Annotated in this window: 41 protein-coding genes, 2 tRNA genes and 1 pseudogene (1 of these 44 running past the window's edge); 22 read left to right on the top strand and 22 right to left on the bottom strand. The window is 68.4% G+C overall.

What is annotated here, in order from left to right:
• The 3 genes in view from HNV26_RS13615 to HNV26_RS13605 are tightly spaced (at most 3 nt apart) and all read left to right on the top strand, a layout consistent with a single transcriptional unit that may run on beyond the window.
• On the top strand, positions 1-1,098 hold the 3' end of the coding sequence (locus tag HNV26_RS13615) for a phage tail protein (RefSeq protein ID WP_171442139.1). 1,689 nt of this gene lie to the left of the window's left edge; only the last 1,098 of its 2,787 coding nucleotides appear in the window; the start codon falls outside the window, past its left edge; the stop codon is at positions 1,096-1,098.
• Positions 1,099-1,101: 3 nt separating this feature from the next.
• On the top strand, positions 1,102-2,421 hold the full coding sequence (locus HNV26_RS13610; RefSeq protein ID WP_171442140.1) for a hypothetical protein: 1,320 nt from the start codon (positions 1,102-1,104) through the stop codon (positions 2,419-2,421).
• Entirely contained in the window at positions 2,418-4,844 is a 2,427-nt protein-coding gene (locus HNV26_RS13605) for a hypothetical protein (protein WP_171442141.1), read from the top strand. Before HNV26_RS13610 ends, HNV26_RS13605 begins: the two co-directional genes overlap by 4 nt.
• A 173-nt stretch (positions 4,845-5,017) precedes the next feature.
• On the opposite strand, the gene HNV26_RS13600 is transcribed toward HNV26_RS13605, so the two are convergent.
• On the bottom strand, positions 5,018-5,764 hold the full coding sequence (locus HNV26_RS13600; RefSeq protein ID WP_171442142.1) for a hypothetical protein: 747 nt from the start codon (positions 5,762-5,764) through the stop codon (positions 5,018-5,020).
• 179 nt (positions 5,765-5,943) lie between these two features.
• Here HNV26_RS13600 and HNV26_RS13595 point away from each other — a divergent pair, with 179 nt between their 5' ends.
• The 4 genes and pseudogenes from HNV26_RS13595 to HNV26_RS13580 all read left to right on the top strand — a co-directional run bounded on the left by HNV26_RS13595 (position 5,944) and on the right by HNV26_RS13580 (position 8,900).
• A complete protein-coding gene (locus HNV26_RS13595; RefSeq protein ID WP_171442143.1) occupies positions 5,944-6,822 on the top strand; it encodes a hypothetical protein in 879 nt (292 codons plus the stop codon).
• 519 nt (positions 6,823-7,341) lie between these two features.
• Positions 7,342-7,545, top strand: coding sequence for a helix-turn-helix domain-containing protein (locus HNV26_RS13590; protein ID WP_161606771.1), 204 nt, complete (start codon positions 7,342-7,344; stop codon positions 7,543-7,545).
• 2 nt (positions 7,546-7,547) lie between these two features.
• A pseudogene (locus tag HNV26_RS39265) lies at positions 7,548-8,645 on the top strand (tyrosine-type recombinase/integrase); the annotation flags it as partial.
• A 179-nt stretch (positions 8,646-8,824) separates the two neighbouring features.
• A tRNA-Ser gene (locus tag HNV26_RS13580) sits at positions 8,825-8,900 on the top strand.
• Between the two features lie 218 nt (positions 8,901-9,118).
• Here HNV26_RS13580 and HNV26_RS13575 read toward each other — a convergent pair.
• Positions 9,119-9,871: a DUF6308 family protein gene (locus tag HNV26_RS13575; protein ID WP_171442144.1), complete on the bottom strand. Its 753-nt coding sequence runs from the start codon at positions 9,869-9,871 to the stop codon at positions 9,119-9,121.
• 910 nt (positions 9,872-10,781) lie between these two features.
• On the opposite strand from HNV26_RS13575, the gene HNV26_RS13570 reads away from it, so the two are divergent.
• Positions 10,782-11,057 (top strand): hypothetical protein, encoded by a 276-nt coding sequence (locus tag HNV26_RS13570; protein WP_171442145.1) that lies wholly within the window; start codon positions 10,782-10,784, stop codon positions 11,055-11,057.
• 568 nt (positions 11,058-11,625) lie between these two features.
• Positions 11,626-13,215: an MBL fold metallo-hydrolase gene (locus HNV26_RS13565; RefSeq protein WP_171442146.1), complete on the top strand. Its 1,590-nt coding sequence runs from the start codon at positions 11,626-11,628 to the stop codon at positions 13,213-13,215.
• Between the two features lie 58 nt (positions 13,216-13,273).
• On the opposite strand, the gene cysC is transcribed toward HNV26_RS13565, so the two are convergent.
• Positions 13,274-13,831 carry an adenylyl-sulfate kinase gene (gene cysC / locus HNV26_RS13560; RefSeq protein ID WP_171442147.1) on the bottom strand — a complete coding sequence of 186 codons (558 nt, stop codon included), beginning with the start codon at positions 13,829-13,831 and terminating at the stop codon, positions 13,274-13,276.
• Positions 13,832-13,937: 106 nt separating this feature from the next.
• On the opposite strand from cysC, the gene HNV26_RS13555 reads away from it, so the two are divergent.
• The gene (locus HNV26_RS13555; protein WP_216612226.1) at positions 13,938-14,723 is read left to right on the top strand and encodes a thioesterase II family protein; all 786 of its coding nucleotides are present in this window, start codon (positions 13,938-13,940) and stop codon (positions 14,721-14,723) included.
• Positions 14,724-14,732: 9 nt separating this feature from the next.
• Here the strand turns inward: HNV26_RS13555 and HNV26_RS13550 are convergent, their stop codons facing one another.
• Positions 14,733-15,509, bottom strand: a complete 777-nt coding sequence (locus HNV26_RS13550) for a 4'-phosphopantetheinyl transferase family protein (RefSeq protein ID WP_171442149.1) — start codon at positions 15,507-15,509, stop codon at positions 14,733-14,735.
• A gap of 201 nt (positions 15,510-15,710) precedes the next feature.
• Between HNV26_RS13550 and HNV26_RS13545 the strand changes: the two genes are divergently transcribed.
• The 4 genes from HNV26_RS13545 to HNV26_RS13530 all read left to right on the top strand — a co-directional run bounded on the left by HNV26_RS13545 (position 15,711) and on the right by HNV26_RS13530 (position 19,986).
• Entirely contained in the window at positions 15,711-16,964 is a 1,254-nt protein-coding gene (locus tag HNV26_RS13545) for a glycosyltransferase family 2 protein (protein WP_171442150.1), read from the top strand.
• Complete coding sequence (locus tag HNV26_RS13540) at positions 16,961-18,061, top strand: coiled-coil domain-containing protein (RefSeq protein WP_171442151.1); 1,101 nt, start codon at positions 16,961-16,963, stop codon at positions 18,059-18,061. Before HNV26_RS13545 ends, HNV26_RS13540 begins: the two co-directional genes overlap by 4 nt.
• A gap of 51 nt (positions 18,062-18,112) precedes the next feature.
• On the top strand, positions 18,113-19,252 hold the full coding sequence (locus tag HNV26_RS13535; protein ID WP_171442152.1) for a hypothetical protein: 1,140 nt from the start codon (positions 18,113-18,115) through the stop codon (positions 19,250-19,252).
• Positions 19,253-19,509: 257 nt separating this feature from the next.
• Positions 19,510-19,986: a hypothetical protein gene (locus HNV26_RS13530; RefSeq protein ID WP_253816540.1), complete on the top strand. Its 477-nt coding sequence runs from the start codon at positions 19,510-19,512 to the stop codon at positions 19,984-19,986.
• 144 nt (positions 19,987-20,130) lie between these two features.
• Here the strand turns inward: HNV26_RS13530 and HNV26_RS13525 are convergent, their stop codons facing one another.
• Positions 20,131-21,738 (bottom strand): Rieske 2Fe-2S domain-containing protein, encoded by a 1,608-nt coding sequence (locus HNV26_RS13525; protein ID WP_171442154.1) that lies wholly within the window; start codon positions 21,736-21,738, stop codon positions 20,131-20,133.
• A gap of 265 nt (positions 21,739-22,003) precedes the next feature.
• A complete protein-coding gene (locus HNV26_RS13520) occupies positions 22,004-23,092 on the bottom strand; it encodes a carbohydrate-binding protein (RefSeq protein ID WP_171442155.1) in 1,089 nt (362 codons plus the stop codon).
• Between the two features lie 349 nt (positions 23,093-23,441).
• Here HNV26_RS13520 and HNV26_RS13515 point away from each other — a divergent pair, with 349 nt between their 5' ends.
• The gene (locus HNV26_RS13515; RefSeq protein ID WP_171442156.1) at positions 23,442-24,401 is read left to right on the top strand and encodes a TerC family protein; all 960 of its coding nucleotides are present in this window, start codon (positions 23,442-23,444) and stop codon (positions 24,399-24,401) included.
• A 147-nt stretch (positions 24,402-24,548) separates the two neighbouring features.
• On the opposite strand, the gene HNV26_RS13510 is transcribed toward HNV26_RS13515, so the two are convergent.
• From HNV26_RS13510 to HNV26_RS13485, 6 genes are all read right to left on the bottom strand, one after another.
• A tRNA-Val gene (locus tag HNV26_RS13510) sits at positions 24,549-24,620 on the bottom strand.
• Between the two features lie 90 nt (positions 24,621-24,710).
• Positions 24,711-24,980, bottom strand: coding sequence for a hypothetical protein (locus HNV26_RS13505; protein WP_011553508.1), 270 nt, complete (start codon positions 24,978-24,980; stop codon positions 24,711-24,713).
• A 12-nt stretch (positions 24,981-24,992) separates the two neighbouring features.
• Positions 24,993-25,418, bottom strand: coding sequence for an SCP2 sterol-binding domain-containing protein (locus tag HNV26_RS13500; RefSeq protein ID WP_171442157.1), 426 nt, complete (start codon positions 25,416-25,418; stop codon positions 24,993-24,995).
• A gap of 8 nt (positions 25,419-25,426) precedes the next feature.
• On the bottom strand, positions 25,427-27,049 hold the full coding sequence (locus tag HNV26_RS13495; RefSeq protein ID WP_171442158.1) for an Hsp70 family protein: 1,623 nt from the start codon (positions 27,047-27,049) through the stop codon (positions 25,427-25,429).
• Positions 27,050-27,139: 90 nt separating this feature from the next.
• A complete protein-coding gene (locus HNV26_RS13490) occupies positions 27,140-29,215 on the bottom strand; it encodes an ATP-dependent helicase (RefSeq protein WP_171442159.1) in 2,076 nt (691 codons plus the stop codon).
• 44 nt (positions 29,216-29,259) lie between these two features.
• The gene (locus tag HNV26_RS13485; protein WP_216612224.1) at positions 29,260-30,951 is read right to left on the bottom strand and encodes a HEAT repeat domain-containing protein; all 1,692 of its coding nucleotides are present in this window, start codon (positions 30,949-30,951) and stop codon (positions 29,260-29,262) included.
• Between the two features lie 135 nt (positions 30,952-31,086).
• Between HNV26_RS13485 and HNV26_RS13480 the strand changes: the two genes are divergently transcribed.
• Positions 31,087-31,935: a CHAP domain-containing protein gene (locus tag HNV26_RS13480; protein WP_171442161.1), complete on the top strand. Its 849-nt coding sequence runs from the start codon at positions 31,087-31,089 to the stop codon at positions 31,933-31,935.
• Between the two features lie 18 nt (positions 31,936-31,953).
• Here HNV26_RS13480 and HNV26_RS13475 read toward each other — a convergent pair whose 3' ends face one another.
• Together HNV26_RS13475 and HNV26_RS13470 are read right to left on the bottom strand one after the other, a co-directional pair.
• Positions 31,954-33,135, bottom strand: a complete 1,182-nt coding sequence (locus HNV26_RS13475) for a glycosyltransferase family 2 protein (protein ID WP_171442162.1) — start codon at positions 33,133-33,135, stop codon at positions 31,954-31,956.
• A 166-nt stretch (positions 33,136-33,301) separates the two neighbouring features.
• The gene (locus HNV26_RS13470; protein WP_366816861.1) at positions 33,302-34,558 is read right to left on the bottom strand and encodes a tetratricopeptide repeat protein; all 1,257 of its coding nucleotides are present in this window, start codon (positions 34,556-34,558) and stop codon (positions 33,302-33,304) included.
• Positions 34,559-35,054: 496 nt separating this feature from the next.
• On the opposite strand from HNV26_RS13470, the gene HNV26_RS13465 reads away from it, so the two are divergent.
• Positions 35,055-35,258, top strand: coding sequence for a hypothetical protein (locus tag HNV26_RS13465; protein WP_171442175.1), 204 nt, complete (start codon positions 35,055-35,057; stop codon positions 35,256-35,258).
• Positions 35,259-35,362: 104 nt separating this feature from the next.
• Here HNV26_RS13465 and HNV26_RS13455 read toward each other — a convergent pair whose 3' ends face one another.
• The gene (locus HNV26_RS13455; RefSeq protein ID WP_171442163.1) at positions 35,363-35,779 is read right to left on the bottom strand and encodes a ComEA family DNA-binding protein; all 417 of its coding nucleotides are present in this window, start codon (positions 35,777-35,779) and stop codon (positions 35,363-35,365) included.
• Positions 35,780-35,783: 4 nt separating this feature from the next.
• Positions 35,784-37,061, bottom strand: coding sequence for an aspartate kinase (locus HNV26_RS13450; protein WP_171442164.1), 1,278 nt, complete (start codon positions 37,059-37,061; stop codon positions 35,784-35,786).
• Between the two features lie 135 nt (positions 37,062-37,196).
• Here HNV26_RS13450 and hutH point away from each other — a divergent pair, with 135 nt between their 5' ends.
• Positions 37,197-38,723 carry a histidine ammonia-lyase gene (hutH, locus tag HNV26_RS13445; RefSeq protein ID WP_090491396.1) on the top strand — a complete coding sequence of 509 codons (1,527 nt, stop codon included), beginning with the start codon at positions 37,197-37,199 and terminating at the stop codon, positions 38,721-38,723.
• Positions 38,724-38,858: 135 nt separating this feature from the next.
• On the opposite strand, the gene HNV26_RS13440 is transcribed toward hutH, so the two are convergent.
• The 5 genes from HNV26_RS13440 to HNV26_RS13420 form a co-directional block, all read right to left on the bottom strand.
• Positions 38,859-40,013, bottom strand: a complete 1,155-nt coding sequence (locus HNV26_RS13440) for an alkaline phosphatase PhoX (RefSeq protein WP_171442165.1) — start codon at positions 40,011-40,013, stop codon at positions 38,859-38,861.
• A gap of 334 nt (positions 40,014-40,347) precedes the next feature.
• On the bottom strand, positions 40,348-41,454 hold the full coding sequence (locus HNV26_RS13435) for a fatty acid desaturase family protein (protein ID WP_171442166.1): 1,107 nt from the start codon (positions 41,452-41,454) through the stop codon (positions 40,348-40,350).
• A gap of 24 nt (positions 41,455-41,478) precedes the next feature.
• Entirely contained in the window at positions 41,479-48,129 is a 6,651-nt protein-coding gene (locus HNV26_RS13430) for a type I polyketide synthase (protein ID WP_171442167.1), read from the bottom strand.
• A gap of 23 nt (positions 48,130-48,152) precedes the next feature.
• Positions 48,153-49,661 carry an SDR family oxidoreductase gene (locus tag HNV26_RS13425; protein ID WP_171442168.1) on the bottom strand — a complete coding sequence of 503 codons (1,509 nt, stop codon included), beginning with the start codon at positions 49,659-49,661 and terminating at the stop codon, positions 48,153-48,155.
• 134 nt (positions 49,662-49,795) lie between these two features.
• The gene (locus HNV26_RS13420; RefSeq protein ID WP_171442169.1) at positions 49,796-50,911 is read right to left on the bottom strand and encodes a Gfo/Idh/MocA family protein; all 1,116 of its coding nucleotides are present in this window, start codon (positions 50,909-50,911) and stop codon (positions 49,796-49,798) included.
• A gap of 318 nt (positions 50,912-51,229) precedes the next feature.
• Between HNV26_RS13420 and HNV26_RS13415 the strand changes: the two genes are divergently transcribed.
• Genes HNV26_RS13415 through HNV26_RS13405 form a run of 3 tightly spaced genes read left to right on the top strand, consistent with a single transcriptional unit; the run spans position 51,230 to position 54,167 of the window.
• Positions 51,230-51,829, top strand: coding sequence for a hypothetical protein (locus HNV26_RS13415; RefSeq protein ID WP_216612222.1), 600 nt, complete (start codon positions 51,230-51,232; stop codon positions 51,827-51,829).
• Entirely contained in the window at positions 51,826-53,127 is a 1,302-nt protein-coding gene (locus tag HNV26_RS13410) for a radical SAM protein (RefSeq protein WP_171442170.1), read from the top strand. Before HNV26_RS13415 ends, HNV26_RS13410 begins: the two co-directional genes overlap by 4 nt.
• Positions 53,118-54,167, top strand: coding sequence for a formylglycine-generating enzyme family protein (locus HNV26_RS13405; protein ID WP_171442171.1), 1,050 nt, complete (start codon positions 53,118-53,120; stop codon positions 54,165-54,167). Before HNV26_RS13410 ends, HNV26_RS13405 begins: the two co-directional genes overlap by 10 nt.
• Before the next feature lie 22 nt (positions 54,168-54,189).
• Here HNV26_RS13405 and HNV26_RS13400 read toward each other — a convergent pair whose 3' ends face one another.
• Positions 54,190-55,056, bottom strand: a complete 867-nt coding sequence (locus HNV26_RS13400; RefSeq protein ID WP_171442172.1) for a 2-oxo acid dehydrogenase subunit E2 — start codon at positions 55,054-55,056, stop codon at positions 54,190-54,192.
• Positions 55,057-55,404: 348 nt separating this feature from the next.
• Here HNV26_RS13400 and HNV26_RS13395 point away from each other — a divergent pair, with 348 nt between their 5' ends.
• A complete protein-coding gene (locus HNV26_RS13395) occupies positions 55,405-57,504 on the top strand; it encodes a methyl-accepting chemotaxis protein (protein WP_436410041.1) in 2,100 nt (699 codons plus the stop codon).
• The last annotated feature ends 167 nt before the right edge of the window (positions 57,505-57,671 follow it).

Raw genomic sequence — 57,671 nt, 5'->3', positions numbered from 1 at the left:
CGCGTCAATGACCTGGTCAACAGCTTCGCGGAGGGCTTCCTCGCAGGCGGGATGAATCCCCTCGCTGGCATCGGCGCCGTCATCATGGACCTGCTCGCCCAGTCCGAGGGCTTCCAGGTGCTGATGGAGATGGTCTCCACCGTCATCCAGCACGTGGCGGATGCGCTCGGCGCCGTGCTCGTGCCCCTCCAACCGCTGGTGGGCGCAATCTTTCTCGTAATCGACGCCGTGGTGGGCGCGCTCACGCCCGTGTTCGAGACGCTGGGCCACGTCCTCGACCCGCTGGTACCGCCGCTGGTGCTGGTGGGCGCCATCTTCGAGACGCTCGCGCCCATCCTCACCGCGGTGGCGCAGGCCGTCCTCATGGTGATGACGCCGCTCCAACTCATCGCAGGGCCTGTCCTCGAAGCACTCTTCAAGGTGCTCAAGGGCATCGCCGTCGTCATCCTCACCGTGGCCCAGGGACTCGCCCACGTCTGGAACGGCATCATCAGTGCCGTGCAGGCCGTCATCAGGGGCATCAGTAAGGCGGTGGAGTGGCTCGGAATCGACTCGTTGAAGAAGTTCGCGAACAGCCTGGACCGCGTCAAGGTGGACACGAACGCCATGGGCGAGTCCCTCCAGGCGTTGAACGACCTCACCTGGGAGACGGCGGAGGCGAAGGCGCGCGAGACGGCGGAGGTGCTGCGCAACACGGAGGCGTTGCAGAAGGCCACTGACGCCCTCTCCAACGTGCCGACCGCGTGGAAGGTCATGCTGCGTCGGTATCAGTCCCAGGACGCGCAGGACGGCCCCAGCCAGGAGCCCACGCGACAGCCGCCGCCCACACCGTCCGGTGGTGGTGCACGCCCACCACAGCCCGCCGGCGACGGCATCCTGCGCAACCGCGGAGGGGAGGAGCTGCCGGACTGGAAGCAACCCAACGACCCGCGCAACCGCTACTCAAAGACGGGGGCCTCAATGGCAGACACGCCCGTCATCATCGTGAACAACAACATCGTCGGCTACGACATCGACGAGGCGCTGGAGGAGGGCGCGCGGAGCGTGCAGCGCGCCCTCTCGCGCCTCTCCCAGCGCTTCTCCTACCGCAGCACATGAGCCATGCCCCACCCCTTCCTCGCCCTCTCCGGCATCCCCGTGCCCGTCTCGAAGTCCAGCGGCTTGCGCTACTCACCGGTGCTGCTGGGCGAGAAGGTGCGCACCTTCAACGGCTTCCCGCGCAGCAGCGTGCGCCGGAAGCTCATGGCCTACGAGGGCGGCACCGGGCCGCTGTCCCTCGCTGATGCCGCTGCGCTGCGCGCGCTCATCGACGGCCAGGGCGACTCCTGGTCCTTCGCCGGCAACATGCTGTCGAGCCGTGGCCTGTGGCCATCCACTGTCGGCTCACCGTTGGTACTGCCGAACCTCGGGCGGTACGAGGGATACGCGCTCGCGGTGGGCGCTGGGGACGCCGTCAGTTGGGCCACGCAACTGGGCGAGGACTGGACGGTCGCGTACTGGGGTCGCGTCTGGGACGGGTCTGGCGCGCAGTGGCACCACTACGTCCAGCGCTCGGATGGGACAGTTGGCGTGGATGCGGCGGCGACGGGGCCACACCTGGGGCACACCTGGAGTTTCGACGACGGCTTCACATCCAACTGGGGCCTTGAGCCGAGCGACGTGGACGCGAATGTCAGCGAGCCCGGACGGTACGGCAATTGCGCGACGTTCGGCGAGTGGACCTCCGCGACATGGCCGACGCAGCTCGGCCCCCAGTGGACGGTGGCGTATTGGGCGCGGCTCTCCACAGACAGCACCTGGCACCTCTACCTCCACCGGGCAGGATTGCCGCTGAGTCGCGACGGTGTGGTGGGCAGTCATGCGCCGTCCGCTGGGGCCCTCATCGCGACCAATGGCAACTACACGCAGTTGCCCGATGGCGCCGTGTATCTGCTCAACCGCCGGGGGAGCACGGGCCCCGGCATCCCCAACGTGAGCGGAGTCCCGCTCCTCATCGACGACCTGGTCGTCCTGCCGTACACGGTGCCCGACTCATGGGTGGCGTCGTGGTACGCGAGCACGGCCCCGTTTCGGCTGCCCGGCACCACAGGCCTGGCCGAGGTGGACGACAACGGCGCGCTCACCGTGCGCCACCGTGCCGGCGTGGCTGGTGGCTTCGCCAACCCCACCAACGACTCCCTGTTGGTGGGCGACCTGGTGGCGCTGCCCTACCGCGTCCCCGACGCGTGGCTTGCGCCGTGGCGTGACTCGGGCGCCCCTTTTGGCCCTCTGCCGTACCACCGCGCCAGCGGCACCGGCCTGCACCGGCCCGCCCTCGTCCTGGGCGATGCCGGCCAGGGTGACGCCATGGAGTGGTGGGAGGGCGCCCAGCGCGTGCAGGGCGAGGACTTCGCCTTCACGCTTCAGGAGGCACCACCATGAGGACATTGACGAACCAGGAGCGGGCCACGCTGCTCGCTGGGAACTACGGCACACACCTGCGCGTGGTGGTGGTGCGCCCCGACAACTCCGAGGTGGACTTGAGCACCCTGCTCGGCCGCGACTGGGTGATGGGCGCGCAGTGGTCCGAGACGCAGGACGCGACGGTGTGCGTGGCCACGGTAAGCGTGCGCCGCAGCGGGCCCGGCGGCGTCACTTCCCTCTCCCCCATGGTGGACTCGAGCGTGGCCAACCGCGGCCCCACGGGCCTCCTGGTGCCGCTCCTGAAGGAGGGCCGACGCTTCCGGATTGAGGTGCAGACGACGTCCAGCGGACGCGCCCAGCCGGACGCCTGGCGTCAGGTATTCCTCGGCCGCATCGACGAGGTGGACCCTGGCCCCGAGGAGCTCTCCTTCAACGGCCGGGACTTCGCCGGCGTGTTTCAGGACTGGTTCATTGAAGTCGAGCGCGACTACGGCAACGACACCGTGGGCGTCGCCGTGCAGACGGTGATGGCCCAAATCATCGGTGACAACATCCCCACTGGCACGGGCCCCGGGCTGTACGTGCCCGTGGACCCAATGTGGCAGCTCGGCAAGTACACGCAGCAGCGCGAGCCCGTCTGGGACGCAGTGCGCGCCCTGGCCGAGCAGCTCGGCTGGGAGGTGCGCCTGCGCTGGCGCGAGGGCCACGGTTGGGCCTTCACCCTCCAGTGTCCGGAGCGCCTGGCCGGCGAGCCCGTCTGGACGTTCGGCCCGGCGCACTACGGCGAGTTGAAGCAGGCCAAGCGGGCCCTGCGCGACATCCGCAACGTCGTGGAGGTCCTCTACACCGACAAGGACGACCGGGATGCCCTGGGCAACGAGAAGCGTAAGACGGTGACGGCCACCAACCCCACCAGCATCGCCGAGTACGGGCGTCGGTACATGCAGGTGGCGGAGGCCTCGGCCTCCAACATCAACACGCAGGCCGAGGCCCAGAGGCTGGCCGACGCGGCCATTGCCGACCTGTCCGACTCGTCGCTCACGCTCGAATTCGAGGTGCCCTACTTCTGGCCGTTGGAGGTGAATGACATGGTGCGCGTCCTCCCGGACGGAGTCACCCTGGGCGCCCCCGTGGAGTTGGCTGTCGTCAACCTCGACCACACCTTCGCGGGCGGCATTGCCAAGACGAAGCTGCAGCTGCGCGGCCGGCCCGCTACCTCCGTGCTGGAATGGCGCGCGCGTGACGCCGCGCCCCTAACTGCCCACAACGCCGCGTTGAAGAGCATTCAAGTCACCACGAAGCTCAAGGGCCCCGACGCGCCCAGCGACTTGCAGCCTACGCCCACCGTCAACGGCTTCGCGCTGTCCTTCAGGCCCAGCACCTCCGGACCGGCCTGGGACACCTACGAGCTCCACGTCAGCACCTCGGCCGGTTTCACACCCAGCTCCGCGACGCTCAAGGCCGCGGCCTCCGCCACGCGCTTCGAGGTGGCAGACCTGCCCCCAGGCGTCACCCACTACGCCGTGGTGCGCGGACGCGACATCCACGGCAACGTCGGGCCCACGTCCGCGCAGGTGGCGCTGTCGCCGCGGTACGTGGCGCCGAACGACTTGGCTCCGCTCGTCATCTTCTCCAGCCTGACCCCGAACCCCTCCTTCGAGGCGTGGACGCGAGGCGGGAGCGAGCCACCGGACGGCTGGCAGATGGCGTCTGGTACGTTTGGCGTCGATGCAGTCCGAACGACGGAAGCGGATACAGCCACCTATGCAGTGTCGTTTCCGGCGACGACGGCGGGCTCAAAGCTGCTCGTGTCCCAATATTTCGCCGTTATGCCTGGGCAGACGTATGTGGCGCGGCTTCGCTACCTGAAGACGACAGGGACACCAGGGACTGGAGGAGCGCGACTGGAATTGAGGTGGTACGACGCAACGTTCACCGAAATCACCACGGGAGCCGCGTTGGGCCAAGGCACCTCTGTTGGTTCGTGGACCCCCCTGGTGAACCATGCGGTTGCCCCGGCTCGCGCTCGGTACGCCCGGCTATTTGCAGGCAGGGCGAGTGACACGGTAGCGGTGAACATCGACAATGCTTCCGTCGATCCCTACACCACACCTCAACAGACCCCCAGGTCGGTCGTAGTCTTCGCAAATGGATGGGGCCCATACGCGGCAAATGGCCGCGCGGCGCCAACGTTCTTCCGTGACAGCACGGGCCGCGTGCGACTTCAGGGCGCGATGGCCGGCACCACTGTCAACACCGTTGCGTTTACCCTTCCCGAGCAATACCGCCCGCTGTCGGTCGTGGACCATCCAGTGGTGTGCGGCAGCGGAGTGGTAGTGGTGGGGGCGCTCGTCATCGGAACGGACGGGACTGTGACGCTAACCGCAGGAAGCGTGTCGTTCGTCAGCCTCGACGGCGTGTCATTCAGGGGCGTGGAGTGAGCGGCGCGAGAGCCTGGACAACCTCCAGCTTCTGGGCTGCGCTCACGGCTTCGTCTACCGATTCGGCAGTATCCTCACGCCCGCACGCAGTAAGCAGCGGTAGGGCAGCGATGAAGGCAAGGAACTGGCGGACCACGTGACAGTTGTCCTCATCTGCGCCGTAGCGCACATGCTCATAAATCAGACATTTCCGACGCCTGCATTTGCTGAAGAAGTAACGCAGCAAGGCGATTACTGCCGTACTGAACGTTAATGACCACGCGCCCGTCCTTGCCTTTTGCAGTCAAGCCAATGACCGTCTCACCCGTATTCCAAGTGGTCCCCAATTCGGCATGCCCGAGCACAAGCGCCGCATGAAGCCCATCTGGCGTGTCCTTCAGCAAGGACTCATGCCACTTCTCTCCATCAGTCACGGGCGCCCCGTACTTCTTCAAGAGCAGCGCGCGTAGGCGCTTATAGTCTGCCACATATTGAGAAGCGCTAAGATGTACCTCTCTCGACTGAACCCCGACTGATGCAAGACGGCCGTCCACGAAGAGAAAGAACGTGTCCGTTTTGATTCCGGCGGTTTCACCACGAACGAACAGCCCCTTGTCATCGACTAATTGAGCCTTGGGAATCGCTTTTCGCACCTCTGCGACTGTCATCCCCCACTTCGCCGACTGAAAACCCTCGGGACTGCGATACCCCTTTGGTGGCAGAAAGAACGCAGGGTTTGGCCCTCCGGACTCAAGCAGCATCGGGGTGCCATCTGCAGCACGAACTGACGCTGCTCCGCCGGTGGCATCCGGTGCAGCATCAGCCCTGGCAACGGCGGACGGACCGCTTGGTGCCACTGCTCCAGGCGATACAACATCCGCCACATCGGCAGGAGCTGATGCCAGTAGCGCCACCACACATACGCCGAACACCCCAGACATGTTGAACCCCCTGGTCCCGCCCCGGGCCTAGCACCGGGAGTCCTGGCCGGGCAACGGGGTCCGGGAGAACCCGCCGAAGTGGTGGACACGCAAAGTAGCGCACACCGCGTGGCGAGACCGTAACATCCTGGCCCGGTGCTTGGATGCCCTCCGGGCGACCGAGCGGGAGCGAACGGAACGTGAGAGAGGCCGAGAATATCTGGCGCGGTGGCACGTCGGACAGGGCGCGCGCAGTGACGCGCAGCAACGCCCGGAGGCTCCGCCAGCAGCTGGACATCATCATCCGCAGGTACAGGGGCTCCCTGCTGGGGCGCCTGTACCAGGTGCGGCACGCGACGTCAGGTGAGCCGTCCCTGGACTTGGAGCTGACCGAGAGGCAGCACCAGTACCAGCCGGACGTCGGGCTGGAGCTGCACATCAGCGCCCACCCCGCCTCGACGTTGGCGCCACCGCGCTTCAGCCTGCGAGTCCATGCCCCTGACGGAGCCTCCGACGCGGACGTAGCGCGCAACCTGGAGGGCACCTTGGCGCTGACGAAGGCGATGGTACAGACGGCATGCACCCGCTCCAACCTCGCGGACACGATGACACACCTACGCTCGCCGCCGCGGCGACGCGGCCCCGTGCTGCGCTCGCGCCGCTGGCTGCGCCGGGTGCGCCGCGCAGCTCGCCGAACGTGGCGCAGTGCCGGCTCGGCCACTACTGTCGCCCTCGCGCTCGTCGCGGCGGCCCTGGTGGGCGTCTACATGGTGCCGCCGCCTCCACCTGAGCCGCCCCCTGGCTCCGTCCAGACAGCAGCAGGGCCCGCTGGGGGCTTCGTCCTCGCGGCCATGACAAGTGACACACTCCTCTTTGCGCTCGAGCTGCCTTCCCGCCCCTTCGAGGGCCAGAAGACACGCGCATGCGACCCAGACCAGGGCGAGGTCTTCATCAACGGAGGGTGCTGGGTTGCGCTGGAGAAGAAGGCCCCCTGCGGCGACAAGCTCTACGAGCACAAGGGGAAGTGCTTCCGCCCCGCCGCGAAGCCCGCCGAGGCCCCACGGTCGATTTCGCAGTAGGGGACTTGCACTCCCAGCTCCAGAGTGCTACCCATTTTCACGGATTTCGCAGTTGAAGCACACAACGGCTCGCTGAAGCAGTGACCACTACCAGCGCCCCGTTCCCCACAGAGCTTTGGTCCCATCGCTATGGCGAAAGGACCACCAGAAAAGGCCTGTGCACCCAGGTAGCGCTGGGACACGCGCCCTCCGGCGCTCTATCTGCGTTCGTAGTGGTCCGCAGATAGAGCGCCTCTACCCTTCTGGGGGCCTCGTGGAGACCGCTTCGAGCCAGCACATCCCATCCCCTTCCACGGTGCGTGCGGCCGGGCCGCGAGACACCGCGTCTACGGCACAGCACGCCGCCGGGCTGCAGCGCTGGCGTCCCGCCCAGCGTCGGCCCCGTGGCGCACACCTTGCTCTACACGCATGCGGTCGATGCGACGTGCTGCATCGGCCTCGGGCGAGGAGCGGCCTGCAAGGCTGCACCTCTCAATCAACTTCGTGAGTCGTCCAGCAAGACCCGAGTGGGGGATGCACATGAACATGGGTAGTTCACCTGTCCAGCAGTTCGAGGACGCGTGGGACGTGGACCGCGCAGCGCGCTTCCTGGGGGTCAGCCCCAAGACGCTGTACCGGATGGCCGCAGGCGCAGAGGTGCCGAGCTACAAGGTCGGCGGGGCGCTGCGCTTCGACCCGATGCGACTCGCGGCTTGGCGCAACGAGCGCCAAAGGGGTGGCTGACGATGGCCTGGGTGCAACAGCTCCCCTCCGGCAGCTACCGCATTGGCTGGAAGAACCCGGACGGCTCCCCCGGGCGCGAAGTCGTGCCGGCGGCGAACAAGACCGAAGCGAAGCGAATGGCGCAACAGCGCGAGCAGCAGGCATGGCTCAAGCGCAACGGCGTCATCCCTTCCAAGCCGGAGGAGCCAACCATCTCCGAGGCCATTCAGCTCCGCATCGCCGCCCTCCCCCCTGAGTTCGCCACGAAGCGAAACCTTCAGGAGAAGTTGCGGTACGTCGAGGCCGAGTTCGGCAAGCGCCGTCCGTCCAGCATCACGGCAGCCGATGTGCTCACGATGCTGGCTGGGCTCCCCCACCTGTCGCCGCAGATGCGGGAACACATCCGCATGTCCGGGCAGGGACTCATCACGTTCCTCACCGAAAAGGCGCGCGTGTACTCCGGGCCCAACCCGTTCAAGGAAGCGGGCCCCGTGAACGTGCCAAAGCGGCAGGTCCGGACATATCCGACCGACTTCCTGCCCCGCCTATTCGACACGCTCCAGCCGCACCACCGCCCGCCGGCGGCAACCGCGCTGCTCACCGGGGTTCGGAAGGGCGAGGTGCGCGTCATGCTCAAGGCCAACGTCCACCTCAACGAGCGCTACATCCTCCTGACGAGCGGCGGGCACCGCGACACCACGAAGGGCGGCCGCGAGCGTCGCGTGCCCATCCCCGAGATTCTGGTACCCGCCCTGACCGAGCAGCTCGCGACGCCGGGGCCCTACCTGTTCCCCCGACCGGGCACCAGCAAGCCCTACGGCCCCAACTGGCGCGTCCATGACGTCATGGCACGCGCCTGCGTTCGGGCCGGCCTCATCAAGGGGTGGCGCCCGTATTGCTTCAGGAAGGCATGCGGATGGAAGGGGCAACTGGAACACGAGTCCGCGAAGAAGGAGTGCCCGGAGTGCAAGCGCGGACTTCGCTGGAAGGCAGTCGCCCAGGACCTGCGATTCAAGCACCTGCGCTCTACGTGGGGCACCGTCGCGTACACGGTGACGAAGGACCTCCGGCTGGTGGCCGACGTCCTCGGGCACGCCGACATCGAGACAACGCGAACGCACTACGCCGCCACCATCTCCGAGCACGTCCAGGCCGGCGCCGAAGCCACGGCGGCAGCCCTGAGCCCGTGGCGTCCACGTGGCGTAACCACAGAGGAAACTGGAGCACAGCAGCGCAAACCCACCCCCATCCAGGAGGGTCGCACCGTGAATGAAATCCAAGACTTAGGACGCCAGGGGAAGGCAGAGGAAGCAGGAGAGCCTATGGTTTACGGTTTCCTAAACCGCAGGCCACAGGTTCGATTCCTGTCGGGGTCATCGCCCTGCTTCCCAAGTCCGCGGAAGCAGGGCGTTTTTCTGTCCGCTGGCGTCCAGCGGCGATCAGGAACGTTCGCTGGATTTGGTACCCATTTGGTACCAGGTTCGCCCCTCCTGAAGCGCTGCCCTGGTCGCGCCTCGAACCACCCGAGCAGCCAGGGCTCCAAGGAAGCCCAGTGAGGAAGGGAAGGCGGCCGGCTCTCTCGGGATAAGCGGCCTCAGGGGCCGCGCCGGATGCCGTCGTCGCGTCCGGGCGTGTAACCCCACTCCGCAAAACCGCGGACCACCCATTTGCCCGGTTCGTCCGCCTCGACGACGTTCCAGTCGAACCAGATGAGCTGGTCGAGTACACGCACTCGACCGACCGGAATGCCGTAGCGCTGTGCGACGCGACCTGAGAGGGCCTCAAGGAGCCGGTGGTTATCACCGGAACTGACGAGGTCGGCGAAGCGCTGAAGTGCGAGATCGATCTCACTCGTTCCCAGGCATGCCTGCACGACGGTGTCGAGCATGGGGACGAGATGGGGACGCTTCATCGAGAGGAGCTTCGACGCAACCGCGAGCTGGGTGCCGCGCACCGTCTTCTCGATGAGCGTGCTCAAGAGCTTCGCCGCCGTGGCGACCCCATGGGGGCCGAGGAGGTCCGCGTCAAGCGGGACCTGGGCGAGCAGAGGTTCGAGGTCGTCCTGGGCTGCTCGAAGCCTGTTTAGGAAATCAAGGGTCGCGCCAGCATTTGCATTCATCAACGCATTGACGGTGGCGATATCAGCGTCGGTGATGCGGTTGCGTTGTGGGTGCTTCCCGTTGAACACGTAGTGGTCGTACGCGAACGTCGTGCCGCGCTCATACTTCGCGATCAGTTTCTCCCAGGGGTCGGCGATGAACCAGTCAGATCGCGCGGACTTCCACTTGCCCGACTTGTCGACGCGACCGACATCGACGTTCGGAAGAAAGAGGCGCTCTGTCGCCATGTGCTCGCTCCTTGGTCCTCGCATAGGTAAGGGACTCTCTCGGACGGACCTTCGTTGAGGTAGCACTCGGGGGTCATCTCGCTCCAAATCCCATGGAACATTCACTGAGCGCGGCTATAGCAAAGTCGTTGGGAAGTCCCTCGCAATCGTCATCGATTGGGGACACAGCAACGACTTCCCATTTGCAGCAATGCGCCCATGCGGACGCTGCATGAATGGCGTGCTGCTTCCCATACCCACAATGACGTTTCGCAACCGGCCCTTCGGCCCAGCGCGAACGCCAGCCGACTTCACAAAGGGAGAACAGCACGCAGATCCAGACGAGACGCTTGTCCTGAAAGAGAAGGCAATGAAAGCTATTCGAGTACCGCCATGAGCATGGAGCGAAAGAGGCCGAACTCTGCCTCGTTGTGAACCGCCAACTCAGCAACAAGCGCGAACGCCTCCTGGCGGCCCTAGGCATTTCGGTCATCTGGCATGACGGTCTTCGGTTCAGCACTTCCCACGGGGCCTCGAAAACCTGGTTGACGAAGATTGCAGGAGCACGCTGAACTCTCCTGGCTCCCTGGATTGAGTGCGCTCGGCCGTCGCCCGCGACCGCATCGTCGCCTTACGTCAGACCCGAGACATTGCCCGCTACCTGGCGCTGAAACCAGACAGCAATTACGTGCCGGAGACAGTGCTCTTCAATCTCCTATTGCCCATCAATGTCATGAACACCATCCAGACATTGCCCGAGGACCTCACGATGAAGGGCATCCGCCATGGAGCGATGCTCTTCCCGCGCGGGCGCATCGTCGGTAGACCGAGCGGGCCCGTTCGTATTCCGACAGTTCGCAGCCCCCAGGTGCCATTGACGTGCTCTCTAGCTATCCTGGGAAAGCACCACCTTCTCACAAAAGGGAAATTCATGCGTACGGGCATCATGGTGGGTCTGCTGGCAGCAGGGCTGATGTCGGGCTGTGGCGGTATCGAAGAGGAGGCCGCCGCCGGGCTCGAAACGGAGGCCCAGGCGATCCCCTGTCGTGACATCACCGGCCGGGACTACGTCATCACGTACTACGCGGAGCCCGCGAAGGTCACCAAGGTCGGTGAGCTCCTCTGCGGCTGCAGCACGCCGGAGACGGTCCTCAACGGCACGAAGACCTCCTACTACGAGAAGGTCTACGGCTGCTTCGCGAGGTAGCGAAAACGCCCCGCACGACCTGACACGGCGGAACGGCGCGCGGGCAACGGGAACCCGTTGCTCGCGCGCCTGTGGAGTCCACGTCAGGGACTCAATGCGAACGGTAGCAGTAACGCCCTGGGTCACCCTGCGTGCAGTCCTCGGGACAGGCCCGGGCCGTCTCCCCAGGACAGCACGCGCCGTTTCCACAGAACTCGCCACGTGGGCAATCCAGGGGACAACTCAGTCGCTCGCCGATTTCGCAGACACCGTCTCCACAGACCGCGAGCGCGGCTTCCGACGTGGCGAGCGCATCGTCTTGCGCGCCCTCCGAATCCACGGCGCCAACGCCACAGCCCACGGCCACTCCCACCATCAGGGACAGCACAACATTCCAAGCTGCCTTCATGGGACGCTCCTTGCTCGAGTTGCACGATGAAAGGGATGCGCCCGAATGCTCGCACGGTTGAGCCAACGCAAAAGATGCGCCGTGTTGGCCCCGTGCATCACCCTTCGAATCCGTGTATCTACGGGCTCCACGTTTGCCAATTACCCGACGTTTTCCGGACCTCGCTCGGAGGAGACCGCCATGCTGGACCGACCCATGTACCTCAAGCCGAACGTCGCCATCGAGCCGCTCTACAATCAGTGGTACGCGTGGTGGTACCTGCTGTCTCCAGCGACGGCCCCGCTGTTCGTGACGAACCTGCACCAGAAGCTGATGCAGTCCTTCGTGGCGAACCCGGACGTGCACGTGGCGGCCCTGAAGAACCCGATGTTGATGGGCGGCCCGTTCATCAACCACCCGGCGGCGAAGGCCCCGCGCGTGAAGGAGCTCCTGGAGCGGACGCAGAAGGAGCAGGCCAACATGCTCGCGTACACCAAGGCGGTGGCCGAGCTGGAGCAGCTCATGGCGCCCAACAACGGCGGCTCCCTGGAGGGCCTCTACGCCAAGGTGCCCGACATCCTCCGCGGCTACGTGGAGCTCACGTACGACCTGAGCAACCGCGCCAGCGCGCGGTACATCGAGCCGCTCCTGTACCGCAGCCCCTTCCACAAGGAGTCCTCGCAGAGCGTGACGCTCATGCAGGTGGACGGCGACTGGCGGCCCTACATCTTCAGCACGCCCCGCCTGGAGGAGGACACGCCGCTGTGGCTGCGCGTCCCCTACAAGCACGAGGGCCTGGACGCCCTCTTCCGCATGCGCCACACGCCGGGCTCGCCCGGACAGGTCGCGGAGATGCTCGGCGTGCCCGCCTCCGCCGCGGACGCCTTCGCCGCGCTCTTCACCGACGTCGAGCCCCGCCGCACGGAGCGCTACGCCGGTGAGGGCGTGCGCGTGCGCTACTTCGGCCACGCCTGCGTGCTGCTGGAGACGAAGGACGTCAGCATCCTCACCGACCCCGTCATCAGCTACGAGTTCCCCACGGACCTCCCCCGCTTCACCCACTCCGACCTGCCCGAGCGCATCGACTACGTGGTCCTCACGCACGGCCACGCCGACCACCTGATGATGGAGACGCTCATCCAGCTGCGGCACCGGGTGGGCTGCATCATCGTCCCGCGCAACAACGGCAACTCGCTGGCGGACCCGTCGCTGCGGCTGATGCTCCACCACAACGGCTTCAAGAACGTGGTGGAGATTGACGACCTCCAGGAGATTCCCGTGCCGGGCGGCTCCATCACCGGCCTGCCCTTCCTGGGCGAGCACAGCGACCTGGCCATCCAGGCCAAGACGGCGCACCTGGTGCGCCTGGGCGGCAAGTCCATGCTGATGGCCGCGGACTCCAACGCCATCGAGCCGCGCATGTACCAGCACCTGCGCGACATCGTCGGCACCATCGACGTGCTGTTCCTCGGCATGGAGTGCGAAGGCGGCCCGATGAGCTGGATGTACGGCCCGCTGCTGTGCAATCCCCTGCCCCGGAAGATGGACCAGGCCCGCCGGCTCAACGGCTCCGACAGCGCTCGCGCCATCGAAATCACCAACTACCTGTCGCCCAAGGAGGTCTACGTCTACGCCATGGGCCAGGAGCCGTGGCTGCGCCACGTGATGATCCTCGTCTACGACGACAAGGCCCCGCAGATTGTCGAGTCGAACAAGTTCCTGGAGCACTGCCGCACGAAGGGCATCCAGGCCGAGCGCCCCTACGTGAAGATGGAGCGCATCCTCGCCTGAGTCCGCGCCTCCGCTCCCTCCGAGGTGCGCGGACACTCCGCCACCTCGGAGACGCGCTTCACGCCGCCGCGGCGGCGTCGAGCAGGCCCCGCATTCTCAGCGCATCCAGGACGCGCCACAGGCCCGCCTCCACGGTGTCCACATCCGAGCGGACGGTGACGTCGGGCGCGTCAGGCGCCTCATAGGGGTCCGACACGCCGGTGAAGTGCGCCAGCTCGCCGGCCAGCGCCTTCTTGTAGAGCCCCTTCACGTCCCGGGCGATGAGCACCTCCAGCGGCGCCTGGACGAAGATCTCCACGAAGGGGATGCCCGCCTCCTCCGCCAGCCGGCGCACCTCGGCGCGCGAGCTCGCATAGGGCGAGATGGCCGCGGCGATGACGCCCACCCCGTGCTTCGCCAGCAGCCGGGCCACATGACCGATGCGGCGCACGTTCTCCTCGCGGTCCTCGCGGGTGAAGCCCAGTCCGCGGGACAGCCAGGTGCGCACCTCATCCCCGTCCAGCACCTCCACGGGCATCGACGAGGCCAGGTGCGCACGCAGGGCACGGGACAAGGTGCTCTTGCCCGCACCTGACAGACCCGTCAGCCAGAGTATGAAGCCCGCGGAACGCCCCATTGTGACTCCAAAATGACGCCCCTGCGCGTCCCCGAAACGCTAACACGCCACGTGGCCTCCGGGACTTGACCCGTTTTCCGTGGCCATGCGACAGAGCCTTCACGTCATGCAAAGCGCGTCCAACTCGAGCCCTCATGCCCCCGACCGCTGGTTCCCCACCCGGAAGCCGTTGACGGACCCGCGGCTGCGGCTGTTCTGCCTTCCGTACGCCGGTGGCAGCGTGGCCATCTACAACCAGTGGAGCCAGGGCCTGCCGCCGGGTGTGGAGCTGTGCCCCGTCCAGCTCCCCGGGCGCGAGCGCCGCCTGTCCGAGAAGCCCATTGGCAGCCTGCCCGCCCTGGTGGACGCGCTGCTGCCCGCCATCGCGCCGCTGCTGGACCGGCCCTTCGCCTTCTTCGGCTACAGCATGGGCGCGCGCATCTCCCTGGAGCTCGCCAGGCGCCTCCAGGCCCGCAATGGCCCACGCCCCGTGGGCCTGGTCCTGGGGGCCGCCGGGCCGCCGTCCGTCAACACGCGCGAGCCCATCCACCACCTGCCCGAACCGGAGTTCATCGCGCAGCTGCGGCGCTACGACGGCACGCCCGAGGAGATCTTCCAGCACCGCGAGCTGCTGGAGCTGGTGCTGCCCATGCTGCGCGCCGACTTCGGCATCGCCTTCACGGAGGACGGCCCCCAGCCCGCGAAGCTGGAGGTCCCCATCTCCGTCGTCGGCTCGCCCGAGGACAAGCACGTCCCCACCGCGAACCTGGAGCGCTGGCGCGACGAGACGCGGAGCGAGGACGTCCGCGTCCGCCTCTTCCCCGGCGGCCACTTCTTCATCAAGTCGCAGCGGGACGCCCTCCTCGCGCACATCAGCGAGGACCTGAACCGGTGGATGGGCCGCGCGCCCTGAGCCCGTCGTCTACGCCGCCTGGAACCGGGGCGGCGTGTCCCCGGCCAGCGGCACCGTGAACTGCCAGCGCACCGTCAGCGGCTGCCCACGGGGCCGGTTCACCGCCACCGCCGCCTGGTGCCGCTCCGACGGTCGCAACTGAACGAACTGCCACGCCTCCGGCACGTCTTGCATCCGCGGGTCGAAGGAGATGCGCGGCGCCTGTCCCGGCTCCAGGTGGAAGGCGAACTGGTCCAGCGGCAGTGACAGCCCCGCACCGCGCGCCTTGATGTAGGACTCCTTCAGCGTCCAGTACTCGAAGAAGCGCTCCCGGTGCCGCTCCGGCGGCAGGGCCTTCAGCGCCGCCACTTCCGAGGCGGCGAAGTAGTGGTCGGCGATCTCCACCGTCTCCCCCTTCCGCTGCGCGTCCTCCACGTCCGCGCCCAGCTCCGCGTCCCAGCCCACCGCCACCAGCGCCATGCCGTCCGTATGGGACAGGTTGAAGCGCAGCTTCGGGCCCCACGCCCCCCGCACCACCGGCCGGCCGTACGTATTGGTGTCGAAGGCCCAGGCCTCCGGCGCCACCGGCGCGTAGCGCGACAGCGTCAGCCGCACCAGCGCATGGCTCACCAGGTACTGGCGCTGGTGCCGCTCGAAGCGGAAGCGCTGCTGCTTGTCGCGCTCCTTCGTGTCCAGCAGCGCCCAGTAGGCATCCAGGAGGCGCGGGTCGTCGATGCGCTCGGGCTCGACAATCCATACATGGACCTCATCCGGGCGCAGCGCGAGGGGCTGGAAGTCTGTCGGCATGCCCCCTTTCTACCACCGCCGCCTGCTCGCCCCTGCGTGCTTCCGCGTGGCATGGCCACTGATGGCCACTGTCTCTGGTCCGCGAGGCAGTTGGCACACACCGTTGCCCCCGCCAACCTTTCGCTCGCTCGTGTTGGGGTTCGCGGCGGCAGGTGGGGTCGCGACAAGAGCGGCTCGAGGCGTGACGGGGGGCAGGGACGGATGGAGCTCTTTCCAATTCAGTTACTCTTCATGGTGGTTCTGATGAACCGCTATGTCCTCGGGCCATTGCTACGGCGCCTGAAGGGGCGGAAGTTCGACAAAGTCGACGACACCTACCTGCCACGAGTCGCCATCGTCATCCCGCTGTTCAACGAAGGCGAAGGCATCTACCACGGCGTTCGAAGTCTCCTGGAGCAGGACTATCCCAGCCACCTGCTTCAAATCGTGGTGGTGGATGACTGCTCCAAGGACGACAGCTACGCCTGGGCACTGAAGGCGGCGGAGGGAAACCCCAACGTCATCGTCATGCGCAACCCGGAGAACATGGGCAAGCGCAAGGGCATCAACCGCGCGGTGAAGGCCGCTACGGACGCGGAAATCATCGTGTCGGTGGACTCGGACGTCATCGTCGACAAGGCCGCCGTCCGCCAGCTGGTGCGCCGCTTCGTCAGCCCGCGCATCGCCGCGGTGGGCGGCCGGACCTACGTGACGAACCGTCATCAGAACTGGATGACGCGGATGATTGAAATCAAGTTCCACTTCGCCCAGGAGTGGCTCAAGGACCTGGAGCGCAGCTTCCGCCAGGTGATGTGCCTGTCGGGCTGCCTCACCGCCTACCGCCGCCACGTGCTGCTGGAGCTGGAGCCCATCCTCGAGGCGCGCGCCATCGCGGGCATCCCCATCAAGTACGGCGAGGATCGGTTCCTCACGCGGCAGATCGTCAAGCACGACTACGAGACGGTCTACACGCTGGACGCCTTTTGCTTCACCGCCGCGCCGTCGACGCTGGCCGGGTACTTCTCCCAACAGCTCCGGTGGCGCCGCTCCAACCTGGTGGACCTGCTGGGCGGCCTGTCACACGCCTGGCGGCTCCACCCGGTCGTGGCGGTCCACTACGTGTCACAGCTCGCGTTGCTCCTCTCCTACCCGCTGGTCATCGTGCACAACGTCCTGACCGGCGAGTTCTGGGACATCCTCGCCTTCCACTTCCTGGTCATCGGCTTGCTCGGGGTCATCTATCGAATCGAAACACGGCACCTTCCCGCGGACCGGCGAGTCCACGGCGCCAGCTTCCTGCCCATGGCCCTGCTGATGCCGGTGACGTACGCGCTCTTCACACCGCTGGCGCTGCTGACGCTGGACTCAGGGAGCTGGGAGACGCGGGGCAGCGCCAGTGCCGCTCCCGAGACGTCGCCGGTCGACTCCGGGGGCCGCTTTCCTCCCACCCATGCTGGTGAGGGCACTACGCCATGAACCAACGCGTCGCCAATCGCGTCAACAGCATCGCCGTCTCCGCCTACAAGTTCATCGGTTCCCTGCTGCTCGCGCTCATCATGCTCGGGCTGGTGTCCTTTCTGTCCGTTCAGGGCTTCTTCCTGGTGAGCCGCAGCTGGGTGACCCCCACGGTCATCTCGCCGACGGACCCACAGATTCTCACGCTCAATACGCAGGTGGCCGCGCAGACGTCCGCGCGCGACCACGTGCTGTCGGACCGGCGCTCGGTGGAGAACCGCATCTCCGACGCCGAGCGCACCGTCGCCGCGGAGCGCGCGTTCCAGCAGCGTTTCCTCGTCGCCCTGCGTGGCGAGCGCGACGCCAGGGACCGGGTGGCGCAGCGGCTGTCGTTGCTGCGCCGTGAGTACAACAACGCCCGGGCGGAGATCCTCCAGTCCAACCGTGCCTTCGCCGGACTGGCGCGCACGCGCACCGACGCGCTGTACGACGCGCGCCTGATGGAGCAGGAGGAGAAGCTCACCATCAACCACCACCTGGCGCAGCTGGCGCAGAGCAACCTGTCACTGGCGCAGTCCTCGGCGGACCTGGAGACGCGGCTGGATTCGCTCCAGCGGGAGATTGCCGGCCTCTCCGCGGTGCAGTCCGGGATGGGCAAGAACGAGACGCCCCAGGGCATGACGTCCGACGTGCTGCTGTTGGAGCGTGAGTACACGCACTCCGTCCTGGAGCAGGCCCGCGCGGAGGCGACGCTGAAGAGCCTCCAGACGGACCTGGCCGCCCTGGACGAGGTGGCCCTGCGCTACGACACGCTGATTGCGTCGCTGCGTGCGTCGCCTTACCTCAAGGCCATCGAGAAGGACCTCACGGTCGCATTCGTCCCGTACGAGAACATCCCGAACGCCGAGCAGGGCACGCCGCTGTACGCGTGCGCGGCCAAGGTCATCTGGTGCCATGAGGTGGGCGTCATCGGGCGCGTGCTCGAGGGCGAGGTGTCCCTCAAGCACCCCATCCGCCAGTACATGCTCCGCGGCGTCATGGTGGAGGTCCAGCTGACGGACCCGCCTTCCGCCCGGGAAGACCTGCTCCACCTGGGCCGGCCGCCGCTGCTGCTGTGAGTCCCACCACCCTTTGACTGGAGACGGCCTCGGAGCCGGAGACACTCGACCATGCGGATGACCGTCACTTGTGGCGCATTGCTGTCACTTGCCGCGCGCCTGGCGCTGGCCCAGCCGGCGCCTCCTCCCGCGGGAGAACTCACGTCGCCGTCCAGCGAGGACCGGGCCGCCGGTTACTGCGACTTCGTCCGCGGCGTGGGCAGCGCGGAGGCCGCGCTCGAACTGGCGCCCGAGCTGTTCGGGGCCTTCGGCGTGGTCAACGCGGGCGAAGCCAGCGGCGGCGCTGGGACCACGCCGCTGGGTGAGCCGACCCCGCGAGTGACGGCAGGATTGATGTACGACCTCGTGGGGATCTACCGCGGTCGAGCCATCCACAAGCGCGCGGAGGCGGAGTGCCGCCGTCAGCGGGCGATGACGGTGCTGGAGTCCGCCATCCGCCAGGGCAGCGGCCTGGGCGAACAGGCCGCGCTGGAGGCTCGAGCTCGCGTCCTGGAGGAGGCGCTGCCTCACGCCGAGGCGCTGCTCACGTCGCTTCGAAACGACATGAAGCAGGGCCAGGTGACGCTGGAGGAGTTGAACGCGGTGCAGGTCCGGTTGGATGGGCTGCGTCAGCTCTCCAGCAACACCCAGATTGCTCGCGACCGGCTGGCGGCACGGCCTCGGGTTCAAGAAGGTCAGCGGCTGGAGAGTGTGCTGAACGAGCTGCGAGCCGCGGATGATCAGCTCGAGGCATATAACGGAGCGCTGCGCCGCTCGCGCGCCTGGCGCGTCAGCCTGCGCGGTGGGTACGACGAGCTCATTGACGTCGACCAGGACCTGCCCCTCTTCGGGCAGCTCACGCTGTCCTACAATCTGGGCCACCTGTGGCAGGGCTCGGCCAACGCACGGGCGAGGGAGGGCCGCCGCCGCGCGACGCTCGACGACGTGTCGGGCGTGCCCCAGCGGGTCAACGAGCTGGTCGCCGAGCTGCGCACCGTCCACCGCACCGAGGAGGGCCGGCTGCGCGAGGTGAGCACCCTGGTGTCGGACCTGGAAGCGCAGCTGCAGTCCATGGACGCGCTCCAGACACGGGAGGTTCGCCGCTTCCGCGGCTACCTGATGATGGAAATCACCCGCCTGCGCGCGGAGCAGGCCTATTTGCGTGCCCATGTGGAATCGCTTCAGTCCTTCCTGGGTGCCCGGTCGCCGTGACACCGCGCCGGCTGCTCGTGGCCTGCGGCGTCCTGGCCGCGCTGCTGGGCGCCGGCTCCAGTCCAGCGAATGAAGGCCGGGAGGGTGATGTCGCGCCACGCCTGGCTCCGAATGAACGAGGTGAGCCGCGCCGCCCAGAGGCTCCCCGGACGAAAGGCAGGCCCATGCTGACGCGCGTCCCATTGTCCCGACTGAGGGTCACTGAAGGGAGCCTGGAGCCCGGCCCCGGCGATCAACTCCTCGTCGACGGGCCGCGCATGCGCGCCATCGTGCCTGGAAGCACGACGAACAACGTGGCGCTGCGCTTCACCCTGCTAGGCCTCACTGAGCGCCAGGTGGCCCTGGCTTCGGGCGAGCAGCGTCAGCAAGTGGGTCTCAAGCTCTTCGCGGTGGATGCCTGCAACGTGCTGTACGCGATGTGGCGGCTGGCACCCAAGCCGGGCATCGTCGTCAACTTCAAGCGCAACCCGGGACAGCACACCAGCCGCGAGTGCGGAAACCGGGGCTACACCCTCCTGCGCCCCAAGCAGCACGTCCGGCTCGAAGCGCCCTCGTCAGGGGAGCCCCACACGCTGCGGGCCCAGGTCGACGGCAAGGTCCTCCGCGTCTGGGCGGACGACACGCTCGCGTGGACGGGCGAGCTGCCCGAAGAGGCGCTCGCGCCGGATGCCCCGGTGGGCCTGCGCTCGGACAACGTCCGGCTGAGTCTCCAGCTCTCCACGCCGCCGCCCTGAAGCATGCGGCCCCTCCGCGCCAAGCGCACAGAACACCCACGGCCGACCCCAGAGGCGCGCCAGGGGCACGCGGTCACCGGCTCCGCGCTGGCGTCGTCCCCCCTGAGCGCCACGGCAACCGCGCGGCGCCCAGGGGACACGGCACTACAGCTGAGGCTGCGGGTCCGCCGCCGGCGTCTGGGGCTTCTCCTGCTCACGCTCGGGCAGCAGCTCCGCGCAGAGCGTGGACGTGTTCTGCGTGCACACGCCCCCGGCGTCCAGGTCGAACTGCCAACGGTGACGCGGGCACACCAGGTAGCGCCCCTCCTCCACCCAGCCCTCGGACAGGTCGGCGCCCTGGTGGGGGCAGAAGCGCTGGATGGAGAAGCGCCGCCCGCCAGCCTCCACCACCGTTCGCTCCCGCTGGGACTCGGTGGAGCGGATGCCCTCGCAGAACTCGCGCATGTCCTCGATCTCCACGCCCAGGAAGCCGTGCAGCACCGGCTCATACACGTCCGGGTTGCGGCTCAGTCGCAGGCGGAACGACAGCAGGAAGTCCTCCCACGTAAGCTTGCGGTCCAACACGCGCCCCACGTCGGCCGCGCTCGTCTTCAGCGTGTAGCGGACCTCCTCCTGGATGTCCGCCACCACGTGGACACGGCGCGCCTTGAAGTCCACGCGCAAGAGCTTCTCCGGAAGCTCCGTCAGCTCCACGTAGAGCGGCATGCCCACGCGCTCGTGCAGGTCGAGGAGGTCCAGCTTGCGCTGCAGCTCCACGCGCAGCCGCTCGTGAATCTCCGCCACCTCCGCGACGAGCAGGTTGCGCCGCCGTTCGCGGAACACGGACTCCTGCCGCTTCGCGTAGTCGTGCAGGTACGCCTTCAGGTTCTCCGGCGTCACCCGCTCGGCCGACTGCGAGACGAACTCCAGCGACTTCGCGTCCAGCACGTCCCCGGGCATCGGCTCCAGGTAGCGCGTCTTGCCCTGGGGCAGACGCTGCCGCAGAAAGGCAAAGAGCTGCGTCGCGTTCGGGAAGATGTTCACCTTCTCGAAATTGAGGTGGAACTGCGCCGGGTCCAGGAAGGCCGCGGGCCCGGCCGCCGCGATGTATGCCCGCGGATGAAGCACCTCGAGCGTGCGCGCCACCGCCTCGAACTTGCTCTCCCGCTTCTTCAGCGAGATGGCCGCGTAGGTATCCGCCGGGTACTCGTAGCAGGTAGGGTGCCAGATGGCCCCGGAGAACTGCGCGGAGAACACGTCGATGGGCCCCTCCTCCGCGACGATGCGCCCCATCCGGTCATGGAGCTTGCAGTCGTTGATGTTGAGGAAGCACTGCCCGTCACCGCGCACCATCACCGCGGAGTCACGGTTGGTCCCCTGCTCCGACACGAACAGCTTCACGTAGCCGCCCTTGATGGGGACCTCGTGGCCGTCCTCGCAGGCGATGACCTGCTTGCAGCCATACCTGGCGAACACGTCCTGCAGTTCGGAGCGATGGAAGCGCGGCACCAGCACCGTGAAGTCCCGCTGGCGGATGGTGGCCAGGAACTCCGGATCGAAGTGGTCCTTGTGCTCGTGGCTGACGTAGAGGTAGCGCTCCTTGCCGGGCGTCTCCAACATCTCCCGCACGCGCGGCGCCAGGTGGTGGTTGCACGGCAGCTGCATCCACGCCGAGTCGAATGCCCCGCGGGACGACAGCCATGGGTCCATGACGACAATGGCCCCCGCCGTCTCCACGACGAACCCGGCGTGGCCCAGGAAAGTGATGTGCATGGGAAGTCTTCCTCTCTGACAGCCAGTGGGCCGGCCTGAGCGCCGGGCCCCGGCGAAACAGGCTGCCGGCGGCTGGCTGGCGCGTCGGCGCCCGCAAGGTGGGGTGGCCGAAGCCACACTCGCCACCCGCCCGGGAGGTGGACCTTCCCGTCCATGGACGCACGAAGGGCGCGGGGGACCGCGTCGGGTCCCCCACGCCCTCGTGGGAATGCGGGCTGCTGTTCAGGCGAGCTCCTGCTCCGCGGGCGCGCCAGACCTCAGCGGCTCACTGCTCCGGCGCGATTTCCCGCACGGACAGCCACTTGAAGTCCACGTCGTCGGTGCTGTCCCAACGGAACGTGGCGATGGGGCCGCCCCACGTGAGCGGAATCGCGCCATCCGCGCCGCCGCAGTGCTCGGCGTCGCCGCCCCAGTCACCGGCGTCCACGAAGTCGTAGACCTTCTTCCAGGAGACCTTGTCGGCGTTATCGTTGAGGTACAGCTCCAGGTGCACGGCCTCCTTGCCGTTGACCTGCGTGTTCCGCATCACCGTCTTGAAGCCCACCCAGCGCCCCGTCAGCGGCTCCGTCACCTTCTTGTACGGCGCCTGCTCGTAGGAGACGTGCCACGCCTCCTTCTGGAAACGAGCCTGGCCGTTGAAGTGCAGCGCGCCCTTGTAGCTGCTGCCCTCACAGCCCTCGTGGTCGTCGTTGTGCTTCCCGCCACGCGCATACATGTCGAAGTTGTCGGACTCATCGGACGCGGAGTTGAGCTTCACGAAGCCCGTCATCTCGACGTTCTTCCAGTCATTCGGCGACTGCATGTAGCCACGGCTGGCGAGCACGTCACGGTCATACGTGGCGATCTCATTCGGCTTGTAGCCGGTGGACGTGAAGACGTTCATGCGCACCTTGTCGCTCTTGAGATTCCAGGAGCCGTCCGAGTTGCGCGTGAGGTCGTCCTGCGGATCGAAGCGGCTGTCGGACATCGCGTCGTCGGCCAGGAACCACTGCTCACCGCCGGCGACGGTCGGGTGGATCATCGTCACGCCGAACTTGTCCGCGCCCGACTCGACAGGCTGCTCGGGCTCGGTCGACGGGTCCTCGGGCTCGGTCGAGGGCTCGCCGGGAGGCGTGGTGGCGACAGGTCCATCCGGCGACGTGTCAGAGTCCCCAGGGGCCGGGGTGCCAGGGGTCTGGCTACCGGGCGCCTGCTCGGACGGAGAGGGAGCAGGCAACTGCCCAGGCTGGCCAGGGGTCTCGGTCCGCCCTGGCGCGTTGGAATCCTCGTGACCAGCTTCATTTCCGCAGCCCGTGATGGCGGCCAGAGCGAAGAGCGCACCACACGTCGAGGAGAGAAAACGATTCCGAGTCAAAATAGCGTCCTTACTGCTTGAGGCATGAGGGTGACGAGCCCCCAGGCGCCTATCGCCTGGAGGTGGCTCGACGCGTCCTTCCGTCGGGAGGAGTAGCTGCCCTCAGGGACGGTGACGCCTGGCTGGTCTCATAGCCCCGTGTTTGATTTTTCCAACCGGGACGGTTCCAAACCCATCGCCTTCAAGACCACTTCCCAGACCTTTGGGATGTTCTTGACTGCCCGTATGCCCTCCAAGCCACAGAGGGAGCACGGTCGCATTATGCCCGGGTCCTTCGGTTTTCCCGATGGAGTGTGGCTGGAATTCCTATTTGCGGAAGGCTCGGATGACTCCTATCTGACGCCCCCATATGGAAACCTTCCAAAGCGTCGGTAGCCCGGGCCTGTGGGCCGGCTTTATCGCCTTCGTCATCGCGATGCTGGCGCTCGATCTCGGCGTCTTCCACCGCAAAGCCCATGTGGTGAAGTTCAAGGAGGCCCTGGGCTGGAGCGTGGTGTGGGTCAGCCTGGCGCTCGTCTTCGGCGCGGGGGTGTGGTGGAAGTTCGGGCCCGAGCCCGGCCTCCAGTTCATCACCGGCTACCTCATCGAGAAGTCGCTGTCCGTCGACAACATCTTCGTCTTCGTCGTCATCTTCTCGGCGCTGCGAATCCCCTCGATGTACCAGCACCGGGTCCTCTTCTGGGGCATCCTCAGCGCGCTGGTGCTGCGAGCCATCATGATTTTCGCGGGCGTGGCGATGCTGGCCCGCTTCCACTGGCTCATCTACGTCTTCGGCGGCTTCCTCATCCTCACGGGCGTGAAGCTCTTCCTCCAGCGCAACAAGGAGGACAACCCGGAGGAAGGCGCGCTGATGCGCCTTGCCCGGCGGACCATCCCCTCGACGCCCAACTTCGACGGGCACCACTTCTTCACCGTGGAGAACGGCCGCAAGCTGGCCACCCCGCTGCTGATGGCGCTCCTGCTGGTGGAGGCGTCGGACATCCTCTTCGCGCTCGACTCCATCCCCGCCATCTTCGCCGTGACGACGGATCCCTTCATCGTCTTCACGTCCAACATCTTCGCCATCCTCGGCCTGCGCTCCATGTTCTTCATGCTGTCCGGCGCGGTGGAGAAGTTCAGCTACCTGAAGGTGGGCCTCTCCGCGGTGCTCGTCTTCGTCGGCGCGAAGATGGCGCTCATCGACTTCGTGAAGGTGCCGCCCGCGGTGTCCCTGTCGGTCATCGCCGGCCTGCTGGGCGCGAGCATCGTCGCGTCGCTCATCAAGGCCCGGCACACGCCCACCGACGGCGCCGACGCGCACAAGGTCTGAGCCGCACCGCGGCCTCACGCCGCGCTTTCAAGCCCACTCCGCGCAGCATGCGGGGTGGGCTTTCTTGCGTCTGGCGTAGCGGTGAAGACGGAGCCCCAAAAGCAGAAAGGCCGTGAGTCCCGATTCGGACTCACGGCCTTTCTTGAGTGGGCGCAGCAGGGTTTGAACCTGCGACCCCTGCCGTGTGAAGGCAGTGCTCTACCGCTGAGCTATACGCCCTTCTGCTGTCTGCTGCCCGCCGCCGGTGTTGCCAGCGGCGAACGCGGGTGTAGATGCCATTCGCCCGCTCAGGTGTCAACGCATTTTCGACTACAGCGCGCCGAGCTTCTCATCGAGCTCGCGCAGCCGGCGCTTGAGGCCGGACAACTGCTTGCCCAGGGCCTTGAACTCGCTGCGGGGCGCGAAGTTCAGCGCCTTCATCAGCTCCTCCTGCCCCCGGTCGAGCGCCTGCTTGCCGCGCTGGGCCTTCCCAATGGCGTTGGCGATGGCCATGGCGCGACGGTCGTCGGCCATGAGCTTCTCCATGGCCTTGCCTGACACGTTGAGGGCCTGCTTCTTCAGGTCGTCCTTGATTCCCATGGGGTCTCTCGCTCAGGGCTCGTCGATGAACTGCGTCCGCAGCTGCGCGAAGACGCGGTCGGCGATGCCCTTGTACTTCATGCGTTCGATCAGCGGCTGCAGGTCGCCCTTCATGGAGATGCGGCGCTTGAGCACCGCCTCCACCGGGTCCAGCGTCCCCTTGAGGAGCTGCTTCCAGACGCTGTAGGGCGCGCGGGCCAGGTACACCGGCTCCAGCTCGTCCAGGTCGTCTGGATCCGCCAGGACGCGCGCCTTCTCGATGCGGCAGTCGCCGGGGACGACGTGCACCACGAAAGCCTTCGCCAGCTTGCCGGGCTCGGCTTCCACCACCGCCCCGAAGTCGCCCGTCCAGCCCTTGCCGGCCATGGCGCACTCGGGATCCTCATTGGTGAGGCGGACCGCTTCGTCCACCCACTCCTTCGACGGGAACTTCGCCATCTGGACTCCTAGCCCCTCCGGAAGATGCTCTTGATACTGGAGAAGAGCCCCCGGTCGTCGCTCCCGCTGCTGCTGGAGCTGGGCATCTGCTGTGAGTGACGCGACGCGACCTCCTGGAGCGCCCGCTTGAGCTGCTCCGGCGTGTCGCGGGTGGCGAGGTCCACCTTGCGCATGCCGCTCGCTTCCTCCACCGTCACCTGGAGCAGACACTCCTCGGTGAGGCGGAAGTCGATCTTCCGGCCGGCGGCGGCCGAGGGCACGCGAACCGTGCCCAGATATTCGTTGTCCACCAGCAGGTCACTGTCCCCCTGGTAGATGTCCAGCTCGATGAAGGGCGAGCCCGGCTCCTTGGGCGGAGGCAGGCGGAAGCTCTTCACCATGGGAATCAGCGAGTTCTTCTCGATGATGCGCTTCACGCGCCCGTTGGGCATCGCGTAGCCGATGGGCATGGACAGCGCGTCCAGCAGCGTCACCGCGTCGATGCTGCCCAGCGAGTCGCCCAGCAGCGCCGCGCCCAGGGCCACGCACTCGTCCGGGTGGACGCCCTTGCGCGGCGCCTTGCCGAAGTGCGCCTGGATCTTCTGCTGCACCAGCGGCATGCGGCTCTGGCCGCCCACCAAGATGATCTCGTCGATCTCCGCGCGGGAGATGCCCTTCTCCGCCAGCACCCGGTCGCAGATCTCGAAGGTGCGGTCCACCAGGTCGCCGGTGAGGCTGTTGAGGAACTCGCGCGTCAGGGGGATGCGCATGTCCATCGGCTTGCCCTTGCGCTCGTCGATGTAGGGCAGATCGATGACGACGTTGGGGATCAGCGTGAGGTCGATCTTCGCCGCCTCCGCCGCGTTCTTGATGCGCTGGAGCGCGATGGGGTTCTCCGTGTTGAGGTCGACCTTCGTCTCCTCCCGGAAGCGCTCCAGCGCGTACTCCATGATGCGGTTGTCGAAGTCCGCCCCACCCAGGAAGGTGTCGCCGCCGGTGGCCAGGACCTCGAAGACATTGCCGGCCAGGTGCAGCACGGAGACGTCGAAGGTGCCGCCACCCAGGTCGTAGACGAGGACCTTCTGATCCAGGCCCCGGTTGAAGCCGTAGGCCAGCGCCGCCGCGGTGGGCTCGTTGACGATGCGCTTCACGTCGAAGCCCGCCAGCCGGCCGGCCTCCTTCACCGCGTTGCGCTGGTTGTCGTTGTAGTAGGCCGGGACGGAGATGACCGCCCCCTCGATGGGGCCGCCCAGGAACTGCTCCGCGATCGTCTTCACCTGGCCCAGCACGAAGCTGGACACATGGGGCAGCGAGTACAGCTTGCCGCCCATCATCACCGCGGCGTCCCCGTTGGCACCCTCGACGATGTCGTACGGGAAGTAGCCCCGGAGCTCCTCCACCGTCTTGGAGTTGTACTTCCGCCCGATGAGCCGCTTGGTTCCCCAGAGCGTGTTCTTCGGGTTGGTGACCATCTGGTCCTTGGCCACCCCGCCCACCAGCAGGTCGCCGCGCGCCGACAGTGCCACGACGGAGGGCAGCGTGAGGTTGCCGCGATCGGTGGGGACGATCTTCGGGATGCGGTTGCGGACGGACGCCACCAGCGTGTTGGTGGTTCCGAGGTCAATCCCGATGATGCGAGGTCTGTCCGCCATGAAGTGAGGGGGCTCGTGCCAAAAGACGCCGCCCCTGATTCCACTGTCTATCACGTCGCGCACGGGAGTGCGCGTTTCTGGGCGACGGGGTCAGTCCACCGGGTCCGATCCACCCGGAGGGGGACCATCCTGCCCCACGGACGCCTCGGGCTCCGCCTCCGGGGTGGACAGGATGCACCGGTCGAACGGTGCGTCCTCCCCGCCGGGCAGTTCCTGGAGGAACCGGGACGGACGCAGGAGGATCCGCGCCCCGTCCCGGGGCAGTACCGACTGGGGGTACACCAGCGCCAGCGAGTCCCGCGCCCGGGTCAGGGCCACGTAGAACAGCCGCCGCTCCTCCTCCTCCTCGGGCAGGCGCGTGGCCAATGACAGCGGAAACCGCCCGTCCGCCAGCCACAGGACGAAGACGGCCCGCCACTCGAGCCCCTTGGCCTGATGGACGGTGGACAGCGTCAGGCACGCCTCCGGCCCCTCCTCTCTCAAGGCCTCCCCCGCCGCGAACTCCGACACCAGGGCGATCTCCGACAGGAAGCGCGCCACGTCCTCGAAGCGGCCGGCGAACTCCGCCAGCTGGCGGACGTCCTCCTCCCGGTGCTCCTCCTCGGAGAACTCCGCCCGGAGGAAGTCCGCGTAGCCCCCGGCGAGGACGTCCTCGATGAGGCGCCCCGGTGAGGGGGACGCCTCCGGCCGGGTCAACCTCCCCATCAGGTCACCGAAGGCCTGGAAACCCTTCTGCGCCTTGCGTGGCAGGTGCGCGCGGACGTCCGCGTGGGCCAGCCCCTCCGCCAGGGGTGTCCCCTCCGGCGATGCGCGCAGCGCGGTCCACAGGTGCTCGGCCGTCGCCGGTCCCACGCCAGGGACGCGCCGGATGACGCGCTTGAAGGCCAGCTCATCCCCCGGGTTGTTCACCAACCGGAGGTGGGCCAGCACGTCCTTGATGTGGGACTGCTCGAAGAAGCGGACGCCCGAGCGCACCCGGAAGGGGATGCCGCGCCGGGTCAACTCCAATTGGAGCTCCAGCGAGTGGTTATGGGCCCGGTACAGCACGGCCATGGCCTCCAGGGACAAGCCCTGGTCGCGGAGCTCACCGATGCGCAGGGCCACGTAGGCGGCCTGCTCGCCGGCGTCCCGGGCGGGGACGACGAGCGGCTTGACGCCCGGGGACCGAGCCGCCGTCAGCACCTTGGGGAACTGGTTCGTGTTGAGCGCGATGGAGGTGTTGGCCAGCCGCAGGATTTCCGGCGTGGAGCGGTAGTTGCGCGTCAGCGCATGGACGGAGCAGCCCGGGTAGCGTTCGGGGAAGCCGATGATGTTGGTGAAGTCCGCGCCCCGGAAGCTGTAGATGGACTGGCAGTCGTCCCCCACCACCGTGAGGTCCTTGCGCTCTCCGGCGAGCATATCCACCAGGTCGCCCTGGAGCCGGTTGGTGTCCTGGTACTCGTCCACGAGCACGCAGCGGAAGCGCTCGGTGAGCTGCGCCTTCACGTCCGGGTGATGCGTCAGCAGGCGCTTGAGGTGCACCAGCAGGTCATCGAAGTCCATCAGGTGCATCTGCGCCTTGCGCTGCTGGAAGCGCGCGGCGGCGGCGAGCACCTCGGGCGCCAGCGGCAACATCTGCGGCCGGCGGTCCATCAGCACGTGCGACACGGGCTGCTGGAGGTTGGCCGCCAGGGAAACCAGGTCCAACACCAGGTCTGGCCGGGGGAAGCGCTTGTCGCTCTTGAGCCGGCGCTCGGCGATGCACGTCACCATCAAGTCCCGCGCGTCCTCGCGGTCCAGCACGGTGAAGTTCTTGGAGAAGCCCAGCACGCCCGCGTACTGGCGCAGCAGGACGTGCGCGGCATGGTGGAAGGTGCCGCTGAGGATGCGCCGCACGTCCACGAAGGCGCCGGCCAGCTCCTCCACCCGGCGCGTCATCTCCCGGGCCGCCTTGTTGGTGAAGGTGAGCAGGAGGATGCCCTCGGGCGGAACACCCCGCTCCAGCATGCGCGCCACCCGGAAGGTCAGCGTGCGCGTCTTGCCGGAGCCCGCGCCGGCAATCACCAGCACGGGCCCCTCCCCCGCCTCCACCGCGCGCAGCTGCTCCTCGTTGAGGAGCGCGGCGTAGTCGATCCGCAGCGAGGGCGGCGCGGCCGGGGCCTGGAGCGTATCGGTGCGGGAGGCCATGGGGACGCAGACTCTAACCGGCCCGGCGCACCGGGACACCCGGATCAGGGAACCGGCTTGAGCGCGGTCAGCCGGGCGGACGCGGCCTCGCGGACCTGGGGCGACGGATCCCGCTCCCGGGCCACCTCCAGGAGCAGCCGCCCCACCTGCGGCAGCTTCGTCGCCACCACGTCCAGCGCGGCGGTGCGCTCCTTCACGGCGTTCTCCAGTCGGTCACGCACACCACGGTCCGCGCACGTCTTCACGCCGGGCGACTGCTCACGCAGCAGCAGCTCCGCGTCCGCCAGCCGCGCGTCCGCCAGCCGCTTGGCGTCCGCCGCCTTGCGCTCGAACTCCGCCAGGTCCTCGGGGAACTCGGTGCTCGCGGACCGGGCACGGGCGATGGCCGCCGCGGCGAAGTTCGCGTTGACGGCCGCCGCGCAGAGCTGCCGCGCCGACGCCAGGGGAACACGCCCTTCGGGCGTCACCGGCTCCTCCTGCGCCACCTCCAGGGACCACAGCGCCAGCTGCCGCGCCGCCACCGCCGCGGAGAAGTGCTGGCGCCGCTCCTCGCGAATCTGCACCCAGCGCCGCAGGATGACCGGATCCGGCACGCCCGACTCAGCGGCGCGCTGGTACTCCGTGGACGCCTGGGCCAACTGGCCGGACAGGTCCAGCAGCACCGCCACCGTGAGGTACATCTCCGCGCTGGTGGCGCGCTCGCGCAGGGCATCCAGGCGCGAGGCCACCTCGTACTCCGCCACGGGCCTGGGCAGCGCCGCCAGCACCGTGCGCAGGGACTCCAGGGCGTGCTGACGGATCAGCGGGTTGCGCGCCGCGCGCAGGCTCTCCAGCAGCGGATCCAACACGCGCACCGACACGTGCTGCCCCAGCTCCTCCGCGGCCTGCCAGCGGTCCAGGGCATCGGGCGCCACCAGCGCGCGGTTCAGGTCCTCCACCCCGCGCAGGTAGTGTCCCACGTGGGCGGCTTGGGCCAGTGGCTCCGGCCGGGCCAGGGCGGCGCGCTCGGCGCGGGCGTGGGCCAGCCGCTCCGGGAAGGCGGTGAGCTTCGGGCCCAGGGGATGGGCCTTCACCCGGGCCTCGGCCTCGTCCACCAGGCCGGAGACGAGCAGTCCTTCCACCTCCAGTTGCAGTAGCAGGACGCGCGCCTCCTCGCGGTGCGCGCCGGCCGGGTGCTCCTTGAGGTACGCGAAGAGCTTCGTCGCGCCGGAGGCCTTGGCCTGCGCGAAGGCTTGAGCATCCAGGCGGGCCTCCACGTCCTGGCGGCGGGGATCATCCGGCGACGCGCGCAGGTACTCCGCCAGCTTGCGCGGATCCTCCGTGGTGGCCAGCTCACGTGCTTCCGCCTCCGCCAGCAGGCGCTTCGCCTCGTCGCGCTGGACGCCGTCGGGGTGCTCCTGGAGGAACTGGCGCCAGCCGGCGACGGTGTCCGTCTCCTTCGCCCCGTTGAAGCGCAGGCCCTCCAACAGCGTCTTCGCCGTGCGCGCCTGGGCCGCGTCGGGGTACGCCTCCAGGAAGCGCTTATAGGCAATCACCGTGTGCAGGCGCTTCGCTTCCTCGAACTCCAACTCCTCCAGTCGCGCCTCGGCCGCGTCGGTGTCCGGGTGCGTGGGGTATTCGCGAAGGAAGGCGCGATAGCCGTCGATGGTGTCCTTCTTCGCCGCGCGGTCATACGGCGAGGGGATGCAGCCAGTGGCCAGCAACAGGACGGCGAGGGCTCGGCGAAAGGAGGCCATGTCCCTGGAGCAATACCGCACCCGCGCCCACCCGGAAACCCAAGCGCGGACGGACGGTTGCCTGGGTAGGTTTTTTGACGACACAGCTCCCCGGGCGGACCATGTGCCCCCAGGACGCTACAGGGAGGTCGCACCATGAGGACAGTCACGCTGATGGGAATCCTCGCCACGCTGGCGACCGGCTGCGCCACCACGGGCGCGCCGCTGGAGCCGTGGCTGGACTCCTACAGTCTTCGCTACCGCTCCGCCTCCCCGCCCGCCTTCCCGCGCGAGTCCCTCTCCAAGCAGGTGGCCACCGCGAACCGCGAGGCGCCCGCGGCGCGTCCCGGCACGGTGGCCGCCCGCCCCGCCAAGGCGCCGGGTGGCAAGTCCCGCGCGACGCCGGCCCGGGCCACGCGCCCCACCCCCGTGGCCGGTGATGCGCGCGCCAAGGTGGTGACCACGGCGCGGGCGCTGGTGGGCAAGACGCAAGTCGCACTCAACGGCCGCAAGTACCCGTCCGACTGCACCGGCCTCATCGAAGGCGTCTACGCCCAGGCCGGCGTCACCTTCCGGGGGACCGTGCAGCCCGGCGACAACGGCGTCACCGCCATGTACCGCTTCGCCCGCTCGCGAGGCCGCGTGTACTCGGAAGAGCGGCCGACCCCGGGCGACCTCGTCTTCTTCAACGAGACGTATGACCAGAACCGCGATGGGCGCCGCAACGACGGCCTCACCCACGTGGGCATCGTGGAGAACGTGAGCGCCAGCGGGACGGTCACCGTCATCCACCGCGTGCGCCGAGGCGTCGTGCGCTACCGCATGAACCTGGAACGCCCGCATCTTCGGAGGGATCCGAAGACGGGCGAGGTCCTCAACGACATGCTCCGGCACCCGGGCCCCAACCGCGAGCCCGTCCTCACCGGGCAGCTCTTCGGGGGCTACGGCAGCGTGCTGCCCAAGAGCCCCAAGGCCCAGAAGCCCGTCCCCGTGGCGCTCCGGTAACGGGCTCCTGGAGTCCGACTACGCGCGCGCCGTCCGGTCCCACGCGGCGCGCTGCGAGTTGCGCAGGAAGCGCCAGAACCCCACGACGATGGCCAGGTTCATGGTCACGAAGTAGTACGCCACCGACGCGGCCTTCTTCGCCGTGCCCCGCTTCAGCACCCCCGTCTTCCCCAGGTACGCGAGCGCGTAGAACAGCACCTGGCTGAACAGGGTGAACTGGTAGAAGAGCCGGTCCAGCAGGAACAGGTTCGCCACCAGCGCCATCCCCATCAGCGCGGGGGCGCACCAGCGCAGCAGCTTGTGTGACCAGAAGGCGAAGGCCGGGAAGCCCGCGGTCGGCAGCAGCAGCCCGGGCACCATGCGGATGCTCTGGAAGTTGCCCGCGGCGATGCGCGCCCGGCGGCCGAACTCCTTGCCGTAGTCCTCCGTGGTCTCCTCGTGCGCCACGGCGTGCTCTTCGTAGACGACCTTGTAGCCCTGATCCAGGATGCGCAGCGGAATCACGAAGTCGTCCACGATGGTGGACGGCGGCAGCAGGGTGAACAGCGAGCGCCGGATGGCATAGAGGCCGCCGTTGGCGCCCACCACCGCGCCGCGCCGCCCCTCGTACATCTTGATGAGCGACTCGTAGCGCCAATACGCGCGCTCCTCGTAGTCCTGCTTCGTGGGGTTGTAGAGCCGCAGCCTGCCGCAGACGGCCCCCACCTCCGGGTCCTCGAAGTGGCGCACCAACCGCTCGATGGCCTCGGGTTCAATCATCGTGTTGGCGTCGGAGAGAACGACGATGTCCCCCTGAGCCATGGGGATGCAGCGGTTGAGCACCGTCGTCTTGCCCGCCCGCGGCGCCGGCGAAAGCCGCACGCGCGCGTCGGAGCAAGCGCGGACGATGTCATCCGTCCCGTCCGACGAACCATCCGAACCGATGAGCACCTCGAACCGCTCCGCCGGGTACGCCAGCGCGAGGCTGTTCTCCAGCTTCTGCTGGATGCACGAAGCCTCGTTGTAGGCCGCCACCACCAGACTCACCGAGGGCAACGCCCGCTGCCCGCCGGAGCCTTGATTGGCTGTTTCCGCGCGCCGTACATCGCGGGCGTTCCTGAGCACCTGCGCGGCCCCTTCAAGCAAAAAAAGGCTCAAGGGGTAGAGAAAGTAAGTGTGTGCTAGCAGCAGCACGGCACACCAGAAGAAGACATCCGCCATCAACCCTGCCTCCCAGCACCCAGTCCTCGAAACGGGTCCGGGTTCAGCAAGAGGCGTGCCTCCTCCAGGCGCTTGAAATCACATGCAGTCGCGCGACGGAGGGCTCCGCACTGGGTGAAGGACTGGACTTTCTCCAGCCCTCGAGGCGGCGGAAGCGGTCGTCGTTTCAGGGCGAGGCGGCGTCCGCGTCAATCTGCGCGATCAGCCGAGCCGCCGCCTGGTGTTGAGGGTTCAGCGCCACGGCGTCGTCCAGGAGTGAACGGGCGCCTGCCGTATCCTTCAGCTTCAGCGCCACGCGAGCACCGAGCAGGTAGGCGCGCAGCAGCGTGCTGTCGGCCTGGCGCAGCGCCTCCAGGTCCCTGGCCACCGCCTCGAGCGACTCCGGCGGCGACCCGGCGCTCAGCGCGTACTCGGCCCGAGCCAGCGTGCTCCACGGGTACGGAGCGCTCTCCACGTTGCGCAGACGCTCGGCCAGCGCCAGGGCGTCCGGCGCCGCCAGGACGGAGGCGTGGAGAGCGCGTGCCTTGAGCCGTGCCGCCGCGGCACTGGGCGGCTCGGACTCCGGCGCCTTGCGCAGTTGGGTCAGCTGCTCGTCCAGCTCCTTGCGAAGCGTGTCGGTGGTGACACGCAGGGACGCCATTTCGCGCGCGTTGGCGTCCTGCTCCTGCTGGAGTGAGGTGCGGCGAGCCACCTGGTCGGCAAGGACGCGCATCTTCGCCGCGGCCTCCAGCCCCCGGGCGATGGCAGCGCCCTGGAGACGCAGACGCTCGGCATCAGCCTGGACATCCGACAGACTCAGCGTGAGCGCTACCGCCAGCTCGGCCTGGACGCCGACGTAGCCGGGATTTTCGGTGGCGATGGTTCGCAGCCGATCGACGGCCCGCTCGCGGGAGGCGGAGTCATCTCGACGGAGCAGCACCGACGCACCGTCCGTCGCCTCCACCACCTTGGCGGGGATCTCCTCCCCGCGATTCTTCAGCGCGACGTAGCCCAGCGAGGCCACCACGATGAGTCCAACCAGGATGGCCAGCACCATCCTGGGACGGACTCGCTGGGAGTTGCCGTGCTCGAACGCCCGCGCTCCGTCCATCGACAGACGGGTGGACGCAATCAGGTCCGGAGGGAGCTCCAGGGGGGCCCGGCGTGATGCGGTTCCCGCCAGAGGCCCCAGGTCCGAGACACTGGAGTCATCGAGGGGGCTCAGCCCCCCTGCCCCGGCGCCCGGCGCCGCGGTGGGCTCCGAGTCTGGCGGGAGCTGGATGCCCCCTTCGGCGCCGGACAGCGGAGACAAGCCGAAGGGGCGCGTCGTTCGGACGCCCGCGAAGGGCTCGGCGGCATCCGGTGACGACGTGAGGGCATCGCCGGACAGGCTCGCGGGCGCGGGAACGGGCGGCACGGAGCCGAAGATCCGCGTCGACCCCACAGGTGCCTCGGAGACAGACGGCCGAACGGCGCTGAACGTCTGGCTGCGCCCCAATGGGGCCACGGAATCGCTCGCGGGAGGCACGGCGAATCCAACGGAGGCGCCGTCCGCCGAGGCAGCGCCCTGGGATGCAACCTGCGCCCCGCCGGCGTGAGTCGGGCTCGCGGGAGGCGCGTACGCACCAAAAGTCTGGGTCGCGTTGCCTGGCGCCACGGAGCCAGGTCCGGCACTCCCTGGCGCGCCGTGTTGCGGTCCGGAAACCGTGCCGTAGGTCTGCGTCCCTCCTACGGGGGAAATGACAGGTGCCACCGGAGGAACAGCGCCGAACATCTGTGTCCCGGCCCCGGGAGCTCCGCCCTGCGACGGGGTGCCAGCATCGGCCGCCGGTCCCCTGAAAGGCATCGTCCCGAACGCCTGCGTCCTGTCCACAGGGGGCACAGCCCCGAACGTCTGCGTGGCGCCAACGGGAGGCACCGCCCCGAACGCCTGCGTCGCGTTGTCGGCGCCCTGCCCCTTCGACGCCACCGCACCGTACGACTGCGTCGTCGTCACGGACGAACCCGCCGTGGCGCCAGGGGGAGTCCCCGCGAAGAGCTGCGTGGACTTCATGCTCGAGCGCGCGGGCCCTGCCCCGTCCGTCACCGCCGGAGTCGAGCGCGAGGGCGGCGGCGCACCGTGTGGCGTGGCCATGAACACGTGACCACAGCGCGTGCACTGAACGGAGGCGCCCCCCGGCGGCAGCAAGCGGGAGTCGAGGACGTACTGCATCGAGCACTGCGGGCACGAGATCTGCACTCGACGTGCTTACCACACGGGCCCGGCGTCGGGAGGCGCTCCAAGCGACGTGGCCGCCTGGAGGGTCTGCAACTTGGCGGAGCCCACGCCACGGACGGCATCCACGTCATCCCAGCTCTTGAAACCACCCTGCTCCTCGCGGGCCTCCACGAGGCTCCGCGCCAGGGAGCGCCCGACGCCCGGGAGCAGGGCGAGCTCCTCCTCGGTCGCCGAGTTCAAATCCAACGGACGCCCCAGGGCCAGCGCCTGGGCACCGGTCGGCACGGCGCCGTCTCCACAGGCGGCTACACCATCTGGACGGATCCGCACTGACTCAGCGGCGCAGTCCAACGCGGGCGCCGCATCCGGCCAGCGCAGGCGCGCGACGACGCCCACGCCCAACACCCCCAGCGCGACGGCTGCGAGCGCGGCAGTGCGGCTCGCCATGCGCTCAGACCTTCTCGCCCATCAGGGCCGCCATCTCGGAGACGGCGGAGACGCCTTCCGGCGGCATCGGCTGATCCAACCCGAAGGCGGTGTGCAACGCGCGCACGGCCAACTCCGTGTACTTGGCCTGGACCACGCAGGACACCTTGATCTCCGACGTGGAGATCATCTGGATGTTGATGCCCTCGGCGGACAGCGCCCGGAACATCCGCGCCGCCACACCCGAGTGATTGCGCATGCCCACACCCACGATGGACACCTTCGCGATGTCCCCGTCCGTCTGGATACCGGACGCGCCAATCTCCTCGGCGACCTTCCGCACCACGTCCTGCGCGGCGAGGAAGTCCGCCTTGCCCACGGTGAAGGTCACGTCCGTGCGTCCGTCCCTGGACGGGTTCTGCACGATGAGGTCCACCACGATGTGCTTCTCATCGAGCGGACCGAAGATCTTCGCCGCGGCGCCCGCGACGTCCGGCACACCGCACACCGTGATCTTCGCCTCGTTGCGGTCATACGCGACGCCGCGGACCAGCACATCCTCCATGGAACTGTCCTCCTCGCACACGAGGGTGCCGGGGTCGTCGGTGAAGGACGACTTCACCCAGAGCGGCACCTTGTACTTCATGGCGAACTCGACCGAGCGGATCTGCAACACCTTGGCGCCCACGCTGGCCAGCTCCAGCATCTCCTCGTAGGTGATGCGGTCCAGCTTTCGCGCGGACGGAACCATGTTGGGGTCGGTGGTGTAGACGCCGTCCACGTCCGTGTAGATTTCACAGGCGTCCGCGTTCAGCGCGGCCGCCACGGCCACGGCGGTGGTGTCGGAGCCGCCACGGCCCAGCGTGGTGACGCTGCCGGACTCGTCCATGCCCTGGAAGCCCGCCACCACGACGATGTGGCCCCGAGCCAGCGCGGCGCGGATGGGTTGCGCGTCGATGCTCTTGATTCGCGCTTTGGAGAAGGTGCTGTCGGTGACGATGCGCACCTGACGGCCGAGGAAGCTGGTCGCCTTCCCCTGCTGGGCGTGGATGGCCATGGCCAGCAGGCCGATGGAGACCTGCTCACCGGTGGCGACGACCACGTCCTGCTCGCGCTCGTCCGGCCGGTCGGTGATTTGCGCCACCAGTTTCAGCAGCCGGTTCGTCTCGCCGGACATGGCGGACACGACGACGACCACGTCATGCCCCGCCTCCTGGGCGGCCAGGCAGCGCAGGGCCACGCTCTTGATGCGGGCCACGTCACCTACGGAGGTACCGCCATACTTCTGGACGATGAGTGCCACGGCGCCTGCAACCTCCCTCTCCAGACGGGCGGGAGCTATACGAGCCCGGCTGGCGGGTGTAAAGCGCCGGCCAGCACCTCCGCACCCGTTTACGTTAGGGTGCCTGCCCTTTCGCCGCACCCATTGGAGTCCCGAATGTCGCGCCCCCGTATCCTCATCGACGGTGACACCCTGAAGCTCGAGGAAATCCTCCAGGTGGCTCGCAACGAGGCCACCGTGGAGCTGTCGCCCGACGCCGCCACCCGCGTGCGGGCCTCGCGCGCCCTGGTGGACCGCGTCGCCGCCGGAGACACGCCCGCCTACGGTATCAACACCGGCTTTGGCACGTTGGCCGAGGTCCGCATCGACAAGAAGGACCTGCGCGACCTCCAGCGCAACCTCATCCTCTCCCACGCGTGTGGCGTCGGCACGCCCCTCCCCCTTCCCGAAGCGCGGGCGCTCCTGCTGCTCCGTTGCAACGTGCTCGCCAAGGGCTACTCCGGCATCCGCATGGAGACGCTGGCCCTGGCGCTGGACATGCTGAACCGGGACGTCGTTCCCGTGGTCCCCGAGCGGGGCAGCGTGGGCGCCTCCGGGGACCTCGCGCCGCTGGCGCACCTGGCGCTCGTCTTCATCGGCGAAGGTGAAGCCTTCTACCAGGGGCAGCGGATGCCCGCGAAGCAGGCGCTGGAGCGCGCCGGCCTGCAACCGGTGGTGTTGGAGGCCAAGGAGGGCCTCGCCCTGGTGAACGGCACGCAGGCCATGTGCGCGGTGGGCACCCTGCTCCAGCTTCGCGCGGAGTCCCTGGCGGACATCGCCGACGTCGCGGGCGCCATGACGCTGGAGGGGCTGCTGGGAAGCCACAAGCCCTTCATTCCTGAGATTCACGACGTGCGCGCGCACCCGGGCCAGAAGGACGTCGCGGCGCACCTGCGGCGCATCCTGGTGGGCAGCGAGCTGGTGGAGTCGCACGTCAACTGCAGCAAGGTGCAGGACCCCTACTCCCTGCGCTGCATGCCGCAGGTGCACGGCGCTGCGCGCGAGGGCATCGCGTTCTCCCGGCGCATCCTGGAGGTGGAGGTCAACAGCGCCACGGACAACCCGCTCGTGTTCGCGGACACGGAGCGCATCGTGTCGGGCGGCAACTTCCACGGCCAGCCCATCTCCCTGGCCATGGACGTGGTGGCCATGGCGCTGACGCAGCTGTCGTCCATCAGCGAGCGGCGCGTGGAGCAGCTCGTCAACCCGTCGCTGTCCAACCTGCCGGCGTTCCTGGCGAAGAACTCCGGGTTGAACTCCGGCTTCATGATCGCGCAGGTGACCAGCGCCGCGCTGGTGGCCGAGTCCCGCGTGCTGAGCCACCCCGCGTCCGTGGATTCGATTCCGTCCTCCGCGGGCCGCGAGGACCACGTGTCCATGGGCATGACGGCGGCGCTCAAGGGCCGTCAGGTCAGCGACTTCGCCCGTTCGTGCCTCGCGATTGAAATCCTGGTGGCGGCGCAGGCCCTGGACTTCCGCCTGCCGCTGAAGCCCGGCAAGGGCGCCCTCGCGGCGTACGAGCTGGTGCGCTCGAAGGTCCCCCACATGGACAAGGACCGCGAGCTGCACCGGGACATCGAGGCGGTGAGCCAGCTCGTCGACTCTGGCGAGCTGCTCGCGGCGGTGCGCTCCGCCACGGCCTGACGCCGCACGAGCGACAGCGACGTCTCGCCCCATGACGAAGGGCCCGAAGCCATCGAGAGCAGGCGCTCGGCTCCGGGCCCTTCCCCGTGACATGCCCCGCGCGACGAACAGCGCCGCGCGGGGCGCATCCTGGCTTCAGCGGAACGGGCCGCGCACCTCGTAGGTGACGCCGTTGCCATCCGCCCCGCGCTGCGAGCTGAAGTACAGCCGCTGGCCATCCGGACAGAAGGCGGGGCCGGTGAGTTCGGAGCCCGCGTGCCCCACCACCTGGAGGAATGGCGCGACAGAGCGCTCAGGGCCCGGGGTGAAGAGGCACAGCTGGAGGTCGTCACCATCCTCAGCCACATAGAGGTCACCCGAGCGGGACACGGTGATGTTGTCCACGCCGCGCAGCGGCGACTCCGGGTAGAGGCCGTCGTCGTAGAGGATCTCCACCTTGCCGGTGGCCGGGGTGTGGGCCCAGACGCGATTGTCGCCCTTGGTCGTGAAGTAGATGGTGCCGCTGTCGTGCCAGCAGCCTTCGCCACCATCGAACGCGGTCGTCAGGAAACGGGCGCGCTGCAGAGACGCGGGAAGCGAGGCGGAGACCCTCACCCAGCTGAAGGTGGCGGCGCCATCCAGCGCGCTGCCATTCAGCTTCGCGGCCTCCAAGGTGCCCGAGGACAGCGAGGGCCACTGGGCGGGGGTGAAGCGGTAGAACCGCCCCTTCGGCCGATCCTCCGTCAAGTACAGGCGCATGCCCACCGGGTCCACGGCGACGGCCTCATGGGCGAAGGTGCCCAGCGCACTACGCCGCAGTCCCTGTGAGGGTTCCTGGGGATTGCATTCCCAGACATGGCCCCCATCCCATTCCTCACAGGACAACCAGGTGCCCCAGGGCGTGGCCCCCCCGGCGCAGTTGAGCTGGGTGCCTTCGAGGATGCGGTAGGCGCTCGTCACGTTGCCGCCTCCATCGAAGCGAATCGATGAGGCACCTCCAATCAGCGGCAACTCACAGTTGGAGGTGTAGACCCAGCCGCCATCGTCGGTGGGGAAACAGGTGCCGCCGTCCGGAGCGGCGTGCCACGTGTAGGGCGTGCCGGGGACCCGCTGTCCGGTGCGAGCGACGATACGTGAGCTGAAGCCCGCGGGCAGCCTCAGCCCCTGAGCATCCGGAGCACTGGCGATGGCACCGTAGGGGCCGGGCCCCGGCCGGGCGGGAGCGGCATGGACGGAACGCCAGAAACCCGGCCCCAGGGCCAGGAGTCCGCTGCTCATCGCCGTGAGTCGAAGGAAGCTCCTGCGCTGCATGGGCGTATCTCCATTCGCCAGAAGGCCCAGGAGATTGTGTTGCCCATGCCCGCGCGCCAACTCATCACGGGTCGGTCACCTTGTCGTTTGGGCGACAAGGCACCACGCAGGTCACGACAAGCCCTACACGCCGCGGCGTCGTGGCGTGCTCGCCGTCACCTGCCGCATGCTCCAGAGACACGTGGTGTCTCCAGTTGAATCCTTCATGGGCTCGACGGCCGCGAGGAACGCGCTCCGGACGTCTGCGGGAGCGACTGCGCCACGCCTCGAACCAGCGTGGCGTCCCCCTTTCAATCGCGCCTGGGCGAGCGGGTCCTCGCAGAGGCGCAGCCGTTCACCGGTTCAGGCCATGTTCGAGGCTTGCCCCGCGTCCCTTGAGCTGGCTGCGCAGCGCTTCCGTCGAAATCGAAGGCGTCCCCTCCGGAGCCATGAGCGTCTGTCCATCCTCGGCATAGAGCGCCGGGCGCCGGTACAGCATCCGAAGCGCGTGCAGGTGCGGGTACACCTGTGACGCTTCGGGGTTGAGCTCGCGCAGGTGCTTGCGAAGCAGCGGCGCGAACTTCGGGCTCATGGCCGGGAAGATGTGATGCTCCTGGTGGTGGCTGAAGTTGTAGTGCAACCAGTCCATCACCGGATGCGTCGCCACGCTGGCCGTGTTCACGAAGGGGTTGTCCGACTCCTCGTGCGCGGCCAGCAGCCAATGGTTGGTGGCGATGTAGATCATCAAGGTGATGTTGCCGATGAGGAGCGGAAGGATGAGCGCATAGAGCGCCCCCATTGGCCCCATCCACCAGCCCACCGCGACCCACCCCAGCAGCACGAGCACCGTGAGGACGCGCTCCCGCGTTCGATGCATGTGCACATGCTGGAACTGCGGCAGCCGGCTGTGGTGCCAGAGGAAGGCCTGTCCCTGGGCGGTGAAGAAGAAGCTGAAGCTGACGAAGCTCAGCAACGAGCCCGAGCCCGGAGACATCGCGTGGAACACCTTCGCGAACCACTGGGTCCGCCACTCGCTCTGCCGCGGCAGGATGTCCGGGTCCCGAACCAGGACGTTCGCCGCGCTGTGGTGTGCCTGGACGTGCCACGCCCGCCAGTTCCCCGGGGTCACCAGGAACGGGCTGAAGCCCACCCAGCCCAGGAGACTCTCCAGCGCCCTGCTGCGGAACACCGCGTGGTGCAGCGCCTCATGCGCCGCCAGCCCCACGGCCGTCACCATCTGCCCGAGCGCGAACGAGATGAGCAGGCACGCCCACCATGGCAGCCGCCCGCTTCCCGCGGCCCACATCAAGACCACCATCACCGGAACCAGCCCGAACGCGACGATGCCTCGCAGGGGCTGCGGCTGGAAGGACTCCGGCGGCATCACCCGGCGCAGCTCCGAACGCAGCCACCGGGGGTCATCGGCGGGAATGGGCCCCGCCTGGGGATTGGAAGAGTTCATGCGTTCACCCGAAGGAAGGAGGTCTCAAGCCATGGGCCGCGCAAGGCCGCCCTCGAGCAACATCCGAAGCCGTCCCGCCTCGTCGAGCGCAGCGACGGTGCCGCACTCCAGCAGGTCGCCATCCACTCGCGGAGGAAGTGCCTTCAACGAGAGGTGAAGCGGCGCTCCACCCCGGACGTCCACCAGGCCGCGGTCGAACGTGGCCCGCTGGAACTGGATGGGCGCGAACACCGCGCTCGACTCCCCATCCACATGCATGGCGCTCAGGCGCAAGGCGGCATCCAGGACGAGCGCGGGCACGGTGCTGCCCGCCTGACGAGGCTCGGCCGGCAGCCCCAACCGCGCGAACCGGGCCGACGGCTCGATGCGAATTTCCTCCAGGCAGTCGAACATCTTCCGCAGTTCGATGGGCGCACCGGCGGCGCAGTGTGGGTCGTGGACCCGCAGTGCCTGTCCCGACGGCGCCGCCGCCTCCAGCTCCGGCGTGCCTCGCGGCGGCTCCGCCGTCAGCGTGAACCGCGCTTCCGCATAGACGAGGTCCTTCTCCAGCACGACACCCGAGGCATGGACGATGTCCCCCATCAGCCGGACCCGCACGCCATGACATCCGGGCGCATCGACGAGGGGCGTGCATTCGGCGCGCAGGTGCTGACGCCCCCCCTGCTTGACGCGGATGAAGCGTGAGAACCGGACGTCCTCGATGGTGACGGTGCGCAGCTCTGGCCGCCCGTTGCCCACCGCGGCTTGCAGCATCAGGTCCAACGCCCAGGCCCCAGGCAACGTGGGCGTGCCGCGCACGAGGTGGTCCTCTAGGCACGGCACACTCGCCGCATCCACGACCAGTTCGCGCTGCACGGGCCCCGCCGACAGAGAACGCGCCTCCTCCGCGGGCAGGACCTCCAGTGCGTAATAGGAACGCTCGCTCTCCGTCAGCTGGACGTTGATGGCCTGTCGAGGCCGACCATCCACGAGTTGGAGGAAGAGCGCTTCGCCTTCCTCCGCTCGGATTCCTCGCAGATGTCGGCTGGCACCGAGCACGCGGTACTCCGACCCCCGTGTCATGCCGATTCCGTCCCAGGCCAACCAGCCCACGCTGCACCAGCGGACCTCCTGGCTCGCGTCGCTGACCCAGGCGCAGAGCCGGTCCAGCGCCTCGTTCGCCGCGCCGTAATCCGCCTGCCCGTCATTCCCGATGTAGCTGAACGCGGAGGTGAGGACGTGGAACGGCACCGGCCGAGCAAGCCGATTCACGCAGGCTTCCCGCAGGTTCCTGAGCCCCAGCAGCTTGGTGCCCAGGTTCGTGCGCAACTCCCCGAGCTGCCTGCGATTCAGCTTCTTGGACGTCTGCGTGCCCGCCCCATGCACCACCAGGTCCAGTCGCCCATGCGTGTCGACGATTTCCTGGACCACGCGGTCCACGTCCGCCGCTCGCGTGACGTCCGCGGCCCGGTAGAGCACCTCGCCCGGGAGCCGGGCCAGGCCCTCCAGCGTGGCCTTCAGCTCGCGAGCGGCCAGGAAGCGCTCGAAGCGCTTGCGCAGCGCTGGCATGCGCACGCCCCGATTGCTGGCCAACTCCGAGGCGTAGAACGCCCGCTCCATCGCCGGCAGGTCTTCCTCACGGGCCTGGAGCACACGCAGGGGTGCCTCATCCGGATCGCTCCGCCCTAACAGGACCACCTTGCATCCGAACCGCTTGAGCAGGGCTCCCGCCAGGACTGCCGTGACGCCCCGTCCCCCGCCCGTGAGCAGGACCACCGAGCGCGAATCGAGCGTCGCCGCCAGGTCCGCCGTGACGTCCGTCACCCGCAACACGCGGACACAGCGCACCGGCCCTTCGAAGCAAACCTCGATGGAGTGACTCCCCTCCACCTCCGCCCCCAGCTCCGCCTCGGCCAGCTCGAGCGCCTCCTGGATCGGCATGGCCGTGGTGGAGACGGCACGAACGTTCCGGGCAGGCACTTCCCGCCCGATGGACTTGAGCATCCCCGCGAACAATCCCGACATAGGATGCAGGCACCGCCGTGGGCCCACAGCGCCAATGCACAGACTCACCAGCTCCACCTCGCCACGAGACAGGCGCTCATACGCGCGGCGGGCGGCCAGGAAGAGCAACTCCAGGGCCCCGTGCTTCATGGCCGTGTCGGCGACCACCGCGGCCTCAAGCGCCCCTGCCTCGATGTGGGTGACCGCGAGGATGACCTCGGGCTCGAAGCCAAGAGCGGCCAGCCCGGCCTCCGCGGAGGTGTCGGTCGTGAGGTCGATGTACCGGAGGCGTCCCGAATCCGAACCAGTTCCTGGACAGAGAATCAGGTGCTCCGCTCCGCACAGGGCCTCCGCCCGAACTGCAAGTTCGCGCGCGAGCGCCACGTCCTCCGCGATGAACAGCACCCGACGGCCTCGGAGATACGACGACCGTGTCTTCCGAGCCGTCCGCTCCACCAGCACGGGCGACAGATACTGAATCGGCGCGGCGTGGTCGAAGCCTCCCGCTGCGACTTGCAACTCGGCTCCCGATGCGCTGTCGACGGGTGACGACGCGGATTCAACAGGACGGGAAGGAGCAATCCGCACTCCCTCTGAAGGTCGGGATGGCAGTTCGCTCCGGCCGTCCGTCACGGCATCAGGATGCGTCCGAAGAGGTGACGTGGAGGCGCCGATCCTCCCTCCCTGCCCCACTGCCCGAGATGACACGCCAGGCCGGCCCTCCGTTGCGGCCTGGTCGTGGGCTCGCGACGACGACTCCATTGCTTCCACGGGCAGCCCGTCCGCCATCGGCTGGAGCCGCACTTCGAGCCGGACACCTGTCGCGGCATCGGGGTGGAACCGCAGCGTGCCAGCACGCCCATCCGCCGCCGCGTGTACGGCGCGCAGCAACGCCAGGCTCTCCGCCGCCGAGTGCGGTGGCAGGTCGACCCCCGCACCTGCCCCCTTCGTGCCACGGGTGGAAAGCAGAAGGTGGCACATGGGCTTCAAGCCGAGCCTTCGGGCCTTCTCCGCCGTCGTCACCGCGAAGAGTGCCGCGCCTTCCTCGGGCTGCTGCGCCCCTCTGACTTCACCCGGCCTGCCAATGTGCGTACTGCCCACGAGGACCAGCTCGAAGCCGCTCTCCAGCAGCCCCCGCGCCGCCTGGAGCGCCGCCGCGGACGACGCAGCCCCCGCATCCACCACGAAATTGGGCCCCTTGACGTCGAGCGCCCCCGCGACACGGCCGGGCGTGACATTCGGCATCATCCCCTGAAGCGTGTACGGTCCCGAGGGACGGAGGCTCTCCATCACCGCCGAGTGAAGACGCTCCGCCAGGGGCAGCACCGCGGCGGATGCTGGCTCGCGACGAGCCTTCTCGCTCAACCGCCGTTGCAGCGTGAACGCGAGGACGCGCTGGACCGCCTCGACACCACGGCGCGTCTTGCCCTCGAGCCCCAGTACGATGCCCGTCCCCGAACGAAGCGCGTCGAACACGCCCAACTTCTGGGCGAGCGCACTCCCGACCACGAGCCCGAGGTGCTGCGTCGCGTCCATGTCCTCGGAGATGTCGGGCAGCAGGCGCACCGTGGGCGGCAGGCGCAGTGCCTGCAGATCGAAGCGCGCGCCCACCTCGACAGGAACACCCGCTTCGGGCCGCCCGCGTCCATCCGGGAACAAGCCCTCCGCGGCCACGACCACGAGTTCGGCCTCCGATGGGATGCCCTCACGGGAGCTCGGCGCCGGCGAAGGCCCCCGGTACTCCTCCAGCACCAGGTGGGCATTGGTTCCGCCAAAGCCAAAGCCATTGGTGGCGGCACGACGAGGCCATTCGCCATTCTCCGGCCAAGGCTGCTCGCGCGTGTTCACCTCGAAGCCGGGCCCCATGGCGCGCAGCGCGGCGCCGGGCGCATCGAAGTTGGACTGCACCGGGAAGATCCGGTGCTCCATCGCCTTGCACAGCTTGATGACCGAAGCCGCACCCGCGGCCCAGCCAACGTGGCCAATCAGTGCCTTGACGCTGGCGAGCTGAACGCCACTGCGCTTGCCACCAAAGACGCGGGCAATCGACTTGAGCTCGGTGGCGTCCCCCGCGGGAGTCGCCGTTCCGTGCGCCTCGATGTACTGCACGCTCGCCGGGTCCACCTGGGCCCCCGAGTAGCACGCCTCCATCGCCGCCACCTGCCCCTCCGACCGGGGCACGTTCGCCGAGCTGCTCCGCCCATCACTGGAGAGCCCCGCGCCTCGAATGACGGCATGGACCCGGTGCCCCGCCGCGACTGCGTCCTTCAGGCGCATCAGCCCAACGACGCCCGCGCCTTCACCAAAAATGACGCCGTCCGCGCGCACGTCAAAGGGCCGGCTCCCCGTGGGGGACAGTCCGTTGAACTGTGAGAACAGACAGCTGTTGCCAGGCCCTGGCGAAAACACACCGCCAGCAAGAATCAGGTCCGAGTCCCCTCGCTCCAGCGCCTTCATGCCCAGCGCCATGGCATAGAGCGACGACGCACAGGCAGCGTCGAGCAGCGTGGTCGCGACCCCCTGCCCCACCACGTCCGTCACCACGGCCTGCAGGGTGGGATGCGGCGCCAGGTCACGGGAGATGGCCTCCACCCCAAGTGCCTCACGCGCCGCGCACGCCAGCGCCGCGATGTCATGAACCCGCTCCCCCCTGGCACTCAGCAGCGCCTCTCCAGCCTCCACGCTCAGCGCGGCGTCGTACTCGGCCGACCCTTCCGCCGTCGAACCGAGCAGGCACTGGATGCGCCCCGGCGACTTCGATGCCACCGGCTTCAGTCCCTGCATGGCCTGCGAGAGGGCGATGGCCAGCAGCTTCTGCTCGCGGACGTACTGCTGGAAACGCGTCGGGTCGAAGCCCGGCGGCGGAACCAGGTCCGCATCCCGCACATACCCCGTGAGCAGGGTGTACGTCCGGTCTGGAGTTCCCGCGGGACCCACGAAGTCCGTCACCAACTCGGGCTGCAACAGTCCCTGGTCGACGATGCCGCTGATGCCCTTCCGGATGTTCTGCCAGTACGTCTCCGGGTCCTTCGCGCCCCCCGGAAGGATGCAGCCCAGCGACACCACGGCAATGCCGTTTTCGTCGCCCTCGGCGGCCTCCACGGACTTCGGCTCGATGCCAGCCGACGGGGCAGACCGCTCCGCCGGAAGCAGCTTGCTGATGACGCTCACATCAGCGGCCATCTCCGCCGGGATGATCTTCTGGACGATGCGCGCCAGGACGCCCGTGGTTCCGCAGTCGACGAAGCGCGCGCATCCCGCGCGGGAGAGCGTCTCCACCGTCCCCAGGAAGTCGAACGAGCGCACCAGGTGCGATGCGAGCGCATCCGCCAGCTCTGGCCGCCCGCCCACATAGGCGCGCCGTTCAATGGGCGAATAGACACAGCCCCGTGGCGCCTGCATGGGCGCACGGTCCAGCATCTCGCGAAAGGCCTTCGCGGCCGGGGCCATGCCCGGATGGTGGAAGGGGTACCGGCTCGAAACGAAGGTGAATCCCTGCCCCCGGCCTTCCAGCAGCGCGCGGAGCCGCGCGAGCTGACCGCGCGCTCCCGCCACCACCGTCTGCCGCGCGTGGTTGCGTCCCGCGATGTGCAATCCCGAAGCGCCGCACTCCGCGATGGCGCGAACGGCCTCGGGCTCCCCGAGCGCCACCGCCGCCAGCGTTCCGAAGTCGTCGGGAAGGACCTGAAGCGCTCGGATGCGGTGGCAGACGACCTGCGCGCCAGCGCGCAAGTCGAGCGCACCCGCCGCAGTCATCGCTGCAATCTCCCCGAAGCTGTGCCCCACGAACACGTCCGGGCGCGCGCCCTGGCGCTGCATCCACCGGGCGCCCAGGACTCCGGACAGGTAGATGCCCAGCTGGTCGAGCTGAGGCAGCTCCTCCAGCGCACGCCGGACGTCCGAGACGTCACGCGCGGCGAGCAGCGGCTCCGCCTCCACTCCGACCTCACGACATGCGGCGGCGAGCCCCTGAAGCTCATCTCCGAGGTCAGGGTCGAGCGCCTTCAACTGGAGATAGAGCCCTGGATCAAACGAACCCTGTCCGGCGAACAGAAATGCCGTCGCCCCCGGCGGCAGCGCCAGCGCGTCGGGACTCTCGGCAACGCTCTCCGCGGGCGCCCCCTCCAACGAAACAACGCGGGACCTCCCCAGCGACGCCGGGTCCGCGAGCAGCGACTTCGCCAGCGCCCGGATGGACTCCGGGAACACCTCCTTGAGCGCGGAGCCTCCCTGCTGGACACAGTCCCGGAAGCTCCGTGCCCCGGCGCGCTCGAAGATGCCGGACAACGAATCGAAGCACCGCAGGAACGACTCGGGAAACGAACACAGGGCGCCCGACGTCCGGTCCGCGCAGAGAACCGTCTGGAAGCCGCACGCCACGGGCGTCCCATCGCTCTTGAGGGTCCGGAAGCAGAAGCGGATGGAGACCGCCCCCCGCTCCTCCAGTGTCGTCAGCACCACCAACCGGTCTCCCAGGTTGGCCGGTGCCAGGTTGCGCGAGTAGCCCTCGTAGGTGAGCAGCAGCACCTGGTCGAAGTCGCGCCGGAACTCCGGCACGTCGAACACGTCCGGGCTGAAGAGCAGGTGCTCCCGCCCAGCACACTGGAACTTGAAGTTCGTGAGGAAGTGATGGCTCCCGTAGGCCATCGTGTCGTCGAAATGAATGTCGTACGGGACCGCGAAGTAACCCATGGTGATTGGCTCCGGTACGAGGTTCAGGAATCGAGCGCGAGGAGCGCTCGCACGTCGTGCTCACGGCTGTGCGACCCGCGCGGCCCCCCGGGACGCCGTGTCTCCGACGCGCCCGGCAGCAGCCCGTCCACCGTGCCGGAGAGCCCCGCATCCACCACCCAGATGGCGCCGTTCACCCGGCGCGTCTTGGGCCCCAGGAGGAGCTCGGTGACGTCGGCGACATCCTCCGCGGTGCAGATCTCCCCGCCCGGCGTCGCCGACTCCCAGCGCGCGACCCGGCTCGCGGCGTCGGGGAACATGCCCAGCAGCTCGCCATGCACCGGTCCCGCGGACACGCAGTTGGTCCGGATGCCATCCGGGGCCAGCTCCGCGGCCAGGTAGCGTGTCAGGGACTCCACCCCGGCCTTCACCACGCCCTGACAGCCCAGGTCGTGCATGTACCGCTGGGACATGGAGGTGGACATCGTCACGATGCTGCCGCCGCCACGCCGGGCCATCAGGGGCCGCGCGCGCAGGGCGCACTCATAGGTCCCCGTGATGCAGGTGCGGAACGCCTTGTCCCAGTCGCGTGGAGTAATCCGGTCGAACGGTCCGATGAGGCCGTTGGACGCGTTGCACACCAGGAAGTCCAACCCACCGAACTGCGCCTCGATGCTGGCGAACATCCGGTCCAGGTGTTCTTCCTGCGCGACCGAGCCCCAGGCGTGGAACGCCTTCCCCCCTGCGGCAACAATCTCCTGGACCGTCCGTTCGCCTTCGTCACGGGAGTGGAACGAGTTCACCACCACCGTCGCCCCCGCGCTGGCCAGGCGAGCCGCGATGACCTTGCCAATCCCCTTCCCAGCGCCCGTAACGAACGCGACCTTCCCCGCGAAGGGCAGCACGGCTGGCGGCGGCGGCGACGGACGCGGCGCTCGGTCCTCGCGCACGGGCGCCGCGACCGCCAGCCGGGCGCGCGCCATCTCACAGATAGTGGAAATCGTCCGCAGCCGCTGCGAAGGCTGCGGAGCATCGGTCAGGCCCAGCTCCTTGACGAGCACGGCCATCACCTCGGCCTGCTTGACCGAGTCGATGCCCAGCTCGTCCTCCAGGTCCGCCTCCGGCGTCAAGAGCGCTTCCGGATAGCGCGTCACCCGAGCGAAGACGGCACGGACCCGAGCCTCCAGGTCCTCCACGGGAGAGCCCGCTGACGACACCGGGGGAACCGGAGCCGCGACAGGCGCCGGTGGAGTCGTCGCGACGGCGGCGGGCTGCGTGTCCGCGAGCAGCCGCGCCACCACGTCCGCCATCGCGCTCAACGTACGCGCCTGAGCGCCCCGTGGCAGCCGATCGGGCGGAATGTTGAACTCGCGCCCGACCACGGCCGCGATCTCCGCCAGCTTGACGGAGTCAATGCCGAGCTCGTCCTCGAGCTGCGCGTCCGCCGTCAGGATGTCCATGGGATACCGCGTGACGTCAGCGGCACAACGGCGAATCCGCTGGAGAACATGCTCGACCGCGTAGGTGCCCTGATGAGATGCGTGTGATGTCATTGCCGACCCCTGGTTTCCCGGTTCGCGGCAATGAATGCATCAAGGGTCTGACACGACTTGCGGAGGCGGGTGTCGCCACACATTCAGCGCACGAAGAAGCTCGCACACGGGAAATATTTCCAGTGGACGCAAGTTCATCCTTGCGCTGGCGCGGGCGCGTTCACCGGCGCTGGCTGCCTGGCCGCGGGGCGGACGATGAGCTGGTCCAAGGATGGCCGCCGCTTCATCGGGAGTGCATCCAGCTTCACCGGGCGCCCCGTCCTCGCGGACTCCTTCATCGCGGTGATGACGCGCACGTCCGCGAGCCCTTCCCGGCCGGACGGCTCGGGCTCCTGGTCCTCCAGCACGCACTTCGAGAAGTAGAGCAACTCCGGCGCGAACTGGTCGTTCGCCGCGAAGACGCGCTCCTCCGTCTTGCCCTCCAGCGTGAGGACATGCTTGCGCTCCTTCTCGTAGCCGAACGCGGACTCGACGAGCAGATCGCCCTTCTCCCCCACCACCCGGTAGCTGGAGACCGCCGACGCGGCGTGGCTGACGCCGAACTGCGCGACGCGCCCATTCGAGAAGCGCATCAACGCGAAGGCCGTGGCATCCACGCCCTTGAAGCGATGGTCCTGCTCCTCGTTGGTGTAGCAGAACACCTCGGTGGGCTCGTCACGGAAGAGGTAGCGCGCGGCGTTGATGGGGTACGGCCCTTCGTCGAGCAGCGCGCCTCCGCCCACGTCCACGCGCGTCCGGATGTCCCCGGTCCGCACCTGCTGCGTCAGCAGCGCCGACATCATCAGCGGCTCACCCAGGCGCCCCGAGCGCAGCAGGTCGATGGCCCGCAGGTTCGCCTCCTCGAAGTGGAGCCGGTAGGCGATCATCAGCTTGACGTGATTCTCGTCCGTGACGCGAATCATCGCCTCACAGTCCTCCACCGAAGTCGCCATGGGCTTCTCGCAGAGGACGTGCACACCCGCGCGAGCTGCCCGCTCGGTGAAGGCGCGATGCTGGCTGTTGGGCAGCGCGATGTACACCGCGTCCACGTCCGCGTCGCGCAGCACCTGTTCAAGTTCGTCGTAGCTCGCGGTGTGGCGCAGGCCGTACATCTTCCCCAGCACGTCGCGCTTCTCCGCGTCGGAGGAAATGAGCGCCACCAACTCCGAGTTCTCACGGGCGTGCTGGAAGGCCGGAAGTACAGCCACCTGCGCGATATTCCCCGCGCCCACCACCGCATACCGGATTCGCCGCGAGCTGCCCTGTGCCATCGATTGCCTCCGCGTATGAGAGACACGCTGGGCCCCCGAGGCACCCGCCACAACCCACGCTCCGGGCAACGTCGTACCGCCCGTCCGGACAGCAGGCGTCCCCCCGAGCCGCTTCAGTCGACTTCCGCGATGGACCCCTTCGAATAGCGCCGTCCACGTCGAAGCGCTGGGCGTTGCCGAAGTCAACGGAGCACCCCAGCAACACGTGGCGCAATTTTCCACTGATGCCCGACACTCTGCCCGCCCCTCCAGGAATACTGTGAATGCTCGGTTCTGGCGCGGTTCGCGGAGGTGCGCGGCGCGAGGTAGAACGCCGGCATGTCGGACTCGAACGACTTCCGCCTCAATGCGTTGGCGCGCTACCGCAAGACGTCGAGCCAGCTCGCGCTGGAGGTTCACAGCCACTGCGAGGTGCCCGCGGGCTGTGGCGGTGTGGTGCTTCGCTGGCGAAGGCCCGGTGCGTCCATCGGTCTGTCGCTGTTCTCCTACGTGAATGGCGTCCCGGACGGCGGCCTGTTCCTCGATGGGAATCCCCTCGTGGAGCAACGGGTGCTCGTCCCCCCGGGTGCGCACGTCCTGTCATTTGAAGTGAACCGTCCCGGAGACAAGGGCTTCGTCCTGATGCAGGCCCGGCTGGATCCGGAGATCGCCAGCGCGGTCCACCCGAAACTGGCATCCGCTCCGGATGGCCGATGGAAGGCCACGACACGGCCACCTCCCGAAGGCTGGCGCCTACCGGACTTCGCCGACGCGGGCTTCGCGCCGTTGGTGCAACGGCCCGTTCCCGAACCGAAGACGAACGAGCGCTGGCGGTGGCAGATGCTCACGGACGACGCCACGGGCCTGGGCCTGGCCTCGAGCGCCACGAAGGCCTGGGTGCGGTGGTCCTTCCACGTGGACGACGAGGGCTTCAAATGAGCCGCCCCTCCCTGGTGCTCATCCCCCAGCACTTCGGCGCCCTCCTCTTCGACCGGCGCTCCTCTCGCTACATGCCGTTCGATGCCCCCGCGGCGGCCGTGCTCACCCGGCTCACCGAGCGCACCGCGGACGACGTCATCGGTGATGCGGAGGCTGGCGACCGGGACGCCGTCATCGGGCTCATCCAGCACCTGTCGATGAAAGGCTACTTGCGGATGGATGGCCGGCTCGCGGCGGCCCGCATCGACCGGGTGCCCCCACCCGACCACCTGCTGGGCCCGCTCGCCGTCCACCTGGAGGTCATTGGCGCGTGCAACCTCACGTGCACGCACTGCTTCGCGGGCGAGCTGCCGCGCAACCAGTCCCCGCTCTCCGTGAAGGAGATGGACGCGCTCTTCGCCCAGCTCGCCGGACTGGGTAGCTTCCGGCTGGGGCTCACCGGCGGCGAGCCGCTGATGCGCAAGGACCTGCTGGACATCCTCGACGCGGCCACGGGCCACGGCCTCCATCCCTGCATCACCACCAACGCGCTGCTCATCGACGAACGGTGGGCGCGTGAGCTCGGCAAGCGCGAGCTGGTGTGGTTGAACGTGTCGCTGGAAGGCGCCCAGGCGGGGACGAACGATGCCGTGCGGGGCGCTGGCGTCTTCGACCGGGTGATGGAGAAGCTCGCGCTGCTCGGTCAGCATGCGCGCTTCACCCTCGCCTTCACGCTGACGCGCGACAACGTGGCGGAAGTCGAGGCCTGCGTCGAACTGGCCCGGCGGGTGGGCGCGCATACCGCCGTCTTCCGCCCGCTGTACCCCGTCGGCACCGCTACCCGGCATCCAGAGCTGATGCCCACGTTCGATGGCTACGTGGACGCACTCGCGCGGCTGGAGCGCGTCGAAGCCAACTCGGACCTCTTCGCGCTGGACCCCTTCAGTCCTTCGGCACGCGAGGAGCTGCGCGGCGTCGTCACGGAGGGCCCGGGCTGCGGGGCGGCGAACACGGTGGCCTCCGTCTCCGTCCAGGGCAACGTGAACCCGTGCAGCTTCCTGGGCCGGGCCTTCGAATCCGGCAACATCCGAACGCGCCCCTTCGAGGACATCTGGCGTGACGGCCAGGCCTTCCAGCGCCTCCGGGCGAAGCAGACGGGAGACCGCTTCACCGGGGGCTGCCGCGCGCGTGCGCAGTTCTACAATGGCTCCGCGTTCGCGGAGGACCCCTGGCAGGCCCAGTCCCTGGGAGCTGCCACGGAGTCACATCCACTGCCCGTGCTCGGCGCGGAGCGGGGACAGGGGGGCGCATGTCGGTAATCCAAGCCGCGCTGGGGAAAGCCCGGGTCCAGCGTGCCAGTGGAGACCTGGAAGGCGCCGCCGCGACGCTGGACGCGGTGGCCTGGCAGGCACGCGAGGACGTCCTGCCGCTGCTCCAGGACGTGTTGGAACAGCTCACCGTCATCGAGAACGGCTTCGTGTTCCGCTATGTCCCCGCGGGCACGTTCATCATGGGCAGCGACGACGGAGATTCCGACGAGCGCCCCGCCCACGCGGTGACGTTGTCCGCGTTCTGGATGAGCGACACGCCGCTGTCGTGGAGCGCCTTCGCTCGCCTCCTGGATTGGCCCGAACCACCCGAGTTCCCCACGGACGAACAACTCGACGGATTCGCCGACAGCTTCGAGTACTTCAACGACTCGAAGATTCGGCTGCAGTACTGCGAGAACGACACCCTGCAGGCCAGTGACTGGCACGCCCACGCCACCCACACGCGATGGGAAACCGGCGACGGCGTCATCAAGACCTCACAGGAATTGTTCGGCACGCCAGCGCGCGCGGGCGAGGGCCCGCTGCGCTATGACCGGAAGCCCATGGTCGCGGTCGCCCCTTCGCTCGCGGAACGGTTCGCGCGGCGCTTGAGCACGCCTTCCGTCACCTATCGCCTGCCCACCGAAGCCGAATGGGAGCGCGCGGCGCGGGGCTGCTTCCGTGGCGCGGCGTACCCATGGGGCAACGAACCTCCCGATGCGAGCCGCGCGGACTTCGACCGCTTCAATGACTTCTCGCTCCGCCCCATGCGCGCCTTCCCGCCCAACGACTACGGCCTCTTCGGCATGGCGGGCGGCGTGAGCCAGTGGTGCCAGGACCACTACGACGCCGACTACTACCGGCGCTCGCCGAAATCGTCCCCCGTCTGCGTGCTGGGCGAGGACATCCCCGAGCGCATCCACGTCCTGCGAGGCGGCTCGTGGGCGGACTGCGCGGACGCGCTGCGGGTCAGCTTCCGCTCCGCGAGCGACACCGGGGCGGCGCCCAACATGGGCTTCCGCCTGGTCCGGGTTCCCTCGCGGCGGTGAGGCCAGCGGCTCGTGAGCCGCCCTACCCCACGGCGGCGACCGGCGCCACGTCGGCGGTCTCCGGAAGCGCGTCGAAGCTCTCGAACGGGTTCTCCAGCATCTCCCGGAGCGTGTTGGCGAGCACGCCCGCGTGGAACCCGTCGATGAAGCGGTGGTCGAACGTCGCGTTGATGTTCATCACCTTGCCCGGCACCACCTTGCCGTCCTCCACCACGGGCACCTCCTTCACCGCGCCGGGCGCGACGAAGATGGGCACGCGCGTGTACGGCGCCAGCGGAACGTAGGCCGTGTCCAGCCCCAGCGAGCCCACGTTGGTGATGATGGCGGACCCGAAGGCGTCCTTCGGCATGCCGAACCGGCTCATGTCCAGGTTCAGCGTGTACATGAAGAAGGACAGCAGCCACGTGAAGGTGTTGAGGAACAGGTAGGGGATCTTCTGGATGGTGCCCTTGCCCTTCTCCAGGGCCACGTCCCGGCGCTCGCGGACGCGGCGCACCGCCTCCTCCAGGTCGTTGGCGATCTCCTTCAGGTTCTTCTTGTCCGCGTCCTCGATGCGGGCCGACGTGAGGTCCACCTTGCCGCTGTCCGTCTGGACGACGAGCGTGGACAGCGTCACGCGCTGGCGCAGGTAGATGCGGTTGAAGCGGAGGATGGCGTTCGCGTCCGGGCAGCGCCGCAGCGCCTCGCCCATGGCCTTGGCCACCAGGTGCGTCACCGTGAGCCGCACACCCGTGCGCTGACGGAAGGCCTCGATGTAGGCCATCGCCTTGTCCATGCGGACGGTCAGCGTTCCGTAGACGGTGGGGTCGTACGCCGTCTTCCAACTTCCAATCGCAAGCTTGCGAAAGCTCGACAGGTCCCGCTTGGGGATCAACTCCAGATGCGCCATGGCCCCAGTGTCGCCGCTGGGCCCACCCCAAGGGAAGGGTGGGTCCCCCGGCTGACGCCTCCGCCCGCCGCGGACTCAACATGACGCACCGGGTCGCCGTTCAAACCCGATCGGAACGAGGTCCGGGCCCGGAGGATCATCCGGCTTTCCAGGAACAACCCTGCCGGTGGGCCGCGCCCTCCACGGCCTGCCGGAGCGAGGAATTCACCGGAAGTATAAAATTCGCGGCATTCATTGCCTGCCACGCTCTCTGTGGACGTCAATTCCAAGCAACGCCAATTGATTCTCGGGAGAGGTCGGGAAGACCCATTTACATTCGGTGCCCGGGCGGAAGACCATACGCACTCCATGGCTGGCTTCCGCTTCTGTTCCGCCCTCTTGCTGATGTTTGCCCTCACGTCCTCGGCCCACGCGGCCGAGGCGGGACCTCCTGTCAACGTGCTGGACGGGTGGCGCTTCCGATGGGGTGACTCCCCCGTGGGCTCGGATGGCACGCCCCTGTGGGCGAAGGAAACGGGGGATTCGAAGGAGTGGCGGACCACGCCCGCCCTCGCGACGCCCGAGGGTCGCGGTGACCACAAGTTCATGTGGCTCAGCATCCCCGTCCCCGACGGCGGCTGGACGGACCCCGCGCTGTACCTGGGCGAAATCACCCACGCGCTCGAGGTGTACGCGGACGGCCAGCACATCTACACGAGCGGCAAGATCCGTCCGGACAGCTACGAGATTGGCGAGAACCTGTCCTGGCACATCGTGCCCCTGCCGCGCGACGCGCAGGGCAAGCGCGTGCTGCTGCGCATCCAGTCCAGCAATCCCAACATCGGCGTGTCCCAGGCCGCGCAGGTGGGCTCGAAGTATGACCTGCTGGTCTACGTGACGCGCCAGGGCCAGGCGCCCTTCGTCATCTGCTGCCTGCTGCTGGCGGTGGCGCTCGGCGCGGGTGGCGCCTTCGCGCTCCACTGGCGGCGCCGGATGCTGGCGGGCCTGGCGGTCTCCGCGGCCAGCGGCGGCCTCATCCTCCTGGGCCTGAGCGGCATGCCCACGGCGCTGTGGGGCTCGTCCGCCACCGCCACGCTGGGCACCACCGTGGGCATCTTCCTGCTCGTCGCCGGTCTGATGGAGTTCGTCTCGGACGCGCTGCTCGACAACCGGCGCGGCTGGTTCCAGAAGGCGGCCATGGTGTTCTCGCCCGTGGCGGGCGTGTGCGCCCTGGCGACGCTCCTGGACCTCGGCATCGGGCAGCGCATCCTCGTGCCCTTCCTCCCCCTGGCGATGGTGGTGCTGCTGGTGGTGCTCTCGGTGGCCATCACCCAGGCGTGGCTGGGCAACCCGGACGCGCGCCTCTTCGTCGGTGGCTTCGCGGGGCTCGTCCTCTCCATCATCCTCACCATCCTCCCCGTCATCGGCCTGGTGGGCTGGTCGCTGGGCAACGTCACGCACTGGGGCTACGTCGCGCTGACGCTGTCGCTGCTGGGCATCGTCACCCGCCGCTCCATCATGGTGGTGCGCACGCTCGAAGCGCACACCCACCAGTTGGAGGCGCGCGCGCAGGAGGTGCGCACCCTGGCCGAGCGCATGGGCAACGGCGCCGGCGAGCTCGCCACGGTGGTGCAGCAGCTCCGCTCGTCCAGCGACGAGCAGACCGAGGGCGTCAGCCGTCAGGCCGTGGCGCTCCAGGAGGCGGAGCAGACGGTGAAGGAGATCCGCCGCAGCTCGCAGATGACGGCGGAGAAGGCCAGCGCACTCGCGGCTTCCGCGGAGAGCGCCGAACAGGTGGGCCGCGAGGGAACGGCCGCGTTGGAGCGCACGCTGTCGGACCTGGCGGCCATCCGCACCGAGGTCTCCGACATGGCCCGGCGCATCTTCGCGCTCGACGAGCGCACCCGCGAGGTCTCCGGCATCGTGGACTCCGTGAAGGACCTGGCGGACCAGTCCAACATGCTGGCCATCAACGCCGCCATCGAGGCGGCGCGCAGTGGAGAGAGCGGCCGTGGCTTCGGCGTGGTGGCCCGGGAGATGCGCGGCCTGGCGGACCAGTCCATCCAGGCCACGCACCGCATCCGCGAGGTGCTCGACGGCGTCAGCAACAGCATGCGTGAGGCGGCCCGCTCCAGTGAGAAGGGCGACGAGCGCGTGAAGCAGAGCCTCGACGCCGTGCGGACCTCCAGCGCGCAGTTCCAGCAGCTGGCTGACATCATCGGCGACACCAGCTCCAGCGTGCGGCAGATCACCGCCGCCGTCAGCGCGCAGGACGCGGGCACCCACCAGATGGCCCAGGCCATCCAGGAGCTGTCCGGGCAGATGCAGCGCACGTTGAAGACGGTGCAGGAGACGCAGGAGGCCACCCGCTCCGTGCAGTCGCTCGCGGAGAGCATGTCCGGCATGGCCAGCCAGACGCTCAAGGCGGAAGGCCTGTCCGTGCCCGCGACGCAGGCGCAGGCGCGCTGATTCCGCGGCCCCCACCTCCGAGCCCGGCGGCCTTCACGGCCACGGCTCGGAGGCTCCGGCGGGGGCCGGAAGCTCAGCCCAGCGCCTCCTCCAGGAAGGGCGCGGTCTGGCTGAAGGGCAGGCCCACCACCTCCTCCGGTGGGCCCGCCACCACCACCCGCCCGCCC

Origin of the sequence: Myxococcus xanthus (assembly GCF_013116825.1) — a bacterium.
In the GTDB taxonomy this organism is placed as follows: Bacteria; Myxococcota; Myxococcia; order Myxococcales; family Myxococcaceae; genus Myxococcus; species Myxococcus xanthus_B.
This window is presented reverse-complemented; position numbering and strand designations above follow the sequence as displayed.

Excerpts from the sequence above, each read along its gene's own strand:
- HNV26_RS13525 (WP_171442154.1), bottom strand. The coding sequence starts at position 21,738 with ATGCACATCACTTTCCTGGGCCACGCCGGGTTCGTCGTGGAGACGGCG.
- HNV26_RS13530 (WP_253816540.1), top strand. The coding sequence starts at position 19,510 with ATGCGCGCCATCGTGCCTGGAAGCACGACGAACAACGTGGCGCTGCGC.
- HNV26_RS13550 (WP_171442149.1), bottom strand. The coding sequence starts at position 15,509 with ATGCCGACAGACTTCCAGCCCCTCGCGCTGCGCCCGGATGAGGTCCAT.
- HNV26_RS13395 (WP_436410041.1), top strand. The coding sequence starts at position 55,405 with ATGGCTGGCTTCCGCTTCTGTTCCGCCCTCTTGCTGATGTTTGCCCTC.
- HNV26_RS13600 (WP_171442142.1), bottom strand. The coding sequence starts at position 5,764 with ATGTCTGGGGTGTTCGGCGTATGTGTGGTGGCGCTACTGGCATCAGCT.
- HNV26_RS13435 (WP_171442166.1), bottom strand. The coding sequence starts at position 41,454 with ATGAACTCTTCCAATCCCCAGGCGGGGCCCATTCCCGCCGATGACCCC.
- HNV26_RS13415 (WP_216612222.1), top strand. The coding sequence starts at position 51,230 with ATGTCGGACTCGAACGACTTCCGCCTCAATGCGTTGGCGCGCTACCGC.
- HNV26_RS13430 (WP_171442167.1), bottom strand. The coding sequence starts at position 48,129 with ATGGGTTACTTCGCGGTCCCGTACGACATTCATTTCGACGACACGATG.
- HNV26_RS13490 (WP_171442159.1), bottom strand. The coding sequence starts at position 29,215 with ATGGCCTCCCGCACCGATACGCTCCAGGCCCCGGCCGCGCCGCCCTCG.
- HNV26_RS13475 (WP_171442162.1), bottom strand. The coding sequence starts at position 33,135 with ATGGCGGATGTCTTCTTCTGGTGTGCCGTGCTGCTGCTAGCACACACT.
- HNV26_RS13590 (WP_161606771.1), top strand. The coding sequence starts at position 7,342 with ATGAACATGGGTAGTTCACCTGTCCAGCAGTTCGAGGACGCGTGGGAC.
- hutH (WP_090491396.1), top strand. The coding sequence starts at position 37,197 with ATGTCGCGCCCCCGTATCCTCATCGACGGTGACACCCTGAAGCTCGAG.
- HNV26_RS13540 (WP_171442151.1), top strand. The coding sequence starts at position 16,961 with ATGAACCAACGCGTCGCCAATCGCGTCAACAGCATCGCCGTCTCCGCC.
- HNV26_RS13425 (WP_171442168.1), bottom strand. The coding sequence starts at position 49,661 with ATGACATCACACGCATCTCATCAGGGCACCTACGCGGTCGAGCATGTT.
- HNV26_RS13420 (WP_171442169.1), bottom strand. The coding sequence starts at position 50,911 with ATGGCACAGGGCAGCTCGCGGCGAATCCGGTATGCGGTGGTGGGCGCG.
- cysC (WP_171442147.1), bottom strand. The coding sequence starts at position 13,831 with ATGGGGCGTTCCGCGGGCTTCATACTCTGGCTGACGGGTCTGTCAGGT.
- HNV26_RS13565 (WP_171442146.1), top strand. The coding sequence starts at position 11,626 with ATGCTGGACCGACCCATGTACCTCAAGCCGAACGTCGCCATCGAGCCG.
- HNV26_RS13555 (WP_216612226.1), top strand. The coding sequence starts at position 13,938 with ATGCAAAGCGCGTCCAACTCGAGCCCTCATGCCCCCGACCGCTGGTTC.
- HNV26_RS13485 (WP_216612224.1), bottom strand. The coding sequence starts at position 30,951 with ATGGCCTCCTTTCGCCGAGCCCTCGCCGTCCTGTTGCTGGCCACTGGC.
- HNV26_RS13535 (WP_171442152.1), top strand. The coding sequence starts at position 18,113 with ATGCGGATGACCGTCACTTGTGGCGCATTGCTGTCACTTGCCGCGCGC.
- HNV26_RS13410 (WP_171442170.1), top strand. The coding sequence starts at position 51,826 with ATGAGCCGCCCCTCCCTGGTGCTCATCCCCCAGCACTTCGGCGCCCTC.
- HNV26_RS13505 (WP_011553508.1), bottom strand. The coding sequence starts at position 24,980 with ATGGGAATCAAGGACGACCTGAAGAAGCAGGCCCTCAACGTGTCAGGC.
- HNV26_RS13545 (WP_171442150.1), top strand. The coding sequence starts at position 15,711 with ATGGAGCTCTTTCCAATTCAGTTACTCTTCATGGTGGTTCTGATGAAC.
- HNV26_RS13405 (WP_171442171.1), top strand. The coding sequence starts at position 53,118 with ATGTCGGTAATCCAAGCCGCGCTGGGGAAAGCCCGGGTCCAGCGTGCC.
- HNV26_RS13400 (WP_171442172.1), bottom strand. The coding sequence starts at position 55,056 with ATGGCGCATCTGGAGTTGATCCCCAAGCGGGACCTGTCGAGCTTTCGC.
- HNV26_RS13500 (WP_171442157.1), bottom strand. The coding sequence starts at position 25,418 with ATGGCGAAGTTCCCGTCGAAGGAGTGGGTGGACGAAGCGGTCCGCCTC.
- HNV26_RS13575 (WP_171442144.1), bottom strand. The coding sequence starts at position 9,871 with ATGGCGACAGAGCGCCTCTTTCTTCCGAACGTCGATGTCGGTCGCGTC.
- HNV26_RS13455 (WP_171442163.1), bottom strand. The coding sequence starts at position 35,779 with ATGGCGAGCCGCACTGCCGCGCTCGCAGCCGTCGCGCTGGGGGTGTTG.
- HNV26_RS13605 (WP_171442141.1), top strand. The coding sequence starts at position 2,418 with ATGAGGACATTGACGAACCAGGAGCGGGCCACGCTGCTCGCTGGGAAC.
- HNV26_RS13570 (WP_171442145.1), top strand. The coding sequence starts at position 10,782 with ATGCGTACGGGCATCATGGTGGGTCTGCTGGCAGCAGGGCTGATGTCG.
- HNV26_RS13480 (WP_171442161.1), top strand. The coding sequence starts at position 31,087 with ATGAGGACAGTCACGCTGATGGGAATCCTCGCCACGCTGGCGACCGGC.
- HNV26_RS13495 (WP_171442158.1), bottom strand. The coding sequence starts at position 27,049 with ATGGCGGACAGACCTCGCATCATCGGGATTGACCTCGGAACCACCAAC.
- HNV26_RS13610 (WP_171442140.1), top strand. The coding sequence starts at position 1,102 with ATGCCCCACCCCTTCCTCGCCCTCTCCGGCATCCCCGTGCCCGTCTCG.
- HNV26_RS13440 (WP_171442165.1), bottom strand. The coding sequence starts at position 40,013 with ATGCAGCGCAGGAGCTTCCTTCGACTCACGGCGATGAGCAGCGGACTC.
- HNV26_RS13515 (WP_171442156.1), top strand. The coding sequence starts at position 23,442 with ATGGAAACCTTCCAAAGCGTCGGTAGCCCGGGCCTGTGGGCCGGCTTT.